Here is a 57,671-nt window from a genome sequence, read left to right as displayed (position 1 = left end):
GCCGTTCTCCGCGAAGGCGTAGTCGCCGCTCGCGAACTCCTGCCAGCTGGTGGTCTGGGTGTTGTTGATGACCGAGTTCGGGGCGTAGCCCTTCTTCAGCCAGTCGCTCCACAGGGACAGCGCCGAGACTCCCTGAGCGGAGTCGAGTTCGGTGAGCTTCGCTCCCGAGCCCCAGAACCACGGCAGGAACTGGAAGCTGCCTTCCTCCGTGCCGATCGCGGAGAACGTGATGCCCTTCTTGCCGGCCTGCTTCACCTTCGCCAGCGCAGCGGTCAGCGACGTCCAGTCCTTGACCGAGGCGACATCGACACCGGCCTTCTTCAGCACGTCCTTGTTGTAGTAGAGAGCGAGGGTGTTGGCGCCGATGGGCGTGCCATAGGTCTTGCCGCCCGACTGGCCGGCCGCGAGCAGGTTGGAATCCACCTTCGAGGTGTCGACCTTGTTCTCCTCGGTCGTGGTGAGCACGCCCGCCTCGGCGAGCGTCGACACCACCGGGTTGTCGAGGATGAGGACGTCCGGGGAGTTGTCCTGCTGCGCCGCCAGCAGCGCCTTGTTGGTCAGGTCGCTGGTGTCGAAGGCCGTCCGCTTGATCTTGACCCCTGCCTCGCTGCCGCAGCCGTCCAGCAGCTTCGCCCAGTCCGAGCCCTTGTCGAACTGCGGGTACGGGTCCCAGATGGTGTACGTGCCGCCGTCCGCCGCCTTGGCGGACGTGGTGCCGGCGTCGGAGGAGCATGCGGTGGCGGCGGTGAGGGCGACGACGGTCATGGCCGCGGCGGCGAGACGGCGTCTGGGGAATCTGTTCATGGGGCGTTCCTCTGGGTTTCAGCCATGAAGGTTTCAGCCATACGGGTTTCAGGCATGGACATGCCAGGCAAGTGGAGACAGAGGCAGGGGCAGGGCCCGGACGAACGGCGTCGCGGAGTCGTGGAGCAGCCGGTCGGACGGTTGACGGGGCGGGAGACGAGGAAGGAGCGCAGGATCCTCGGGTGGAGGGGATGCGGAAGGCGACCGGTCAGGCGGTGGAGTCGGATTCAGCGGACCTGTACGTGTCCGTAGGCCGGCCGGCGCCGACGGGGCCGGTGCTGCCACGAAGGGATATCGGCGGGGCGAGCAGGTGGTGGCGCGGCGGCGCGTCCGGGTGGTCGAGCCGCTCGACGAGCAGTTCCACGGCGAGGCGGCCCATCTGTGCCGCGGGTACGTCGGCCGCCGTGAGCTGCGGAGTCACCGTCTCCGCCCAGCGCGAGGCCACGACGCCGGTGACGGAGAAGTCGCGCGGCACATGGCGGCCCGCGTGGGCGAGCCCCCGGTAGAGGCCTCCGAGCGCGGCCTCGTTCAGCGTGACGAGGGCCGTGGTGGCGGGGTCGTCATGGAGGATCCGCTCCAGGCAGGCCTGGCCCGAGGGTGCGTCGTCCGCGCAGGTGTACGTGCGGACGGTGAGCCCGCGCTCCGCGGCGGCTTTGGTGAAGCCGTCGAGCCCCCGGTGGGCGGACTCGTACCCGGCCCGCAGGAGCCGTTCGGGCCGATTGACGAAGGCGATCCTTCGGTGGCCCAGGTCGGCGAGGTGGTGGACACAGGCCGCCGCCAGCGCGGTGTGGTCCAGGCCGACCCACCAGTCACCCTCCGGCCGCGCGGTGCGGCCGATGCAGACGGCGGGGAAATCCTCGGCCAGGAGGTGGTCGACGCGGTCGTCCTGGAGCCTGATCTCCATGAGGATGGCGCCGTCGACGCGCCGCTCACCCAGCAGTCGCTGGAACGAGCGGTCGCTGTCCACGCCGCTCGGCGAGAGCAGTACGTCGTAGTCATAGGTGGCGGCGGCCTCCACCACGCTGCCGATGAAGTCGAGCTGCATGCCGGTGTAGTGGTCCCCGGCCGGCGGGAAGACCAGACCGATGGTGCTGGTCCGGCCGTTGGCCAGCGCGCGGGCACTCGCGTTCGGCCGGTAGCCCAGGTCGTCGATGACCCGCTGGATCTTCTCCCGGGTCTCGTCCGACACCGGACGCTTGCCGCTCAGCGCGTACGAGACGGTGCTCCGCGAGACACCGGCCCGCCGGGCGATCTCACCGATGTTCACGGGACTCCTCCATCGACTTCACCGACTGCGTGTGCCTCACCGAACCGGTTCGCCTCTTCCGGCGGGAACCGTTCGGACCGGACGGACGCAAGGACTGCGACCGGGGTCGCGATCCGGGTGTCGAACCGGTTCGCGTGAAGGGAACGTAGGAGTTGACCGCACGGGTGTCAATGCCTCGCGCACACTTCCTGGAACACAGCGTGAACCCGTAGGCGCGGACCGCGACCGCTCCCACCTTGCGCATCCGTCGCATTCACCAGGGGGAAAGCGACCTCTTCGCCACCCGTCGGGCGCCTCGCGGCCGTCCGCGCCGGCAGAGCGTTTCGCGTCGAGAGTATTGCTGGGTCGCTACGCCGGTGCTAACTTCCGGCGAACCGGTTCGACGCATCGCCATAGCACCAGCCCGCATTCGAGACACCTCCTCGTGGTGGCGGGCCAGGTGCACTCCTCTTTGCGTCGAACCGGTTCGATCGGTGGTCGCGACCGCCGTGCCAACCCCCTCTTGTGCCCTCACGGACGACACGGAGACTTCAGTGCGACGCAGGAGAAGCAGAACAACAGGAGCAGGCGCCGCGACAGCGGCCGTCGCGGTCCTCGCCACCATGCTGGCCACCACCACCGGCACGGCCGGGGCGGCGGAGCCGGAACAGCTCGTCGTGGACCTCGGCACCGACACCGGCCCCTTCCACGGCGGCGCCTCCGGCTCGCTGTACGGCATCTACGGCGACGGAGTGCCCAGCCGCAATCTCCTGGAGGGCATGCACGTCCGCACGGTGTCGACGAAGGCGCAGGACGGACCCCAGCACCCCGGAGCGGACGCGCTGGAGGTCCTGCCGCCGTTCGTGGACTCCGGCGGCAAGGACGTCTACATCTACATGACCGACATCTACCGGGGCTTCCCCTACCAGTGGCCCGGCGCCGACGGTCCGGCGCGGCTCGCCGACTTCAAGACGAAGATCAAGAAGCAGGTCCGACAGGTCCTGACCATGGGCGACTACAAGGACCACGTCGTCTATGTGCCCTTCAACGAACCCGAAGGGAACATGTTCGGCACGGGCGAGTGGAGCTACAACAAGATCTCCTGGCTCAAGGATCCCCAGTACTACTTCGCGGCCTGGAAGGAGGTCTACCACCTCATCAAGGACCTCGACCCGGGCGCCCGTATCGCCGGACCCAACACCAGCGTGCTCTACGACCAGGTCAAGGGCTTCCTCGAGTACGCCAAGGCCAACGACGTGGTGCCGGACGTGATGACCTGGCACGAGCTGTCCTCGCCCGCCGCGGTCCGTACAAGCGTCGCCAGGTACCGGCAGTGGGAGAAGGACGTCGGCGTCGGCCCGCTGCCGATCAACGTGAACGAGTACGGCCACAACTACCACCTGTCCGTGCCCGGCCAGGTGATCCAGTGGGTCTCCGCCATCGAGGAGTCCAAGATCGACGCCGATCTGGCGTACTGGAACATCGACGGCAACCTCAACGACTCCGCCGTGGAGGCCAACAAGGGCAACGGCCAGTGGTGGCTGTTCAACGCCTACGGCCAGATGACCGGGCACACCGTCCAGGTGACCGCCCCGCACCCCAACCAGCAGTACACCCTCCAGGGCGTCGCCACCCTCGACGCGGACAAGAAGCAGTCCCGGGCCATCTTCGGCGGGAAGAGCGGTGACGCGGACATCGTCTTCAAGAACATCGACCCCGAACTCTTCGGGACGACGGTCCACGCCACGGTGCAGGAGATCCCCTGGACCGGCCAGGTCGGCGACTCCGCCCAGCCGCTGCGGCTCGCGGACCAGGACGTCGAGGTCGGCGCGGACGGGACCGTCACCCTCCCGATGACCGGCATGAACGAGATGTCGGCGTACCAGGTCATCCTCTCCCCCGGCGGCAACGACGGCGCTCCCGCCGATCCCTCCGTCGGCTGGCGCAAGACCTACGAGGCGGAGAACGCCACCTACACCGGCAGGGGCTATTCCAAGAACGGGCCCGAGGGATCGCCGTCCCAGGTGGGGAAGTTCGCCACCTCGGGCAGGTACAACGTCGGCGGCCTGCGCACCGGCTCCGACGGAGTGCTCGCCTTCGACGTCGAGGTCCCGCAGGACGGCACCTACGACCTGAGCGTCTTCGCCAACTCCTACAACCTGTACGACCTGGTGAAGGAACAGGGCCCGACCAACGTCTTCCTGCGCGTCGACGGGAAGGACCCGCAGGAGCTGCGGCTGCCGCTCGGCTACAAGTGGGTGGTATGGGGTCACACCGACACGACGGTGCAGCTGACCGCGGGCAAGCACCGGATCACGCTCTCCGCGCAGGACCCGGACCTGGGCGTCACCAAGGGCGACGCGATCATCGACAAGATCGACCTGTCCCTGCGCGACGAGCACGTGACCGCGCCGGCGATCTACGAGGCCGAGTACGCCACGCTCTCCGGAGCCCGGCCCGACTACACCCGCCCCGGCGCGTCCGGCCCCGGCACGGTACCGCTGGCCAAGGACGCCTCCGCGACCTTCTGGGTGTACGCGGCCACCGACGGCGAGGCGACCGTCTCCGTCGACCACCTCGGCGGTGGCCGGGCGCGCCTCTCCCTCAACGGCGACAGGCTGGACGTGCCCAAGGCAGGAGGCGGAAAGAAGGGCACGGACGAGGTCCGGCTGTTCCTGTCCGGCGGCGTCAACAAGCTCACCCTCACCGGCACTTCGGGCGCCCTGCTCCTCGACCGTCTGCGCGTCGCGCCGTCCCGCGGCACCCTTGTGCCGACGGTTTACCAGGCCGAGGACGCCTCGGTCAGCGGCGCCGCCAAGGTGACCGACGCCTACACCTTCGCCTCCGGCGGGAAAGCGGTCACGGACATCGGCGACGGGAAGGCCAACTCGCTCACCCTCGACGTCACCGCCGAGCGCTCCGGCCGCCACGCGCTGACGATCCGTTACTCCAACGCCGAACAGGCCCCCGCCACCCACTACAACCCCGACCCGATCGCCCGCCACGCCGACCTCTCCATCAACGGCGGACCGGCCCGGCGCATCCTCTTCCCGACGACCTTCCACTTCAACAACTTCTGGGACCTGACCGTCCCAGTCACCCTGAAGAAGGGCACCAACCGGCTCACCTTCACCGCGGAGGAGCTGCCCGACTTCGACGGCGACACCCACAACCAGTACGACCAGCGGTCGCCGTACGCACCGGTCATCGACCGGGTCGCGGTCACACCGCTCGCCCACAGGTAACCCCCGGGCATCCCGGAGTGGCCGGTGGTTCGCCGGCCACCCCGGACTGGGAGGCGCGATGCCGTTGCGTGATCGGGGTGCCGGTCATGCTGTCAGACGCCAGAGGGATGTGGTCTCGGCGCTTCGTGCTGCGTGGAGTGGGTCGGTGGCGTCCTTGGTGCGTGGGTGGCGGGGCTTGGTGTCGATCTTGTCCATGACGCGGAGGTGTGCTGCCTGGATGGCGTCCAGCAGTTGCTGACGTGTCCGCAGGCCGAGGTGCTCTGCCAGGTCGGACAGGATGAGCCAGCCCTCGCCACCTGGCCGGAGATGGCGGGACAGTCCGTTGAGGAAGCCGTGGAGCATGGTGCTGTCCGGGTCGTAGACGCCTTGCTCGATGGGGCTGGTGGGACGGGCGGGGAGCCAGGGCGGGTTACAGACGATGAGGTCGGCGCGGCCTTCGGGGAACAGGCCGGGACCCGACACCTCGATACGGTCGGTCAGTGCGAGCCGGTGGGCGTTCTCCCTGGCGCAGGCCAGGGCGCGTGGGCTGATGTCGGTGGCCATGACGCGGTTGATTCCGCGGCGGGCCAGGACCGCGGCGAGGACACCGGTGCCCGTGCCGAGATCGAACGCCGTACTGGTGGCGGGACTGCGCCGGGCCGCCGGCGGCAGGGGCGTATGGGCGACCAGGTCGACGTACTCGTCTCTGACCGGCGCGAACACGCCGTAGTGGGGGTGGATGCGAGTGCCGAGCGCCGGCACGTCGACCCCTTTCGAGCGCCACTGGTGAGCGCCGATCACTCCCAGCAGTTCCCGGAGAGAGACCGCCGTTGGTCCCTGTGGGGGGCCGTAGGCTTCCAGACAGGCCTGGCGGACGTCGGGAGCCCGGCGCGACGCCAGGGTGTAGTCGTCGTCCAGCAGCACCAGGAGCTTTCCGAGCACACGGGCACGGTGACTGCTGCTGCGTCGGTGCAGGTGGAAGGACTCGCTCAGGGAGGTGCCGGGCCTGGGCGTTCTGCGGTCGACGCGGCGGCCCATCGCCCGCAGCAGTTGCCGGGCGTTGTGGAAGTCGCCTTGCCAGAGCAGGGCCGTTCCCTCACACGCCTGGCGGTAGGCGTCGTCGGCCTTCGTCCGGTCGTCGGCGACTACGGTCCGCCGCGGAAGGGGGGCGGCGCTCTCGGAATGCCAGCGGGCGGACTGTCGGGTGTCGCCTGTGGTCCAGTGGATGGTGGACACCACGTACTCCTCGTGGTCGAACGTGCAGGGGCACGAAGAGCACTTCGACGGGGAGCAGGCTGAACCCACGCCTGCCCATCGGACAGACGTGTGCGTTGAGGCAGGTGGCCGCTACCGCCCTCGCGTCGAAGCGCGAGAGCGGACGTCCCAGACAACCATGCCGAGCATCAGGGTCAGCCCTTTCGGAGGAGTGCCAGCAGGCTCGCACAGGTGCTGCTCGGATTCCAAACACACCGGCCCGGACGGCGCATGAGCGGTATCGGGGAGTACCTCCGCCTGACGGCGGTGGAGTGGGAGCAGGTCAAGCGGGATCCGGTGGGGGCGGGGAACCACAGACCGGTATGGGCATGGCCCAGCTGCTGAACCGACTTCATCGGCGGGCGGGCCCTCGTTCGTGTGCGTCGGCAGAAGGGAATGCACAGACAATGAAGGTCATCATCATCGGTGCCGGCGTGCTGGGGTTGAGCGTCGCGCGGCAGCTTGCCGTCGCCGGCGAGGAAGTTGTCCTGCTGGATCAGTGGGGAGCCGGCACCGGCACCACCGCGACAACCTTCGCCTGGACCAACTCGAGCCGGAAGCTGGACCCGGACTACCACAGACTGAACCTCGCGGGGATGGAGGAGCACAGCAGGCTCGCGGAGCAACTGCCTGGCGCGCCGTCGTACTTCCCCAGCGGAGCGCTGCAGTGGGCGGACGTCTCGAGCGAACAATGGCTCGCCGGCAACGTGGAACGCCTGCGGTCACTCGGCTACCCCGCGCACTGGGTCACCCGCGAGGAGGCAACGCGGATCGCGGGCGACCTGCGGATTCCGGAGACCATCACGTCCATCGCGTCCTTCCCCAGCGAGGGATACGTCCTGCCGGAAGTCTTCGTGGAGAACCTTCTGGCAGACGCCGAGCAGCACGGAGCCAGGTTGGCGCTCGGAGAGGTCGTGGCCATCGACGACAGGCCCTGCGGAGTGTCCGTCACCCTGGCCGGAGGCGAAGTCCTCAATGGCGATCGGGTCGTCCTGGCGGCAGGCCGCTGGACCCAACGGCTCGCCGCGCGGACCGGCATCACCGTTCCCATGGTGACGGACACCGGTCGCGGATCGCAGACCGTCGGCCTGCTCGGGTACGCCAGGTCCCCGGAACTCGATCTGCGCTGTGTGATCCACAGCCCTGGCCTCAACCTCCGCCCTGCGGCCGGCGGGCAGACCGTCCTGCAAGCTCTTGATCTCAATGCGCAGGTCGATCCGGCAGCTCCTCCGTCCGCGGACGGGGACCTTGCACGGACCATCGCTCGGCGGTTCTCCGCACTGCTGACGGGCCCCGGTCATGTACCGGAGATCGACCTGCGCGTCGGCTTCCGGTCACTGCCCGCGGACGGGCACACCGTCGCCGGCTACGCCTCGGGGCAGTCCCGCGTCTACTGCCTCGTGTCGCACAGCGGGGTCACCCTGGCGCCGATCCTGGGACGGCTGGCCTCGGCCGAGATCACCACCGATCAGGAGCAGGCCCTCCTCCGGTCGTTCAGGCCCACACGTTTCATCGGCGTACGGCGCTCCGACGTCGAGGTCGACCAGAGCGCCACCACTCTGGGTGAGCAGTAGCAGACGGAGTCTTCTGTAACATGACCGGCTGCCGCGACCTTCTGTGGCTGGGCGGCGTCTGCGCCCTCGCGGCCGCACGGGCGACATGGGGTGCCCGCGATCACTCAGCCCGCGCGGCGTTGGGCGCGGCGGGGCGCCATTCGTCCTCCAGGATGCTGAAGACCAGGGAGTCCCTCCAGCCGTCACGGATCAAGTGGGTGTGACGCAGGCGCCCTTCCTGTGTCATGCCGATCTTGGTCAGCACACGGGCCGAGCCGCGATTCCGCGGGTCGCACGTGGCGAAGACCCGATGGAGTCCCAACTCGCCGAAGCCGAGCGCGAGAAGCTGCCGTCCGATCTCCGTCCCGACGCCGCGCCCCCAGACCCGTGGATGCACGACATAGGTGATCTCGCCCTGCCGCCTGCTGTCACTGCGCACATGCAGTTCTCCCATGCCCACCACCTCGCGACCGATGCGTGCGACGTGGGGGAACCGGCGTCGGGGGTCGGCCGACCAGGCCCTGACCGCGCCCTCCACGAAGTGCCGTGTCTCGTCCTGCGTGTTCGGGCCCCACGACTGGTGGCGGCACACCTCCGCGAGGCGCGCCCACGAGTGAACGGCAGGCCAGTCCTCCATGACGATCCGGTGCAGGGTCACCGACTCCCGACTCATGCGTAATCACGTCCCGTCACTTCCTTGCAACTCGACCAGATGGAGGGCATCAGATCACAGAGCGTGCGCGATGGTGGGCGGTGGCGGATACCGGCGGTCGTTCTGCGTGCAACTGGGCCGGCCCTGAGCGTTCACGGTGGGGCGAGCCCTTGCACGGAGACGGCTCAGTCGACCGCGTCGCGCAGCAGGTCCCGGAGTTTCAGTGCCGCCGGCAGCGGGGCATCAGGCAGTGCCACATGGACGGTCCGGCGCAGTGCCGGGTCGGTGAGGCGGCACAGGACGAGTTCGTCGGGGACCGCCCGGGCGGCGAGCGAGGGGACCAGCGCAACTCCCAACCCGGCTGCCGCGTAGCCGAACTTCGCGGTCCATTCCGCGATCCGAATGATCTTTCTGGGGGCGAAGCCCGCTCGTGCGCAGGCATCCGCGAGCATCGTGGGCCGGTCGCCGTACGCGCTGTGAAGCCATGCCTCGTCGTGCAGTTCGGACAGGTCGACCGTCCCGGCTCCGGCCAGGCGGTGCCCGCGCGGGAGAGCCACGAACAGCTCGTCCTCGCACAGCACGGTCGTCGTGACCCCGTCGGCCGACGGCAGACCGGACGGATAGTCGCTGACGACGGCGAGGTCCAGCGCCCCGTCCGCGAGGCGCTCCATCAGTGTGTCGGTCCAGCCCTCGACCGCGACGACCTCGACGTCCGGTCTGGCGTGCTGGAGCGCCCGCAGGGCGGTGGGCACCAGCGAGATGTTGGCGGTGGCGAACGCGCCCATGTGCAGCAACCCGCCCTCCCCCGCGTGCAGCGCGGTCAGCTCCCGCTCCGCTCGGGCCAGCCGATCGAGCACCTCCACGGCGTGCCGATGCAGCGCACGCCCCGCGGGATTGAGCCGTACACCCCGCGGGAGCCGCTCGAACAGCGGCCCGCCCGCCTGCTGTTCCAACGCGGCGATCCGCCGGGACACCGCGGACTGCGTGTAGTTGAGCCGGACCGCCGCCTTCGTGAACGATCCGGTCTCGGCCACGGCCACGAGCAGCCGCAGCGCGTCGATCTCGAACACGTCGCTTCCCCTCCAAGGTCTTCCTCCGGGCCTGGCCATCTTCCATGACCCATTCCATGGGTGCATAGATCCCATGCGATCCAGTCGCTGGTGGAATGTCTCAGCCCGTCCTAACGTCGTTCACGCGGCGGGACCGCGCGGGGGGGGGAACGGCCCCGCCGCACCCGTGGCCCATGAGATCCGAGGGGGAAGTGTGGCACTGCGACAGGGAGTCGAGATGGGGCGGGACCGGTGACCCGGGGGGCCGCGCTCTCGTTGCCGGCGATGCTGGCCGATCTGGAGGAACTCGTGCTCTGTGAGTCCTTCTCGGCCGACCACGCCGCGGTGGCGCGCAGCGCGGAGGCGGTCGGCGCCCTCGGGAGGAGGCTGCTGGGGGCCGGGCCGGAGACGATCGTGATCGACGGGGTGACCCATCTGCGGTGGATCTTCGGCACCCCGCGGGTCCTGCTGGTGGGACACCACGACACGGTGTGGCCGATGGGCTCGCTCCAGAAGCACCCCTGGTCGGTGTCCGACGGGATCGCCCGCGGCCCCGGGGTCCTGGACATGAAGGCGGGCCTGGTGCAGATGTTCCATGCGCTGGCCTCCCTGCCCTCCCCGGACGGGGTGTGCGTTTTGATCAACGGGGACGAGGAAGTCGGCTCCGTGACCTCCCGGGAGCTGATCGAGGAGTCGGCGCGGGGATGCGCGGCCGCCCTCGTACTGGAGGCGGCCGCGGACGAGGAGGGTGCGCTCAAGACCGCCCGGAAGGGCACTTCGCGCTACGAGGTCGTGGTGCGCGGCAAAGCCGCGCACGCGGGTCAGGAACCGCACAAGGGGGTCAACGCCGCGGTCGAGGCCGCTCACCAGGTGCTGTCCGTCGCCGGTCTCGGGGCCTCGATGGGTGACATCGGCGGCACCCGGTCCGTCCTGGGCTCCGCGACCGTCACGCCCACCCTGTTGTCGGCCGGTAGCGCCCGCAACACCGTGCCGGCGCTGGCGCGGGTGTCGGTGGACGTGCGGGTGCCGACGTCGGCGGCGCAGGAGCGGGTCGACCAGCTCATGCGAGGCCTCACCGCCCGGACGCCCGGAGCCCGACTGGAGGTGCTGGGCGGCAGACAACGGCCGCCCATGGAACCGGAGTCCTCCGCCGCACTGTTCGCCCTCGCCTCCCGGCTCGCCGCTGAACTGGGCCAGGAGCCACTGCGGGGGATCGCCGTCGGTGGCGCCTCGGACGGCAACTACACCGCGGCGGTGGGCTGTCCGACGCTGGACGGCCTGGGCGCCGTGGGCGCCGGCGCGCACGCGGACACCGAGTACGTCGAGATCGCGTGGATGGTCCCTCGCGCCCGTCTGCTCGCTCGACTCATCGAACACACGACTGGCTGAAGCGGCCTTGACGAGCCGCTCCGACACGAAGCAGAGGCCGCTGTATGAGCGTGGCAGGTTCCCCGTCCCCCGAAGTGACCCGACTGGCTCTCCGCAACGGCTTCGGCCGACTCGAACGCACCTTCCTGCCGAGGAAGGAGGTCAACGTGAAGGAGGAGAACCGGCGCCTGTTCATGGCCGCCGCTGTGAGCGCCATCGCCATCCTGGCGACCGGAGGCGTGCTGCTGTGGATCTTCGTGTCCTGGGCGCTCGCGTTGTTCCCCCTGTGGGTCGCCGTCCTGGCCATCGGTGCCCTGTTCAACAGCCCGAACTTCCGGAAGAAACTCGGCAGTCACCGCCTGTACCTCTTCGAGGAGGGTCTGCTCCTGGACACGGGCGCCGGGCGGCTGTTCGCAGTCCGCTGGGACCAGGCGGTCCACTACCAGGAAACAGTCCAGGAAGTGATCAATTACAAGGGCACGAAGACCCCTTTCAAGAGCGCGCACACCTCCACCCTGGTGGCGCCTGACGGCACCAGCGTCCAGATCTCCGACTTCTTCGCCGACTACGGGACCTGGGTGCCGCTGATCGCCGAGGCCATCGCCCGCGCCCAGGCCCAGCGGGTGTGGGAGGCGGTCCGGGACGGGCAGAAGGCGGCTTACGGCCCGTTCGAACTGGACGCCGGCGGTATCGCCGACAAACGCAGAGGGACACTGCCCTGGTCGGCCGTCGAGGCGATCGACGTCCGTGAGGGTCTCGTGGTCGTCCGAGAGCACGGACAGGTCAGAGCGTGGGCGCAGGCCCAGGTCAAGACCGTGCCGAACCTCCTCGTGTTCCTGACCGTCGCCTCGAATCTCCAGGGCGGGTGATCCGCACGCCGCGTGGCAGTGGCCATGCGTGACGGAGCGATGGTCGCCGGGGCGGCTACTTGGATGTACGTATGTCTGGAGAGCGGTCTCGGCAGAGCCTGCCCAGATCCTAGTCCGCCCCCTCCGCCGTCTCTCGTGCGGCCGGTCGCTCGCGTCCCCAGTCGGCCAGCGGCTGGAGTGCCTCGTTGAGGCGCCTGCCGTCCTCGGTCAGCGAGTACTCCACGCGGGGCGGCACCTCCTCGTAGGAGACGCGGTTGACGATGCCGTCCGCCTCCATCTCGCGCAGGTGCGAGGCCAGCACCTTCTCGGTGATACCCGGAAGCAGCCGGCGCAGCTGACCGAAACGGCGGCAGGGGTGCTCGTGGAGCGCCCACAGGATCAGCACCTTCCACTTGCCGCCGATCACCTCCATCGCGGTGTCGATCCCGCAGACGTGTCCCTCCGGTGTGCCCGGCCGGTTCAGCGTCGTCATGCCCCACCCTTCTGACGTGCTCACTCACCCCGGGGTAACCACCCACCGCGAAGTGCGTACTTGATCACTCCCGTACCGGTGACCAGCCTAATCGGCATGACACAGAACGCAGTTGAGAAAACTCCCGTCACGCTGCTGGGCCTCGGCGCGATGGGCACCGCGCTGGCCCGCACCTGGCTCCGCGCCGGTCACCCGCTCACCGTCTGGAACCGCACCCCGGCCCGCGCCGCGGCGCTCCGCGCGGAAGGAGCGCAGGCCGCGGACAGCGCCGCCGAGGCCGTCGCGGCGAACACCCTGGTCGTCGTCTGCCTGCTGGACGACGCCTCGGTCGACGAGACCCTGGCCGGCACCGACCTCACCGGCAAGGACCTCGTCAACCTCACCACCAGCACCCCCGCCCAGGCCCGCGCCCGCGCCCAGTGGGCCCGCGAGCGCGGGGCCCGGTACCTGGACGGCGGAATCATGGCTGTCCCACCGATGATCGGTGTCCCACAGGCCGGTGGCTACGTCTTCTACAGCGGCTCGCAGGAGCTGTTCCGGCAACACCAGGAGACGCTGGCCGTACCGGTCGGCACCACCTATGTCGGCCAGGACGCCGGCTTCGCCGCCCTGCACGACGTGGCCCTGCTCAGCGCCATGTACGGAATGTTCGCCGGCGCCGCACACGCCTTCGCCCTCATCCGCAAGGAGAACATCGACCCCACGTCACTGGCCCCACTGCTCGCCGACTGGCTCATCGCGATGGCCCCGTCGGTGCACCTGACGGCCGACCAACTGCGGAGCGGCGACTACACCAAGGACGTCGTCTCCAACCTCGCCATGCAGGTGGCCGGCGTGCCGACTTTCCTGAGCACCGCGGAGCAGCAGGGGGTCAGCCCGCAGCTGATCAGCCCCTACTTCGAGCTGATGCGCCGCCGCCTGGCCGAAGGCAGCGGTGAGGAGGACCTGACGGGTGTGATCGACCTGCTCGTGCGCTGACGGGCCCGGTGGCACGAGCCATCGGCCCATGACGCCGAACGGTTTCGCTCGCTAGGGTGAAGGCGTAAGCGGACAGCAGTCCGGCACGGTGGGGAAACGTAGCGGACTACTGTCCGGTAGGGCAAGGGCTTCGGACGCGAGCCCGGGAGGAGGAGCTGTGGAGTCAAGGACCGGAGGGCCTCAGCGGTCGGACGCGCAGCGCAACCGGGAGCGCATCCTGGAGGTGGCACTGGTCGAACTGTCACGTTCCGCGGACGTACCGTTGAGCGCGATCGCAAGGAAGGCGGGCGTCGGGCAGGGCACGCTCTATCGCAACTTCCCCAACCGCGAGGCGCTCGTTCTGGAGGCGTACCGCCATGAAGTGCAGCAACTCACGGACAGTGCGGCCGAGTTGCTGAGGACCATGGAGCCCGATCAGGCCCTTCGCACCTGGATGGACCGCCTCGCCCGCTTCATCATGGCCAAGACCGGGCTGGCCGAAGCGCTGCGCCAGGCGGCCGGCGCGACGGGAGGGCCGGAGCCGTCGGGATACTCGCTGGTGTTCGGGTCGATCGAATCGCTGCTCGAAGCGAACCACGAGGCCGGCACCATCCGCCCGGGAGTGACCGCCGACGACTTCCTCCGTGCCATCGCCGGCCTCTGGCAGATCGACATCAGCGGCGACTGGCACGCCCCGGTCACCCGGCTGCTGGACATCGTCATGGACGGCTTGCGCACGGGGGCCCCGGGGCGGCACTGACCCCTAGGTCCGGTCCAGGTCGGCGTACAGCAGGTGGTGGTCCGAGTACCGGCTCGGGTGCACACGGTGCTCGAGCGGGGTGATGCCGCGCAGGAATATGTAGTCGAACTTGCTCTGCCAGTCGGTGGTCGGCTTGCAGGTGCCCATGAGCGAGGGGTGGCACTGGGGGTCCGTATCCGCGGCCAGTGCCCATATCCGGCTGAGTTCGGCGGCCTGGGGCACGGCGTTGAAGTCGCCGAGAAGGATCGCGCGGTCGTGCCGGGCCGCCTCCGCGGCCAGTACGCGGGTCTGGTCCGCTCGGACCGCCTCTTGACGTCGTTCGGCGAGGTGTGTGTTGAAAACGCGGACGGGCCGGCCGCCCACGGTGGTGGTGACTGCCATGTACCCGCGGTCTTCGGATCCGCCCTCGGGGTACTCCACGTTGACGGGGTCTGTCATGGGCGCCGCCGAGAGGATCGCCTGGCCGTAGGCCCCCGGGTTCCATGGCGCTCCCCCACAGCGGCCCCAATTGCGAAGAACCCCTCCGTACTCGACGTGGTAGACCAGACCGTGACGGTTCTTCAGATAGTCCCGGATCCTCGCGACGTCACTCACGCACGCTTCTTGCAGGCCGATGACCTGGGGGGCGTATGTGGCGATCTCCGCCGCCCGGTCGGCGTTGCTGTCCTCGCACGGGTTGCAAAGGTTCCACGTCATGACCCGGTTCGGTACGACATCCCTGACGGCTTCGGCGGGCAGTGGCCTGCCGAGGAGGGCATCGCCCGGTGTGCTGGGGCCGACGAGCACCACGCAGAGCACGATCACGGCACCTGCGAGCAGCCACGCTCCCCTTCCGAACACCATCGCCTCCCCAGCGTGGACACACACGGCATCTGACGTCTGCACCCATGAGGTTATGGGACGGAGCTGTGAACGGACACACGCGCTGTGCCGGATCTCGCCCGGGGCCTGCCACGGGGGCGCCCACCGTTCCTGAGGGCTCGCGCATGCATTCGGCCCGTCGCGCTTTCGAAGGCCTTAGGCTCTTGCCGGGGGTGTGGCATCGACGCGTTCGAACAGGCCCGTCGTCTGCCGCGACGGCCGGGGCGGGCCGGCCGCTTCCCCCGGTCCCGTCAGGCGAGCACCGAGGAGTCGTCGTTGTCCATCCGCCGAACCATCGCCGCAACCGCCGCCACGGCGGCGGCCGCCGTCGTCCTGGCCCACCCGGGCGCCGCCCACGCGTCCGAGATGAAGATATGCGGCGTGTTCTCCGACGGACTGCTGCGTTGCCAGAACGCGGCGCCGACGTCCGTACGCAGCGCCCCGTACATCACCGACAGTTGGCAGGTCGACACCCTGCGCACCACCTACAGCTGGTTCATCTGCTGGAGATCCGGTGAGCTGCACTCGGGCGGCAACCACACCTGGTACAAGACCGTCGGTGACGACCACGGCGCCACGGGCTGGGTACCGGCCTCCGCCGTGTACACCAGCTCCGACTTCGACCTCAACCCCGGCTACTACGGCCTGCGTCCCTGCTGACAGCAAGTCGCTTCGGGGGACGCAGGCACGGCGCGTCCCCCGCTCTCGCACCGCCGGGGCGGCCTGCGCCGTCCCGTCGTCTCCGCCACCGACCGCGCCCCGCGCCTCGGCCGGCGAGGTCACCCGACCCGGATGCCCACGATGCAGGTGTCGTCGTCGGTGTCCGACTTGCTGTAGGTCAGCAGGCGGTCCAGCTGTTGGTCGAGTGTGCTGGGGGCCGTGCGGGCGGTGGTCAGCAGATGGGTCAGGGACTCCTCCACGGACCGGTCACGGCGCTCGATCAGGCCGTCCGTGTACATCAACAAGGTGTCCCCTGCGGCCAGTTGCGTCTCGGCCTCCTCGTACACGGCCTCCGGCACCGCTCCGAGCAGCATCCCCTTGACCAGGGGCAGGGCGGCCGCGTCGGTGTCCCGGACGAGCACGGGCGGCAGGTGGCCCGCCCTGGCCCAGCGCAGCGTCCGCCGGGCGGGGTCGTACAGCCCGCACACCGCCGTCGCGGTGACCGCGCCCGTCAGATGGTGCGCCACGATGTTGAGCCACGACAGCAGCTGGCCCGGCCCGGCACCGGTCACCGCCAGGCCGCGCAGTGCGTTGCGCAGCACGACCATGCTGGTCGCCGCCTCGATGCCGTGGCCGGCCACGTCGCCCACGCACAGCAGGACCAGCCGGGACGGCAGGACGACGGCGTCGTACCAGTCGCCGCCCACCAGCTGCTCGGTCTCCGCGGGCCGGTAGCGGACGGCGACCTGGAGGCCGGGCACCCGCAACGGCGCCTGGGTGGGGGGCATGATGGCGTGCTGCAACTGCAGGGTCAGCCGGTTGCGTTCGGTCGCCTGCTGCTCGGTGTGCGCCAGCTGGTCACGGGTGGCGGCGAGCGCCACCTCGGTCCAGTGCTGGGCCGAGATGTCCTGGCAGGCGCCGCGGACCCCGAGCAGCCGGCCGTCGGTGTCGAGCACCGGTTCGGCGACGATCCGGATGTGGCGGGTCACCCCGTCCGGCCGCTGCAGCCGGAAGGCCGCGGCGGCCGGCCGACGGTGGTGCAACAGCGTGCGCAGGAAACGGCGGATGGAGACGGCGTCGTCCGTGTGTGCGTGGGCCGGCAGCTCCTCCAGAGGCACCGGCACGCTCGACTGGGGGCGCCCATAGAGGTCGAACAGCTGCCCGTTCCAGGTGATCTCACCGGTCAGCACGTTCTCCTCGAAGCCGCCGATACGGCCCAGACGCTGCGCGTGCTGGAGCAGGCTCGCCAGTCGTGCCGTCTCGTCCTCGATGCGCCAGATGAGAAGTACGGCTGTGCCGTGCCGGCTGATGCTGATGTCCGCGACCGCCGACAGAGGGACCTGGTCGACGAGGGCGGTGAGATTCATCCGGCGGGCCCGGAACGGCTCACCGGTGGCGTACACGCGCTCGATGCGCTGGAACAGCTCGCTCTCCCCGGCGGCCATCGGATAGGCCTCCAGGAGCAGCGACCCGCCCACCACCGCCCGCGGTCGGCCCGCCGGATCCAGGAAACGGCTGTTCACATGCTGGATACGGAAGTCCGCCAGGTGCCCGGCCCCGTCCAGGTGCGGCACCAGGACCAGGGCGGGATCGTGCAGCCCGTCGGCGAGATCCATCAGCTCCGCGGCGTCCGGCAGCACACGCGGCTCCTGGGAGCCGCCGTGCGGCGGCGTGTACGTCTCCAGCGTGTGGGCGCACAGCTCGGCCAGGGCCTCCACCTGGCGGACGATCTGCGGGGGCTGCGGGGCCAGGGGCGCGGGCCAGGCGATCTCCAGCACGCCGTGGATGCGTCCTCCGGTACCGGCGGGCAGGGCGGCCCTGCCGCCGTGCGGATGGTGGTGCAGGCCGATGCTGGGCAGCCCGGTCTCCCCGAGGGAGGTGATCCACTGCCCCTCGCGCTCGGTGAGGCCGCGCCGCGCCACCGTCGCCACGTCCGGCGGGACGTAACGCCAACGGGTGGCCTCGGCCGGTGAGAAGCCCGCGCTGCCCGCCAGGGTCAGCGAGCCGTCGGCACCCGCGGCCCAGATGGCCACGGCCACCGCGCCGAGGGGACGCAGCGCCTGCTCCAGCAGGGCGTCGGCGACGGCCTGGGTGTCGTCCGCGGCCAGCACACCGCTCTCGGCCGCGCGCAGGCGTACGGCGGCCGACTCGGCCGCCGCTTCGTCGGCGGCCCTGGTGGCGGCGAGGAACGCGTCCGTCACCTCGGACATCCGGTCGCGGGCGGCCTGGTTGATGACGTCGACGGCGAGTTCCAGCGGGGTGACCTGGGCCTGTTCGGCCAGCTCGGCGAGTTGCCGGGCGGCCTGGGCCGGCCCGCACTTCAGCCGTTCGACCAGGATGCCCTTGGCCAGCTCGATCAGGGCACGCCCCTCCGCCTCCGCCTGGGCGGCCCGCACCTCCCGGCTGAGCCGTTCCACGGTGGCCGCCAGTCTGCCCACCGGGGAGGCCGCCGGGGCGCCCCCGAGAGCCGCCGGTGGCTCCTCGGGAGTCGTCGACAGCCCGCCGGGAGCCAACGAGGGGAGGGAGGACGCCGGGGCAGCGGCGGACTCGAGCTTCGGCTCACCGTCCTGACCCGGTTCGGGCGGATGCTCGGACATGCTCACGGTGTGGATGCTCCTCGGCTGGAGAGCCCTGGGAGGCGGAACGACGGGCGCTGCGGGGCACCCGGCCCGCCGCGGTGCGGGACGGGTGCCGGCCTGCTCATGCGGGCAGCCAGCGCCGGACGCAGGAGATGAGGTCGCGCGTGTCGACGGGCTTGGTGACGTAGTCGCTGGCGCCCGAGGCGAGGCTCTTCTCCCGGTCGCCGGGCATCGCCTTCGCCGTGACGGCGATGATGGGCAGCTCGGCGTACTGCGGCATCCTGCGGATCTCGGCCGTCGCGGTGTAGCCGTCCATCTCCGGCATCATCACGTCCATCAGCACGAGCGCGACGTCCGGGTTGTTCACCAGTGTCTCGATGCCTCTGCGCCCGTTCTCGGCATGCAGCACCCGGAAGCCGTGGAGCTCCAGGATCCCGCTGAGCGCGAAGAGGTTGCGCGCGTCGTCGTCGACGACGAGGACGGTCATGCCGGCCGGCGCGTCGTCGACGGGGGGCGGTGTCAGACGCTGCGGTTCCTCGGGCCGGACCAGGGACAGCACGTCCCCGGGCTCCTCGGCGGACAGGTGCAGAGCGATGCGCTCACGCAGTTCGTCGAGACTGGACAGGAACTCCAGTGCCCCGCCCGCCGAGCGGGACCTCAGCGCCTCCTCCAGGGCGACGTCCGTGCGGTGACCGCTGTGCACCAGCACCGGGACACTCGCCACCGCCGAGTCGCCCTCCAGCGCCTGGAGGAAACGGGAGGCCTCGTCCTCGCGCATGCCCAGTTCCAGGACGACGCAGTGGCACGGCTGGGCCGCGAGGGCGCCGGCCGCCTCCTGCGCGCCGACAGCGGTGATGATGTCGACCGCGGGCCGCTGTCCACCGTCGTGGCCGTGCGTCAGGTCGGCGATCACGCTCTCCGCGACGAGGGTCAGCAGCCCACGCGGTCGTTCCTCCACGACGAGCAGACGCCGGGGCCGCGGTCCGGGACCGGTCCGGGGGGCCGGAAGGGGGCGGGCCGTTCCCTCGGCCAGGGCCTCGGCCGAGGCCCGCTCCGGAAGACCGCCGTGGCTGATCAGTTCCTCGAAGTCGGGACGGGCCACGGGCAGGAACAGCGTGAACGTACTGCCCTGGCCGGGCGTGCTGTCCACCGTCACCGCGCCACCCAGCAGCTGGGCGATCTCCCGTGTGATGGACAGACCGAGACCGGTGCCGCCGTACTTCCGGCTCGTCGTGCCGTCCGCCTGCTGAAAGGCGCCGAAGATCGTCTCCAGCTGCTGCTCGGGGATGCCGATACCGGTGTCCTTCACACGGAAGGCCACCACGGCGCCGCCCCGGATCACGCCCTCGGGCACCTCGTCGTCCGTCGAGGGTTCGATGCTGAGCTCCACCCCGCCCCGCTCGGTGAACTTCACCGCGTTCGACAGGAGGTTGCGCAGCACCTGCCGCAGCCGGGAATCGTCCGTGAGCAGGTCCGCGGGCGCGCCGGGAGCGGTCGTCACCGTGAAGTCCAGGCCGTTCTGCGTCGTCATCGGCCGGAAGGTGGCCTCGACGTACTCGATGAGCTGTCGCAGGGTCACCCGCTCAGGAGTGACGTCCATCTTCCCGGCCTCGACCTTCGACAGGTCGAGGATGTCGTTGATGAGCTGGAGCAGGTCCGAGCCGGCGGAGTGGATGATCTGCGCGTACTCGACCTGCTTGGGGGTGAGGTTGCGGGACGGGTTCTGCGCCAGCAGCTGGGCGAGGATCAGCAGGCTGTTGAGCGGGGTGCGCAGCTCGTGGCTCATGTTGGCCAGGAACTCCGACTTGTACTTCGAGGCCAGCGACAGCTGCTGGGCGCGTGTCTCCAGTTCCTGCCGCGCCTGCTCGATCTGCAGGTTCTTCGCCTCGATGTCCCGGTTCTGCGCCACCAGCAGCGAGGCCTTGTCCTCCAGTTCCGCGTTGGACCGCTGGAGCTCTTCCTGCTGTACCTGCAACTCGGCCGAGCGGGCCTGGAGTTCGGCCGTCAGCCGCTGCGACTCCACCAGGAGCTCGTCGGTTCGGGCGTTGGCCACGATGGTGTTGAGGTTGACGCCGATGGTCTCCATCAGCTGTGCCAGGAAGTCCTGGTGGATCTGGGTGAAGCGGGTGACCGACGCCAGTTCCATGACGCCGAGCACCTGGTCCTCGACCACGATGGGCAGCAGGACCAGCGCGGTCGGCACCACCTGGCCGAGCCCTGAGGAGATGGTGACGTAGCCGGGCGGCAGCTCGTCCACGGTGATGGTGCGCCGGCTGTGTGCGGCCTGGCCGACCAGGGTGCGGCCGAAGGCGATGCGGGTGGGCCGGCTGCTGTCCTCGGGGTAGCCGTAGGAGCCGACGAGCCGCAGTTCGGGTCCGTCGTCGCCGTCCTCGGCCAGGTAGAAGGCGCCGTACTGTGCCGACACCAGGGGGACCAGCTCGTCCATGATGAGTTCGGCGACCACGGGCAGGTCGCGGTGGCCCTGCATCAGGCTCGAGATCCGGGCGAGGTTGGTCTTGAGCCAGTCCTGCTCCTGGTTGGCGCGGGTGGTCTCGCGCAGGGACTCCACCATGGAGTTGATGTTGTCCTTGAGTTCGGCGACCTCGCCGGACGCCTCCACGGTGATCGAACGTGTCAGGTCGCCCTCGGCGACGGCGCTGGCGACCTCGGCGATCGCGCGGACCTGCCGGGTCAGGTTGCCCGCCAGCTCGTTCACGTTCTCGGTCAATCGCTTCCAGGTGCCGGAGACGCCCTCCACCTCGGCCTGTCCGCCGAGGCGTCCTTCGGTGCCGACCTCGCGGGCGACACGGGTGACCTCGTCGGCGAACGCCGACAGCTGGTCGACCATCGTGTTGATCGTCGTCTTGAGTTCGAGGATCTCGCCGCGGGCGTCCACGTCGATCTTCTTCGACAGGTCGCCTCGGGCGACGGCGGTCGTCACCAGCGCGATGTTGCGGACCTGGCCGGTGAGGTTGTTGGCCATGGAGTTGACGTTGTCGGTGAGGTCTTTCCAGGTTCCGGCGACGTTCGGCACGTGTGCCTGTCCGCCGAGGCGTCCCTCGGTGCCGACCTCGCGGGCGACGCGGGTGACCTCGTCGGCGAAGGCCGACAGCGTGTCGACCATCGTGTTGATGACCTCGGCCAGCGCGGCGACCTCGCCCTTGGCCTCGACCATGATCCGTTGCGACAGGTCGCCGCGTGCGACGGCGGTGGCGACCTGAGCGATGGAGCGGACCTGGCCGGTCAGGTTCGACGCCATCACGTTGACGTTGTCGGTGAGGTCCTTCCAGGTCCCCGACACGCCGCGCACCTGCGCCTGTCCACCGAGGCGTCCCTCGGTGCCGACCTCGCGGGCGACGCGGGTGACCTCGTCGGCGAACGCCGACAGCTGGTCGACCATCGTGTTGATGGTGTTCTTCAGTTCCAGGATCTCGCCGCGGGCGTCGACGGTGATCTTCTGGGAGAGGTCGCCCTTGGCGACGGCGGTCGCCACCAGCGCGATGTTGCGGACCTGGCCGGTGAGGTTGCCCGCCATGAAGTTCACCGAGTCGGTCAGGTCGCGCCAGGTGCCCTTGACCCCCTTGACGTCGGCCTGTCCGCCGAGGCGTCCCTCGGTGCCGACCTCGCGGGCGACACGAGTGACCTCGTCGGCGAACGCCGACAGCTGGTCGACCATCGTGTTGATGGTGCTCTTGAGTTCCAGGATCTCGCCACGGGCGTCGACGGTGATCTTCTGGGAGAGATCGCCCTGCGCGACCGCCGTGGTCACCTGGGCGATGGAGCGCACCTGGCTGGTGAGGTTGCCCGCCATGTGGTTCACGGAGTCGGTCAGGTCGCGCCAGACGCCGGCCACGCCCGGCACCTGGGCCTGCCCGCCGAGCCGTCCCTCGCTGCCGACCTCGCGGGCGACACGGGTGACCTCGTCGGCGAACGCCGACAGCTGGTCGACCATCGTGTTGACGGTCTCCTTCAGCTGAAGGATCTCGCCGCGGGCGGGGACGTCGATCTTCTGGGAGAGGTCGCCCTTGGCCACCGCCGTCGCCACCTGGGCGATGTCGCGGACCTGGGTGGTCAGGTTGCCCGCCATGGCGTTGACCGAGTCCGTCAGGTCGGCCCACGTGCCCGAGACGCCCGGCACTTCCGCCTGCCCGCCGAGCGTGCCCTCGGTACCCACCTCGCGGGCCACCCGGGTGACCTCGGAGGTGAACACGGACAGTTGGTCCACCATGCCGTTGAAAACCGTGGCGATGTCGCCCATCAGGCCGTCGGCGTCGTCCGGCAGGCGGGTGCCGAAGTCCCCGTCCCGTACGGCCGTCAGGCCTGCCAGGAGGCGCCGCAACTCGTGATCGCCCGGCACCGCCTCGACGACACCGGTGCTGTCGCTGGTCATGTGCACCCTCGTCCCGCTCCCCAAGAGTCCCCGCAAGCCGAGGACTCGGAACTTTCCCGGACCGCGTCGACGGGCCGGCTGTCGTGCATGCATCTCCGCAGTTCACGGATCTGCGATGAGGAAATACGCCGCAGGCTAACCCACGTTGCGAGCGCGGAACAAAGCATCGGGCCAAGCCGGCAACCTGGGGATTCAGACGCAGCGGATCACGCATGGCGGCACGAAACAGGGGTACTGGGAGGGGTTTTGGTCAGTTGGCCCGCCACACGGCTTCGAGGGCCGCGCGCGGCCGTTGTGACGGTCATGTCGCGCCGGAGATGAGTCAGGCGTGGCCGAGTACCCCGCCTTCCTGGCCGATCGTTGGATGCGGCTGTGAAGCCGTGCGCTGCCCTGCGCGGCGAGGGCGCCAGTGGAGGCAGACCGGCGTTCCGGCGAGGCGTCGGGCGACGGCGTCCGCCCGGTGCGGCTATCCGACGACGGCGTCCGCCGCCCGGTCCAGGTCGAATGGCCTGAACCGGGCCGTGTCCTGTCTGCCGGTCAGCTCGACGTGCCGGCGCGTCTCGATGGCGATGCTGCTGGTCCTGGAGACGCTCGCCCCGACCGAGCGCGCGGTGTTCGTACTGCGCGAGGTGTTCGACCTCGGGTACGACGAGATCGCGGCGGCCGTCGACAAGAGCCCGGCCGCGGTCCGTCAGATCGCCCACCGGGCACGGGCCCACGTCGCCGTACGCCGACCGCGCGGGGGCACGTCCGCCGCCGAGGCTCGTCGCACCGTCGAGGCGTTCCGGCGGGCGGTCGAGACGGGCGACCTCCAACGCCTGCTCGACATCCTCGCGCCGGACGTCGTCCTGCTGACCGACGGCGGCGGAGTGGTACAGGCCGCTGTGACGCCCGTGGTGGCGGCCGACCGGGTGGCCCACGTGCTGGGCAGGATCGACACCGTGATGGCGCTGCGCATCGACGACGGCCTCGTCATCGGGCTCTACGCCGTGCGCAATCCGGAGAAGCTGTCGCGTCTGGAACGGGCGACCCCCTTGTCCCGCTGAGCCCGAGTCCACGGGCGATCAGCCGCTCGAACCGCGGACACGCGGCCGCCCCGGCACGAGTCCGACCGTTCCGGTCTCCGGCCGTGCCCGTCTACGGATGGGTCGGGGCGGGGGCCAGGCCGTCCGCGACCAGGCCGGCGAGGACGGCTTCACCGAGGGCGTGCACGGCCGACCGGGGGCGGACCATGACGGTGAACTCCTTGATCCGGCCGTCGTCGTCGAAGTGCAGCAGGTCGATGCCGTGGATCTCCTTGCCGCCCGCCTTGGCGCGGAAGAGCAGCACGGCGGACGGCGCGACGGTGGCGTCGGTGCTGGTCCGGGCCGTGCCGGTGTGGTCGCCGATGTAGCTGAACTCCTCGAAGGTCCGCAGCAGGACCCCGAAGAGCCCCATCACCATCGGCTTGCCCTCGAAAGGCGTGAACTTGACCGGGCTGTAGAAGCGGATGTCGTCGGTGAACAGGTCCTCCAGGGCCGCGAGGTCCTGGTTGTCGACGGCTGCGCGGAAGCGCTCTGCGGCGTTCATGGGGCCACCTCCATAGTCATGAATGTGAGTACTCAAATTTATGAGTATCATGGTGGGCCATACGGCGACAGCGGCAAGTGAGGAGTGGACCAAATGGCACTACGGCACGCCGTGCTGGCCGCGCTGCTCGCCGGCGAACTCAGCGGCTACCAGCTCGCCAAGGCGTTCGACGTCGGTGTGGCCAACTTCTGGTACGCCCAGCCGCAGCAGCTCTACGCCGAGCTGACCCGACTGGAGAAGGAAGGGCTGGTCGCAGGCCGGGAGGTGGTCCAGGAGAACCGGCCGAACAAGCGGCTGTTCCACGTGACCGACACCGGCCTGGCCGAGCTGGAGAACTTCACGGCCGCCTCCGCCAAGCCCGCCTTCATCCGCGACGACCTGCTCGTCAAGGTCCAGGCCGCCGACCACGTCGACACCGACGCCCTGAACGCCGAGCTGACCGAACGCGCCGCCATCGCCCAGGCGAAGATCGACCTTTTCGGCGAACTGCTGTGCCGCCTGCGCGGCGACCGTACGGAAGAGGAGTTCCTCCGTCACGGCGACCACATCGGCCCGTACCTGACCTGCCTGCGCGGCCTGGCCTTCGAACAGGAGAACCGCGACTGGTGCGAGCGCACGATCGCGGTACTGGAGGAGAGGCGGCAGATCCGTGCCCAGCGCTGACAGGAGCTACCTCCGCTACGTGGCCCTGGGCGACAGCCAGACCGAGGGTCTGGGCGACGGCGACGACACCACCGGCCTGCGCGGCTTCGCCGACCGCCTCGCCGAACAGCTCGCCCGGCACGAGCCCTCCGTCGAGTACGCCAACCTGGCCGTACGAGGCCGCCTCGCCGCGCAGATCCACGCCGAACAACTGGCGCCCGCCCTCGCCCTGGGACCCGACCTGGCCACCGTCGTCGCCGGCGTCAACGACCTGCTGCGGCCTCGCTTCGACGCCGATGAGGTCGCCGGCCATCTGGAGGCCATGTTCGCCGCGCTCACGGCCCGTGGTGCCCACGTGGCCACGATCACCGTCCCCGACCCGTCCCGCATCAGCCCGCTCGCGCGCCCTTTGGTCCCGCGCGTCACCGCGCTGAACCAGCGCATCCGCCAGGCCGCCCGCCGCCACGGCGTCACCGTCGCCGAGACGGCACTCCACCCCGTGGGCAACGACCCCCGCCTGTGGAGCACCGACCGTCTCCACGCCAGCTCCCTCGGCCACCAGCGCATCGCCGCCGCCCTGGCCCACGCCCTGCGCCTCCCCGACAGCGACGACACCTGGACCCACCCCCTGCCCCCGGCCCCTCCCCTCACCGGCTGGTACGCCGCCGGCGCCGAACTCCGCTGGGCCGCGGGCTTCCTGGGGCCCTGGCTCGTCCGGCGCCTTAGGGGTCGGTCCTCGGGAGACGGCCGCATCGCCAAACGCCCCCTCCTCCTCCCCGTTCGGACGGACGACAGCCCCACCTCGCGGGCCGACACTCACTGAGCACCGGGCGAGTCGGCGCCAACTGACGCGACTCGCTCCGCCGGCGTAGCGTTCACCCCCACCTATTGCAATGAATGCAGGCTGGATCGTTGCATTACATGCAAACCATTGCAACGATTTGACGGGTCTGACCTGCTCTTATTAATCCCATGCGCAATAATCTCGTTGCCCGATGTTCGAATGCAACGTAGCGTTTCCGAAGTAAGAAACGACGGATCGAAGGCCGCACAGGTCGAGAGGTGCGCGTTTCGCGGAGCGAGCGATCGAAGGGGTCGGAGCAATGGAGACAGCGCAATGCCGGCAGCAGGCGGCACCCGGCGCCCTCACCGCCTTCGCCCGCTTCGTGATCTTCGGCGGCGGGGTCGGGCTCGCCTCCAGTTTCGCCGTGGCGGCGCTCGCGTCCTGGATCCCCTGGGTCCTGGCCAACGCCCTGGTCACCACGGTTTCCACTCTCCTCGCCACCGAACTGCACGCCCGCTTCGCCTTCGGCACCGGCGGGCGCGCGACCTGGCGCCAGCATGCGCAGTCGGCCGGGTCGGCGGCGGCCGCGTACGCGGTGACCTGCGGGGCGATGTTTGTCCTGCAGCAGGTGGTGGTGGCACCCAGTGCGGTGCTGGAGCAGGTCGTCTACCTGTCCGCCTCCGCACTCGCCGGGGTCGCGCGGTTCGCGGTGTTACGCCTCGTCGTCTTCGCGCAGAACCGCTCGCAGATGGCGGCCACCGTCCGTACCACCCGACCCGTACACGCGATCGAGGCCCGCGTGGCGGCACCGGCCGACTCGGCCGTGCTCTGCCGCGCCGCCTGACCGCCGCGCGCGAGCCGGCGGCCCCGAAGGAACACACGAGGGACGGAAGGGTGCGGCCCTGCGGGCCGGGCTCAGGCCGCAGTGCCTCCGACCACGCCCCTAGGGTCGCGATTGCAAAGATTCCTTATCCGGTCACGGGGCCGTCACCTAGGGGGCGGCGCGGCGGCGCTCGCCGGACCCGGTCACGCGCAGCCGGCTCAGCTCGCGCCGTCGACGCGACCGGCCCTCCCAGCGAGGGACCGAAGGCTGTGAGCAACCTCCTCTCGTTCGAGTGAACTTCGAGGAATTGGCGGGGGCAACCGGGCTGTCCGTTGGCACGCTGGATCTGCCGGGCCTCCCCCGAGGAACGGTCAGTGGCCTCCGTCTGCCCGCGAACGGCACCGCCGGGCAGATCCGGTGTTCATTTCACGGCAGCAAAGAGGAGAATCCCGCCCTGGTTCCCCGCAGAGAGGCTTCGACGACAGTGAGCGACGACGAAGCCGTCCCCGAACTGTTCACGCTCGCCACGGCCTCGGGGGCACCCGGGGCGCCGATCCACGTCCAGCTCGAAAACCGGTGATCCACTCGATGCCATACCTCTTGGCCCCTCCCTCCGACAGACCCCGACACCACGGTGCGGGCGCGAGTGCTGTTCCCGTCTCCGTCGTCCCGGGGCGCCAGCGCTGGCGGGTGCCGACTCTGGTACGCAGACCCTCCTTCGCCCGGCGGCTGGAGACGGCGCTGCTCAAGGCGCGGGGCATCGAGCGGGCGCGTGTAAGCCATGTGACCGGCACTGTCCTCGTCCACCACACCACGCGGATCCATCCCCTCGACGCCGCCCTGGCGGTGCGGGACGCCGTGGCGACCGCCGCGGCCGGCTACGAGGCCCCCACCGGGGCTGCTCCGGTGGCACAAACGGTGACGAGCGCCGGGACACCGCCGCCCGAGGGGCGGACACACCTCACGAACGCCGCGGCAGCCGCGCGTGCTCCTGCCGGCCGCGCCCCTGGCGCCCCCGCCGAGGACACGAGGCCGGGCCGCCGCCGGTGGTGGGTCGCCGCGGGCGTCGGCGCCGGACTCCTCGCCACCTGCGGGAAGTTCTGCCTGACGTTGCTCTCCCGACCCTTGGTCGGCCTAGGTCTGGCCGCCGCGGCCACCACGGCGATCGCCCGACGTGCCTGGCGTGACCCGGCCCGTGCCCGTCCGCCGTCCGACCAGGACGCACAGGGCGAGGGCCATCCGCTGCTCCGCCTCGTCGGCCCGCACCGACGCAAGGCGGCGTTCGCGACCCTGCTCTCGGCGCTCTCCCAGGTCGCCGACACATCGTTGTGGATGTTCGTCTCCTCCGGGCTGATGGTGCTCATCGGCGGCGAGTCCGAGATCCTGGCCGGTCTGGGCATCACCGGGGCCGGCACGCAGATCGCCGCCTTCGCGGGAGCCACCGCACTCGCCTGCGCCGCCAGCGTCGCCCTCGGCTACGCGGCGACCCTCACCTGGCGCAAGCTGGGCCAGAGCATCGAACACCACTGGCGCACCCGCACCTATGGGCATGTGCAGCGGCTCGCCCCAGCCGACCTGGAGGGCGAGCGCACCACCCGGGTCACCGCGGCCCTCACCGAGGACATCGGTCAGATCAGCTCCTTCTTCAGCATCGTGCCGCATCAGGCGGTGCAGGTGGCGACCAGTGTGGCGCTGCTGGTTCCGGCGTTCCTGCTGCTCGCCCCGCAGCTGGCCTGGGTGGCTTTCGCGCCGGTGCCGCTGATGACGTGGCTGTCCTTCCGGTACCACGACCGCGCCGTCGCCGACCACGTCCGCTCCGGCGAGCGCCGCACCCGGATCCACAGCCGCATCGCCGACACCCTCCAGGCCAGCACCACCGTCAAGGCCTCCTGCAGCGAGGACCACGAGACGGCCCGCATGACCGAGCTCAGCGCCGAGTACCACGCCGCCAACCGGCGCACCGACCGCAGCACCGTCACCCACACCCAGATCGTCACCGCCACGGCCATCGGCTCCATGCCCCTCACCCTCCTCGTGGGCGGACGCGCGGTCCTCAAGGGGCAGATGACGATCGGGGTCCTCGGCCCGCTCATCGAGATGCCCGGCCAGGCCCTCTACCGGCTCTCCCGGCTCGGCAACCTCACCGACCAGTACCAGAGCACCCTCGCCGCCTTCGGCCGGGTGCAGCACCTTCACACCCTGCCCACCGAACCGCGGCAGCCCGACCGCCGACCCCACGCCCGCGTGCCACGGCGGCGCACCGGAAACATCGCCCTGGAGAAGGTCACCTTCTCCTACCCCGGCCGCCCGCCCGTGCTGCGTGACCTGTCCCTGAACTTCCCGGCAGGCCAGGTCACCGCCATCGTCGGGCCGACAGGCGCCGGCAAGACCACCATCGCCAAGCTCCTCATGCGCTTCCGCCACCCCGACCGGGGGCGCGTCCTGCTCGACGGCACCGACGTCCATGACCTCTCCCTGCGCGAACTGCGCAGCGCCATCGGCTACGTGTCGCAGGTTCCCGACCTGTTCGACGCCACCATCGCCGACAACATCCGCTACGGAACCTTCGACGCGACCCACGAGAGCATCGTCGACGCGGCCCGCACCGCCGGAGCCCACGCCTTCATCACGGACCTCCCCAACGGCTACGACACCCGCGTCGGCGAACGCGGCGCCACCCTCTCCGGCGGCCAGCGCCAGCGCATCGCCCTGGCCCGCACGATCCTGCGCGACCCACCTGTCGTCCTCCTCGACGAGGCCACGTCAGCCGTCGACAACGAGACCGAGGCCGTCATCCAGCAGGCCCTCGACTCGTTCGGACAGGGCCGCACCATGATCCTCATCGCCCACCGCCTCTCCATCGTCCGCGGCGCCGACCGCATCCACGTCCTCAGCCGCCGCGGCCACGTCAGCGAACAGGGCACCCACGACGACCTCGTACAGCAGGGCGGCCTCTACGCGAGGCTGTGGAAACTCCAAGCGGGGAGGGACCCTGAACTGAACAGGTGGACGGCGGCGCGAGAGGTGGCCCGGTCGTAGATCCTCGTCCTCGGCACAGCCGCCCGCAGGTCACTGCGGGCGGCTGTGGGGCTGACGCAGGCCGTGCGGAGGACGAGGAGCCGTGCGAGTCCTTCACGAGTGCTCTGAAATCAGCTTTCGCACCGGGCGGCCCAGGACTAGTGTTCGGGTGCGGTGAGTGACCCATGAGGAGCTGAGACATGGTCGGTTCTCCGAGCGCGCGTTGACGTCGTAGGCCGTGACCGGCCTGTCATCGCGTGCTGCCCTTGATGTCGCGGCACAGCGAGCCTTCCCCTGCCCGGACCGTCGGCGCACCCGCGTGTGCTCGGTGGCGGGCCTCGTTGTCGGCAACACAAGGGATTCCCGTGCCGTCCACTTCCTCCGCTGTATCCGGTTCCGGTCGACCCGCTCCGTCGAGCCTGTGGCGGGACGCCGACTTCCGCAGACTCTGGATGGGGCAGACCGCCTCCCAACTCGGCGAACACACGAGTCTGGTGGTTCTGCCGCTCTTCGCCGTCCTGACGCTCCACGCCAGTGCCGACCAGCTGGGTGTCCTCCGCGCGGTGGGGCAGGCGCCGATCCTGCTGCTCTCGCTCTTCGTCGGCGCGTGGGTGGACAGGTGGCGGGCCCGCACGACGATGGTGCTCACGGACGTCGGTCGGGCCTTGGCCCTGGGCGCCGCCGCCGTGGCCGGCCTCCTCGGCTGGCTCGGCCTGCCCGCGCTGCTCGCGCTTGCCTTCGCCGTCGGGACCCTCTCCGTGGTCTTCGACGTGGCCTACCAGGCGAGCGTCGTACGGCTGGTGGAACGGGATCAGCTGGTGCGGTGCAACAGCGCACTCGAGGGCAGCCGGTCGGCGGCGCAGATCGGCGGTCCCGCTCTCGGCGGTGCGTCGGTGTCCCTGCTGTCGGCGCCGATCGCCGCTGCCTCCTGCGCCTTGTTCTTCGCGCTGTCGTTCCTGTCGATCCGGCGGATCCGCCGGATCGAAGCGATACCGGCACGCTCGGAACGTCCCCCTCGGGTCCGGCAGCGCGTTCATGAGGGCCTGCGTTTCGTCGCCGGCGACACCGTACTGCGGACCGTGTGCCTGGCCTCGGCCGCCTTCCAGTTCTCCTTCGCGGCGATGATGACCGTCTACCTGCTCTTCCTGCCGCGGGAACTGCACCTGTCGGGCGCCGTCGTCGGGCTGACACTCGCCGCGGCGGGACCGGGCGCGCTCCTGGGCTCGCTGCTGGCCGCCCGCCTGCCGCAGCGGTTCGGTCATGGGGTGGTGCTCGTGTCCGCGGCGGCACTCGCGGACGGCGTGTTCCTGTGGGTGCCCGCGCTGCACGGCTCCTCCGCGGTGACGGTTGCCGCGCTGCTCACGGTCGGCTTCGTGTTCGGGGCCGGCGGCCAATTGGTGAATGTCACGGCCATGGCGGTCCGACAGGCCGTCACTCCGGACGGGATGCAGGGCCGCGCGGCCGCGACGATCACGTTCGTCGGTATGGGGCTGACCCCGCTCGGCTCTCTGCTCGGCGGATTTCTCGCGGAGCAGTGGGGGCTGCGCACCAGCCTCCTGGTGACGGCCGCGGGCATGCTGCTGTCGCCGGCGGTGATGGCTGTGTCCCCGCTCGCCCGCCTGGGACGGGCGCTGCCGGCCCCGCGGGACACGCCGCTGGCGGCCGGCCGCCGTGAAGTCCCATGACCTTGAGGGGCCTTTCGGGCCTTCCGCCCGGCACCTGTCACTCTGCCGACGCCATCGGCGAGGGGGCGTCAGTGGTGGGGGCCCTGCCGGCCGAGGGTCTGCACGGGGGTCGCGCCGGGGCGGGTCCACTGCGGCACGGGGCGACTGGTCGGGCCCCAGGTGGCGTTCCCGTCCTCGTCCGAGCGCCAGGACCAGCACGGGCTGCCGCCCTCGGGCCAGCCCTCGGGTTTGTCCTCCCAGGCCTCGCCGCGGCCGCGGGGCGTCATGTCGAGCAGGCCGAGGGAGCCGTTGACCCGCTCGTTGCCACGGCCCGTCGTGGAGTAGGTGAGGAACACGCGGTCGCCGTCGCGCAGGAAGCAGGTGAGGTAGCCCATCTCGCCGCCGACCGGCGGGTCCACGTCGCGCACCGAGTACCAGGGCTGGGTGTAGCCCATGAACTCGACGTAAGGCGCCACCTCGTCCCATGGGCCCGTGGTCAGGACGGCGAACGAGACACCGCGGGCGTTGAGGTAGACGGCGTCCTTCAGATGCCAGGCCGTGGTGGTGCAGCCCTCGCACTGGCCCTGGTGCGGCGCGCCGTCGTACCACATGTGCTGGTAGACCACGAGCTCGTCGCGGCCCTGGAACAGATCCAGGAACGGGACCGGGCCGTCGGCTCCGACGACCTCGACCGTCCCGTCGAACTCCACCATCGGCAGCCGGCGGCGCGCCGCGGCGAGCGCGTCGCCCTCGCGTGTGTGGGCCTTCTCGCGGATCAGGAGCTCGTCCCGGGCGGCCTGCCAGGTGGCCAGGTCGACGACGGGCGGGCGGCCGGGCGGCGCGGTGGTCGGGTCGTTCGGCGTGCTCGTCATGGTGTCCTCCGTGGTGTCTCGCGCGGGCGGCGTCGTACGGCGTTCTACGACGGTCACCAGAGCAGACTCCCGACCCGGCCGGAACTCATCGCGGCGTCGGGCGCCCTTTTTTCCGACAGTTCCGCGTCGCCGTTCCGGAATGAATTCATTGATACGCCGTTGAGCTGTCGCCGCAGGGTTTGTTGGATGGAATTAGTCCGCCCCGGGAATTCAGCCGGTGGCCGGATTCCATTGTTTTCCGAGATCTGGAGGTCCTGTGAGGAAATTCATGCGCGCTGCGGGGGCCGCCGTGGCCGGGCTGGCGCTGGCCGGCGCGGTACAGGCCCCGGCGCAGGCGGCGGGGACGTCGGCGCAGGCCGTGCCCAGCTGTGTGACGGGCACGCCGTACTACCTCGTCACCGTAAGCGTCAAGATCACCAACAACTGCTCGACGACCCAGCGGGTGAACGTCAAGTACACGAAGAACGGCGTCACCTACATCCCGGACAAGTGTCACTCCGTCGCGCCGGGCGGCACGGTCACCACCAGCGAGCCGGCCTGGGTCGCGGACCGTTACGTCGGACTCATCTCCTGCTGAACCCCTCGCCGGCCGTGCGGCCGGTACGCGCCGAAGCCCGGAACCAGACCACTGGTTCCGGGCTTCGCCGTCCCCCGGGAGGCTCCGATAGCATGTTCGACCGATGAACGCCCCATTCACCTGCCCTTCACCTGAAAATCATGCCATCTGGCGCGATAAGTGACCCTATTCGACTCAACATCCACCAAATCGGCTAATTAATTGATAACTAGAAAAACGCGGACGTTCTCGCGAACAGACCGCACAGTCAACCGCTCCACGTGGCGTCAGCCACGGTCGATCCTGTGGGCCACGGCCGGTGTCACGGCCCTCGGATTCCTCATCGCGGTGGAGATCACCGCCCGTCGGTACGGCCTGCCCGGGCCGCTCACCTCCCAGGTGCGGGAGCTGATATTCCCGCCCAAGTCGGGCTTCGCGTTGTACGCCGCCCTGGCGTTGACGATGGTGGTGCTCACCCGGCGGCAGCGGTTCATCGCGGCGGGCGCCGCGATAACCGTCGACGTCGCCTTCTTCCTGGTGCGCTGGGCGGTCGGTGCAAACACCACCGAAGGCCACCCCTTCGGCAACGGCGCTCTGTGGGTGATATTGGGGTGCGCGGTCTTCGCCGTCGTGCGCCGCACCGGCCAGGAACGTGTCCTGATATTGAAGGGCGTCGGGCTGGGCCTGCTGCTGGTGGCGGGCCGCAAGACCGGCGACACCTGGCTGCTGATCACGTCGAAGACCCGCCCGATGGTGCTCGACCCGTACGTGGCGACCGCCGATCACGCGCTGGGCAACCCGTCGTGGCTGGCGGGCCGGATCCTCACGGCCACCGGTCCGATCGGCGCCCATGCGCTCAACTACGTCTACGCCCAGCTCGCGGTGGCCGCGGTCGTCGTCGCGCTGTACCAGCTGCGCGGGGTGACGGTCGAGCGCCGCTTCCCGAGCCACCATCTGGTCCGCACCTTCCTGGTGATCGGTCTCCTCGGGCCGGCCATCTACATGATCTACCCGGTGGTCGGACCGCTCTACGCCTACGGCGCCGGCAACGAGTACTGGGCGTCGGCCGATCTGTGGCCGCCGACGCCGCCCACCGTGCAGTGGGCGCTGGCCGACCTGTGGCCGAACACACCGCTGCCGATCGGCGACCCGCACCCGATACCGTTCGACGAGATCACCCCACGCAACTGCATGCCCAGCCTGCACACGGCCTGGGCCACCGCCATCTTCATCCATTCCCGGAAGGGCCCGAGAATCCTTCGGTGGGCGGGGACGTTCTGGCTGATCGCCACGCTCGGCGCGACGCTGGGATTCGGCTATCACTACGGCGCGGATCTCGTCGCCGGCGTGGTGTTCACGGTCACGATCGAGGCGGCTCTGCGCGCGCTCGACCGCGGCTGGGACCGTTCAGGAACCTACCTGGTCGCCTACGGCGCGACGGTCTTCGCCGCGCTCCTGCTGTCGTATCGCTATCTGCCGGTGGAGATGGCCGGACATCCTTGGGTGTTCGGACCGCTTCTCATTCTGGCGATGGCGTCGGTGATCTACGGCTATGTGCGGACCACCACGTCGTGGGAACTGAAGGCCGCGCCGGCGCGACGGCCGGAACCGCAGCCGGAACTGGTCTGAATCAGCGGTGGCCGCGGCACCGCGAGGGACGGGACCGCTCGCGGGCCGGGCTCATGATCACGTCAGGGGCCCGGCCACGCGCCGGGACAGCAGGCCTTCCGGCAGGTATCCGGACCTGATGTCCAGGTCCCAGCCGTGCAGTTGGACGGCGAGGGCGGCCAGCGCGAGGGTGCCGGTCGGCAGCAGGCTGCGCGGGGCGGCGTCGGGCACCGCGTCCGCGCGGTACTGGTCGAGGCGGTCGGCGAGGGCCTGCTCGAAGGCGGTCCGGTCGTCGTCCAGCAGCACGCGCAGCAGCCGCTGTTCGGGGGTCGACACGCCGACGGCGTCCATACGGCGTCCCGCCTCGGCGCGTTCCTCGGCGTCCGGCTTGCGCAGGGTCACCGCGGGCCAGTCCCGGGGAAGGTGTCCGTCCGCCTCGGCCAGGTAGAGGCACAGGGCGTCCATCTCCGCGAGGCTCGCCGGGTCCGAGGGGGACTCCAGACGGGAGTAGGGCACGCCGTCGCGGATCGCGGGCGCGTAGTCGTTCCGCAGCATCAGGCCGATCGCCCGGTCCCGCTCCCACAGCACACCGCTGAGCAGGCACAGCGCGAATGCGTCCAGCCAGGTCCTCGCCGTGGGCGCCTCATCCACGCCATGGCCGAACGCGAAATCGTCGCTGCTGAGCTCCTCACGGACGAGGGGGAAGGAGATGTCCCAGTCGCCGTCGGGGAACGCGCCGAGGTTCAGCACCCCGAATGCGCACTCCGCCGCCGTGCACAGCGCCGTGCGCGTGGAGGCGTCGGCGAGCGTGGGGTCCGTCAGGGTGCGCGCGGCGACGTGGTCGAGCAGTTCGTCGCCCATCCGCCGCAGGTTCTTCAGGGACAGCCTGTCGTAGCGCAGCGAGTGCCAGTGACCGAAGGCTCGTCCGGAGATGTCCTCCAGCGCTTCGGTGATCCGCTGCTCGTCGACGTGATGGCACGTCACTTCCCGCACGTGGTCGTCCTTCCCGGTCTGCCGCGACAGGCGCTCGCTCGACGCCCTCTTCGCCGGGCCCGGACGCCTCGTCCGCGTGGCCCTCGTCGATCATGCCCTACGGCCTGTCCGTCACCGCAGGGTGGGAACGGTCCCGCCGCCGACGTGCGTCACCTCGACGCCCGGCAGACCCGTGATCCAGCGGGCGGCGATGTCACCGAGCCGCTCCGCGCTCAGCGGCGTACCACCGAGCCCGATCGCGTACCGGGCCTCCGTGGGCCGGTCGGCGGACGCCGCCGCGGGTGCCGGGGGCAGCGGCCGGGGCCAGGGGTGCGCGTCCTGCGCGCCCGCGTCCTCCAGCGCGCCGAGCAGCGCGCGCATCCGCCCGCGTACCCGCCCGTTCAGCTCGTCGAAGTCCTCCGCCCGCCGGGGCAGGACCGTCACCACGGCCCAGGCCGCGTGCCGCCGGTGCAGGGGCGGCGGGCACAGCAGCTGCCGCCACGGGTCCGTGTCGGGCGCGGTCGCGGCCTCCACGGTCTCCCAGGCCTGGTAGAGCTCCTGGCTCAGCAGGTCCCGCAGGCCGGGGCCGACCTGTTCGGTGCAGGAGCGCACGGGCGCACTGGGTGTCATGACGGTGAGCGCTCCGCGGGGCTGGTGGCCGTCCCCGATGAGGGCGACGGGTTCCCGCCAGTCCCATGCGGCCCAGGTGGCGAAGAACCTCCGCAGCAGCTCATCGGCGTCGGCGACGTCCGGGGACTCCCGGACCGTACGGGCGGCGAGCACGGCCCATGCCATACCGGGCAGCCCGCCGAACGGTGCCGCGTCCAGTCCGCGCGCTCTCGCCCACGCCTTCACGCCCCGCGCCAGCTCCGCGAACCGGGACGCCGCCCGCCCGCCGAGGGACGCCATGACGGTGTCCGCGTCGGACACCGCGCTCAGCGCGACCGCCGCGGCCTCGCCCAGCTCGGTCCGCCGGGCCACCGCCTCCCCCGCCGGGACCGGCCCCGTGGCCACGACCACCAGGTCCACGTCGAGCCCGTCGGTGCGGAACCGCAGCCCCGGAACGCGGGCGCCGACGACCTCCCGCATCCGCTCGGCCTCCGGCAGTGCGGCCGTGACCCGCGCGCGCACGGCCGCGAGGTCCACCGTGCCGGGCAGCGCCGCGACGAGGTCCAGGTCGGCCCCGTCGAGTGCGCACCCCATGCGCCGCGACCCGGCGAGATGGACGACCCCCTCGCCGAGGGCGTCCGCGAGACGCCGTACGACGTGTGCGGCCGCCGTGTCGTCGGTGGCGGGCCGCACGCCCGGGCCGGCGGCGGGCGCGGCCCACTCCTCCCAGCCGCGGTCCGGCCTGCCGAGGGCCGGCTCGGGGAGCCACCGGATCTCGCCGGTGCCGAGCGCGACCGTGGCCCGGGGGCGCATCGGTTCGTCGCCCCGCCGGGACATCAGGACCAGCCGGCCGACCCGTGCGGTCATGGGGGACAGCCGGGCCGAGCAGTCGACGACGACAGCATGCGGGTCCTCGGCCCGGCCGAGGCTCAGGTGCGGGGTGAACCCGTCGTGGCGTCCCCGGCAGCGCGGGAAGCGCCGCACGAGTGCCTGCCACAGCTCCGCCCACGGCGTCTCGTCGTCGGCCGCGGGGTCCAGCCACACCGTGGCGTCGTGCCGGTGTCCGAAGGTGTGCAGTCCCTCCAGCCGTGCCGTGAACGGCGCGACGCGTGCCGCCGCCGTGGCGAGCAGCGGCGCCGCCCGCTCGAAGTCCGACTCCGGGACGAACCCGTACAGGACGTTGACGTGCGGCGGCCAGCGGCGGATCTGCACGTCGTGGTCGCGGCGGACGTCCTGGAGCGCCGGCCACAGCTCGCGCGGCGGGATCCACGCCAGCGCGGTGCGGGGTGTCGGTGCGACGTCGAGCACGTCGACGGGTGAGCCGGTGCCGCAGAACAGGTCGGCGGTGACGGCGTAGTGGTCGGAGACGTACAGCCCCTGCGGGGTGGGGGTGTCGCCGAGCAGGCCCGCTCCGGTCACGGTCGGGCCGTCGCCGGGGCGGACGAAGACGCGGTCGAGGCGGGAGGCCCGGCCGGTCAGGGAGGAGACGGCGGCCAGGGGGTTCACACCCGGGTCGAAGGTGGGGGAGGCGTCGTCCGGCCCGTGCGTCTCGGTCCAGGCGTCGAGCATGCCGAGGGTGCGGGCGGGGCCCGGCCCGCCGTCGTTGAAGTCGCCGACCAGGACCAGACCGCCCTGCACGGCCGCCAGTCCCTCGGCGAGCCGCGTCAGTTCGGCGCCGCGCCGGGCCGGCCCGTCCTCGGAGTGGTCGCTCGTCAGATGGGTGGCCGCCACGGTCAGCGGTCCGGACGCGGTGTCCACGACGACGGCGGTGACGGCCTTGTGGTGGCCGAGGGCGTGGTGGGCCGCCTCCTTGACCGGGAGCCGGCTGAGCAGGAGCAGCCCGCAGTCGTCGACGTCCTTGCCGTGGGGGTCGGTGCCGACGGTGTAGGCGGCCCGTACCCAGGCCGCCTCCAGCAGCAGGGCCAGCAGGCCGGCCTCGACCTCCTGGAGGGCGATGACGTCGGCGTCGGCGCGTTCCAGGGCCTGGAGCAGCAGGGGGCGGCGCAGGGCGGTGTCGATGCGGTGGCTGTCGTAGCGGTCCCACAGGGTGTTCCAGGTCAGGACCCGCACCCGGTCGGGCCCGGTGCCCGGGGAGGCGGGCGGGGCTGGGCTCCACCGTGCGGCGGCCGCGTCCCAGGCGTGCGGGGTGCGCGCCGTGAAGAAGGGGGCCCGCAGCCGTCGTGCCTCGCGGACCCGGCCGGCGCCGGAGGTGTCGATGCGGTCCACGCCGGTGGCGCGGTCCCACACGACCTCGCCGTCGGCCTCCACGAACAGCACCCGGTGCCAGGGGATCTCGCCGCCCGGGACGAACGCGGGCAGCGGTATCCGCTTGGGCGCGGCGCCGCGCTGGTTGATGCCAAGCACGAACCGCGCGGGGTCGAACCGCGCGTCCCAGCGCACCCGGTGGTAGATCTCCTCACTGGTACGCATCAGGCGTCCTCTCCCTCTTCCAGGCTGCCGTCGCGGTCCCGCACGGTCCCGTCCGCGTCCACGTACCAGGTGCGGTGCGCCTGGCCGGGGTACGGCGGCACGAACCGGCGCAGCTGCCCCGTCAGCACGTCCGGCGGCACCGGGTGGGCGCGGGTGGCGTTGCGCCGTACGAGCTCGTCCTCGTCCGCGAGCACCACGGCGTGGGTGACGAGCGCGTCGCGGCGGCGGGCCACGGCGTGCACCAGGGACCGCTGGTGCGGGTTGAGCGATGTGGCGTCCCATACCACCGTGCCACCGGCGGCGAGTGCCGTGTCGAGCCGCTCCAGGCCCTCGCGCAGCACCTGTCCGTTGGCCTTCTGGTCCGCTCGCGCGCCGCGTGCCGCGCGCAGTCCGTCCAGCGCCACACAGGCCGAGACGCCCTCCAGCCGTGCGGCGAAGGAGCTCTTGCCGCTGCCGGACGGCCCGACGAGGTGCACCAGGCGGGGGAAGCCGCCGTCGCGCCACCTCCAGGTCGCCGCGACGGCCTCCTCCACCGTCGAGACGCGTCCCTGGGCGTACGCCTCCCGTGCCTGCGCCCAGCAGCGGTCCCCCGCCGCGCCGCCGACGCCGTCTCGGTCGAGGGCCTCGCGCAGTCCGGCCCGCAGCGGGCCGAGGGGTGCCTCGTCGTGGAGTCCGGCCTCCTGCGCGTGCAGGGCGGACCACTCGACCTGCTCGCGTGCCTCGTCGTCCTCGGCGACCGCCGCGGCGACGGCGTGCAGCACGCCGAGATCGGCCGCGAACGACATCCGTGCGAGCCCGGCCCGCCGTTCGGTGTCCGGGTACGGCCGGTGCAGCGCGGTGTGCAGTCCCACCAGATCGGCCACCCGGCGCGCGAGCGGCACGCCCAGGGAGGCCGCGGTCCGGGTCATCAGCCGCGCCCGGGGCGTGCGGTGGAGCAGTGCGGCGAGCACTCCGGCGAGCCGTGCCTCCCCGCCGCGCCCCAGCGCGTCCAGCCGCGCGGCGGCCTCGGCGGCCGCCCGCGCGTCCCCCTCACGCACTCCGAGGTGACCGGCCAGGGCCTGCGCGTCGGGTGCCGCTCCGGACCGTACGGCCCACAGCGCGGACGCCGGGGAGAGGCCGTTCGCGACGACGGCCGTGTGCATCCAGTGCGTCCCCGTCGTCACGTGCCCGGGACGCACCCACTTGGCGACCCGCGCGGCGAAGTCCTCATGTGCGAAGCCCTCGACGGTCCGTACGACGTACCCCTCCTGCCGCCCGGTGCGCACCGTCAGCCGTCGCAGCGTCCCCTCGTCGAAGACGCCCCGCCACAGCACCGGCGGCACCGGCACGCCCAGGTGGCGCAGGAAGCGCACGGTCGCGTCCCAGTCCAGGCACCGGTCGTGCTCGTCCCACACCGAGAACCCGTAGAAGTAGCCTTCGAGGCGGTCGTACGGGATCGAGTGCCGGGCGTACATGTTCTCCCCGCATATCCGCCACCCGGCGGGTATGCGGGCCGCGACGCGGCCCTGCAACGCCTTCACCCACGCCCGGGACGGGTGGTGCGCGGAGTCCACGGACCGCGCGTGCAGCCCGTCGGCGTACAGCGTCGTGTTCTCCCCGTCGAGCTTCTCCGTGACGACGATCTCCCGCCCTGCCCACCCGCTCAGGTTCCCGGCCCGCACATCGTCGGCGGAGGCACCCGGTGACCAGGGCAAATGAGGGGTGCGGGGGTAAGGGGTGCGCATGCGCGGCACTATAGGACGGCGGGAAACGGCCCTTCCAGCGGATTACGGACGGACCGGCCGAAGGCGCGGCCCCGGGGGGGTTCCCTACCGCCTCACGCGTCCTCCTCGGCGGACCGGCCGGCGAATTCGCACAGGGCGGAGCGTTCCGGGCTGCCGGTCTTCGCCAACAGGCTGGCCACGTGCTTCTCCGCCGTGCGCGGTGAGATGAACAGCCGCCGCGCGATCTCGTTGTTGCCGTACCGCCGGGCCAGGAGGCCGAGGACCTCGTACTCGCGTGCCGTGATGCCGAGATGGCGCAGCGCCTCGGGGACACGCCCGTGGCCGGAGCGGCGTTGGGTGGCGGGCAGGCCCGCCCGGCGCATGAGGGCGCGGCAGGCGCTGGCCACCGGGGTGTTTCCCTCGTCGTGGAAGTGCTCCTCGGCTGTGCGCAGCCACACCCCCGGGGTGCCCCAGCCGTCCGCCAGGGCGGCCTCGGCGACCAGGCGCAGCCCGAGGTGGCGGGCGAGGGGAAAGGGAGCGGACGTCTCCAGGGCGGTCCGCACCGCCGCGGCCGCTTCGTCGTGGCGTGCCGCCCGGCCCAGCAGCACGGCCCGGGAGAACTGGACGAACTGGAGGTTCCAGCGAAGGCGGGCGGACGCCTCCCGCTCGACGACGGCCAGCCGGTCCGAGTCGGTGTCCGCGTCGACCGCCGCGAGCAGGAGTTCCAGGCCGTAACGGCCGTAGAGGGAGTAGGCGGTGGGGTGTCGCAGACCCCACTCCCGGGCCTGCGCGAGGGTGGCGCGGGCCGCCGTCCTGTCCTCGTCGAGCAGGGCCGACACCGCGTGGCACAGGCCGAGCACGACCGGGGTGTACTCCGATTCCTCTCCCCCGTGGTCGCGGTAGTCGGCCAGGTGTTTCTCCATCTCGCGGCGCCTGCCCCGATGGGCGGCCGACGTCGCCCGGATGACGTACGTGTACTGGAGGTCCCCGGTGTGACCGAGTCGGCCGAACGCGGGCGCGCAGTGCGACAGGGCGAGTTCGGCCCGCCGGTACTCCCCCCGCAGCACCGCGAGCATGGCCAGGCTCGCCTCGATCTGGTAGGCGGAGGTGAGGGCGCCGGACCGCAGGAACACCTGGTGCACCTGGTCCAGCTGGCCCGTGCTGCCCTTGAGGAGTCCCTCGTTGCCCGCCAGCCGTCCCAGGGCGCGTGCCCGCCACAGGCCCAGGCCGTGCCGGTTCGCGACGGCGAGGATGCGGCGCAGGTGGCCGTTGGCCTCGTCGAAGCTCCGGGAACGGGCGAGCAGCGCGAGCAGTTGCAGGCCCTGGCAGGCCACGACCGGGCGGCCGGTGCGTTCGGCGGTCTCGACGGCGGCGCGGGCCAGCGCCTCCACCCGGTCGGTGTCGACGCCCGACACCGACCGGCCTCCCCGTACCCGGACGTAGCCGTCGACGATGTCGACCGCGGCGCACTCCTCCAGGGTGCGGTCGTCGCCGAGCAGCAGACGTGCGGTGCGGACCTGTCCGGCGGCCTCCTCCCAGCGGCCGACCATGGCGGCGGCCCAGGCCAGCCGGGCGTGCAGACGGGCCCGGCGGGTGTCGTCGAGGTACAGGACCGCTTTCTGGGCGAACGCCTCGGCGCACACGAACGCCCGCTCCACGGCGCCGGATTCCGTGAGGGCGTCGAACAGCGCGTCCGCGGCGGCGGCCCAGGCGTCCTTGTACCGGTCCGGGGGGAGCAGCTCCAGGGATCTCTCCAGCAGGGCCGCCGCCTTGGTGGCGAATCCTTCCCGGAGCGCCTGCTCCCCGGCTTCCGCGAGCAGCAGACCCGCCTGGTGGCGGTCGCCGCAGGCACATCGCAGTTCGATGGCCAGCTCTCGCCATTCGTCGGGAAGTCCGGCCTGGGTTGCCTGCGCCTTCTCCAGGGCGTCCGCCGCCTGCCGGGCGATCGTGGCCCGTTGTCCCGGCAGCAGGCCGGCCAGCAGGGCGTCGGCGGTGAGTGCGTGGCGGAAGACGTACATGTCGCCGTTGGCGCCGTCCGGCAGGATCAGCCGGGCGTCGACGGCGGTCCGCAGGTGGATGTGCAGGCTCCGGTCGTCGAGTCCGGTGACCAGTTGGAGGAGGCCGGCCGAGAACCTGCGTCCCAGGACGGCCGCGGTGTCGAGGGCGGCCCTGCCCTGCGGGCCCAGACGATCGGCGCGGGCCGCGACGCTGCGCGCCAGGGTGGCGGGCACGGTGGTGTCGAGGTCACGGGCGAGGTGCCACTCTCCCGCGGCGGTCTGTCGCAGGGCTCTCGCGGTGATCATTCCGTTGAGTAATTCCTCCACGGTCAGCGGTATGCCGTCGGCGTCGCGCTGGAGGCGCCGGACCACCGGGGAGGGCAGCGCGTCCACCGGCGCGCCGAGGCAGGTGGCGGTGAGTTCCGCCACGTCCTGTGCCGTGAGCGGCTGGAGTTCGACGACCTGTCCCACGGTGCGGTTCCGGCTCCGGTACGCGAGGTCGAGCGCCGGTCCCTCGTCCGGGCGCAGTGTGACGAAGAGGGTGACGGGCAGGTCGGTGAGGTTGTCCATGAGGTACTCGGTGACGGCGATCGACTCGGCGTCGGCGTCGTGCAGGTCCTCCAGGACGAGCAGGCATCCCCGGTCGCGGCCGATGCCGGCGAGCAGCCGCAGGGTGGCCTCGGCGAGCACGATCAGCGATTCCGGCTGGTGGGGTCCGGAGTGTTCCCGCCACTGCGGTACGAGCGTGGACAGCGCCACCCGGTAGGGGCGCAGTGCGGGGTCCTGCGGGGTGGCGCCGGTGCGGTCCAGTGACAGCAGTGCCTCGGCCAGGGGCCGGAGCGCCATGGGGGCGCCGGTGCCACTGCACCGCCCGCGCAGGACCGCGGTGCTGTCGCGGGCCCGGCCCGCGACCTGGTCGACGAGGCGGGACTTGCCGATCCCCGGTTCGCCGACCACGAAGACCGTGGTTCCCCGGTGTTCACGACTTCGCTGTACGGCCGCTTCCAGTTCCCGTAGTTCGCCGGCTCGGCCGATCACTGTGGGTGAGGTGGCATGCACCCGAACACACTATGCGTCCCGCATCAACGTTCGATGGCTCCTCGATAAACGCGTTTCTGTCGGCTCCGCCCGGTCCACCGGCCGCGGAGAGCGGGGCCGGTGGACCGGGCGGGTCGTCGCGGCGCGGTCAGAGCAGGGCCGTGGAGATGGTCTCCGGGTCGCTGTGCACGGCCATGCCCATGACCATTCCGGCGATCAGCACCGGCCGCATCCCCATCACGGCCCTCAGCCGGCCGCCCAGCCGTCCTGCCGGGTCGGGCGTTCCCTGGTGGTCGAGGGCGGCGGCCTCTTCCGTCTCCGCCTCGGCGGGTGTGCGTCCGTTCTCGTTCATGATTCCCCCCTGTGTCGATGGAACAGTTCGTGCCGTCGATGGTGCGCAGGCACCACCGTTCACCGCTTTCGCGGCGGCCGCAGCGCCAGAACGGACGGAACCGTTTCGGCGGCGGCCAGTCTCAGCAGGCCGTGTCCGATGCCGGACAGGCCGTTCATGAGGTCGGGTGAGTCCGTGCCGGCGGGGACGGCGCACCGGGGACCGCCGCGGGTGAGGTCCGCCAGCAACGCGCCCGTGCGGTGCGCGAGGTGGGTCAGCGCGGCGTCGTGGCCCAGGCCGGCCGCGAGGGTGAGCAGTTCGAGCCTGCCCAGTTCGCCGCGTCCGAGGCTGTGGTCGGGCAGCGGCCCGCCGCGCACCGCGTCGCTCACGGCGCGGTCGAGGGCCGGCCCGGTGCCGCGGTGGGCGCCGTGCGGGATGTCCGCCAGCGCGAATCCGATGCCGCTCAGTCCGCCGCGCCAGGAGTGGTCGCTCCCCGTGGCCGGCTGGGCGGACAGAGCCTCGACGGCGCCGGTGGGCACGGGCGCGCCGGTGGCGTCCGCATGGCGGGTCAGCGCCCATCCGACGCCGTGCAGCCCGTCGGCGAACCCGGCGGGCAGTCGCGAGGTCGCGCCCGCCGGCCGGGACATGAGGGAGGACAGGCGTTCCGCGCAGAGCGCCGCGCACCGCGCGGCCGCGGGCAGCCCGGTGTGCTCGTGCACGGCGAGCATCGTGGCCACTCCCCCGGCCAGGCCGTCGGCGACGGTCAGGGCCGTCGTGCGTGCGGCGGCCTCGGCCGCCAGTTCCACGGCGGGTTCGACCCACGCCGCCACCTCGTCGTCCCGCAGGAGGGCGGCCAGATGGGTCAGGGCGTACGCGAGTCCGCCCAGGCCGTCGAAGGCCCCGCAGCCCACCGCGGCCAGGTCCGCGGGCTGCCCGGACAGTTCCTCCAGCAGCCGCGGCACCGGCGTCACCGCGCGGCGGGCGGCGTCGGCGTACCGCGGCACCGAGCCGAGTTCGGCGAGTTGCGCCAGGAACACGGCGACTCCGGTGTAGCCGTGGGCGAATCCGGCTCCGAGCGGCATCACCGCCCAGTGCCGCTCGTCCGCTCGCTGGAGGCCGAGCCAGTTGATCCGCCGTTCGTCCCGGAAGCCCCCGGCGATCACACGGTCGGCGATGTGGCGGGCCGCGGCGAGGCACTGCTCCGGGCCCGCCGTGCCCGGTCCGGAGGGTCCGACGCCACCGCGTCCGCTGCCAGTGGGCCCGTCGGCACCGCAGGGGTGCGCGCCTGTTCCGGCGCCGGCGGCCACCGCCGCGCGGATGATCCATTCCTGGTCGTAGCGGTCGACGGTCCCCATGGCCTCCACCTTGGCGAGGACCCGGTCGACGGCGGGCACGGCGAACACGCGGGGCAGCACCTGGCCGGCGGCCGTCACGTCGCGGCCTCCGACGCGGTGCGTGAACAGGGGGACGTCACCGGCCCACAGGTCGGTCACCTCGTGGCGGACGACGCGCTGGTCGAGATCCCCGCGTACCGGGAACGTCCGCAGCAGGTCGAACGCTCGGTCCCGGTCGAGCGCGTCGGCGAGGACGTCGGGGTGCGTGAGTTCGTCGAGCAGGGTGGTGTAGAAGCGGGTGGGCCGAGCGACCACTCTCGCCTCGTCCGACACGAACGCGCGCACGGGACCGTCCGGCGCCGTGAACTCCGCCCGGTGGGACGTGATCGTGTCGTACCCGGCGCGGAACCCGTCGAGCAGCGCCTCCGCGAAACGGGCCGGATCGACTTCCGCCTCCCCGAGTCTCGGCCGGTTGTCCGCCCCCGGAAAGCGGGCCGGACGGTAGACCAGATGCATGCGGTCCGTTCCGGGGGCGGCCCAGTGGGGCGCGTCGAGCGGAAGGTCGCCCTGGTGTCCGCCGCCGAGCGCGGACACGTCCCACCCGCCGCTCCGTCCGAAGACGAGGGTGGGCAGCAGCGCGATGCGCAGGACGGAGGCGGACAGCGCGCGCTGGGCGGGGTCGTCGCCGACCGCGCCCGTGTCCGACGGGTGGAACAGCGTCTCGAGGTCGACGAGGACCGGCTGGTCGGCGCAGGCGATGAGGTTCTCGCAGTGGATGTCGGTGGCGTCGAGCGCGTGCAGCACCGCCATCAGCGTGCCCAGGCGCCGGTAGAACCGGTCGACGTGTGCCGTGCTCCGGCAGGGTGCCGCCGCCACGTGTTCCACCCAGCCGTGGGTGGCCCGGTCGAGCAGGCGCAGGGTGCGCAATCCGGCCTCGGGGAGCCGGGCGTCGAGCCACTCGAGCACCCGGTTGAAGTGCCGGTGGGTGGCGAGGGACCGGGGTTTGTACACGATCCGGCCGCCGTCGGCGAAGGTCAGGACGGCCACGGCGCGGCCCCGGCGGTGTACGTCCCCGCGCACCGCCACCTCGCGCAGCGGACCCGGGTCCGTGCCACCCAGCAGTGTCCGGACGATGGCCTCGCGGTCGGCCGCCAGCCGCCGGAGGAGTTCCGTCCACGCGTCCAGCGCGTGCCGGCTGGTCTGCGCGAGCAGCCGGGCGAGGACCGGGTAGCGGGTGAGCAGTTCCCACAGCCCGCGTCTGCGGGCCGTCTGCCGGACGAACGAGGCGAAGCGTTCGTGTGCGGAGCCGCCGTCCAGTCGGCCCCGCTCCCGCGCCGTGTGGAGTTCCGCGACCAGACAGCGGGCGGCCGTTCCGACCAGCCGCCCGGTGAGGTGCTCGGTGAACGCGGCCCGCAGCGCGGCGGCGTCGGCGGGCAGTCCGCTCGCCGCGACGGACCGGGCGAAGCGCTCCGCCGCCTCTTCGGCGAACGGCGCGCAGATCAGGCCGAAGCCCGTCTCCCACTCCACCTCCCCGGGAACCGCCGGCTCCTGTTCGGGGGCGGTGGCCACGGCTCGTTCCGTCCAGGCCGCCCAGTCGGGGCGGGCGGTGCGGGCCGCCAGGTCCGCGGCGCTCTCGGTGAGCGGATCCGTCAGCCGCGCGGCGACGGGGGCGGGCCCGTCCGGCACAGCGGGCTTCGGGCCGCCGTCGGCGGAGAGGGCCGCCGTACCGTCCGCCCGCGCGCCGCCCAGGCGGCCATCGGCTGCGCCGTCGGCGTGCCCCGCACGACCGTCGGCTGTGCCGCCGGCCGAGAGGATCGCAGTGCCGTCCGGCGCGACGCGCTTCGGACCGCCGTCGGCCGAGAGGGCCGCCGTGTCGTCCACGGCGCCTCGGCTGCGCGGGTGCCGTCCGGCGGGCGCCGGGGTGCCGGCGTCGGTCCGTGAGGTGGGAGGGCCCGGCTGCCTTCGCCGTTCCTCCGGGCGGAGCCCGTACGCCCACCAGGAGCCTTCCGGCGGCATGGCCGTCGTGTCGGCCGCTCGCTCGTTGTCCACGCACCGCACGGTTCCACGACCGCGCGGCGCGGACATGGGGGATCCGCCCCCATATTCTCCGCGCCGCCGCGGTGCCGAGTGGGGGCCGCCCGACCGATGGGGCCTCCTTCGGGGACATCTCTGCCCGCGACCGGGAGAAAGACCGGGAGCAATACGTGGGCGCGCACGGCGTCGTGCGGTGCTCCGTCGCATCCGCGGGGACGTCGAGGACGGTCCGTGGTCCGCCGGGCGGGCGCCTCGGCGGACCCGGGAGCTGCGCCGTTGCCCGCCGGTGCGGGCACCGCCCGCACGCGGGGCGGGCTCCCGCCGGAATTGCGGGGGCTCGCTCCCCAGGTGCGTCCGCCCGTTCACCGGCAGATTTCTCGGTGCCGGCACCTCCGCCGGCCCGAACGAAAGGTGAACACCATGCAGAACGTCCTGGACCTCGTGGAGCTCGTCATCGCGGACGACACCGAGCGGGGTCTGTTCGGTGTCGAGGCGCACAGCTGCGGCCAGACGAGCAGCATCAGCGACCACTGCTGACCAGACGACCCGGGGCCCGGGCCGGTCGTGTTCCGACCGGCCCGGGCCCTGCCCATGACACGACCGGAAGGGCAAGTGATGCGCAGGTTCAACGACTACTTCGCCGCGGGCATGGCCGACCGCCGCTTCTACGAGTCGGTCGGACGCACCGTCACCGACGACGACCTGGCGGAGGAACTGCGGGCACTGCTGCCCGCCGAGCACACCGTCGAACGCGACGGGATCTGGGCGCGCGTGCGGCCGAGCGGCCTCGGTCCACTGCCCGACCACGGGTGGAAGATCCATCTGTCGGCGATCCCCGCGGACGCCCGTGCGGCCCTGCGCGCGGTGTGCGAGGAGTTCGGCCGAGGGGCGTTCGCCTTCAAGTGCCTGCGCTCCACCCGGTTCGTGAGGATGAGCACGGCCCGGTGGTGGGCGCCCGGCCAGATCGGCAAGGTCATGGCCGTCTATCCGCGATCCGCGCAGGAGTGCCGGGAACTGCTGGCCCGACTGGCGCCGGTGACCGCCGGGATCCGCGGTCCGTACGTGTTGACCGACAAGCGGTACGAGCAGAGTTCGCTGTACTACCGGTACGGCGAGTTCAAGGCGCTCGGCCCGCGGGACATCGACGGCGCCCGCGTCCCACTGCTGTCCGGCCCTGACGGTCTGACCTGGGAGGACGAGCGAGTGCCGGCGTATCGCCGGCCGCCGTGGGTGCCGGAGCTGTTCGAGGACGGACAGGCGGCGGCCGCGGGTGCGGGCGCGCCGATCCGGAACTACCGGGTGCTCAGGCCCCTGCACTACGCGGGCACGGGCGGCACGTACCTGGCCGAGCGGATCGACGACGGCCTGCCGGTGGTACTCAAGGAGGCACGCCCGCACACCGGTTTCGCCGACGACGGCTCGGACGCCCAGGAGCGACTGCGCCGGGAGTTCGACGCGCTGAACACCCTCAAGGGAACCGGCGTCGCCCCCGAGCCGATCGAGCTGTTCGAGGAGTGGGAGCACCTCTTCCTGGCGGAGGAGTACATCGACGCCATGGCGCTGATCACGTTCATCGGCTCCCGCCACCCCCTGACCCTGAACGACCGCCGTCCGGAGACGGTCAAGGCGTACCGGGAGGCCATGGAGGAGGTGACGGCGGGTGTGCGTCACGCGGTGACCACCTGTCACGAGGCGGGACTGACCTACGGGGACCTGTCCATCACCAACGTCAAGGTCGATCCCGGCACACGTCGGGTGCGGCTGATCGACTTCGAGGCGGCGCGCCCGGTCGACGGACCGCAGAACCTGTACCCGTTCACGTCCGGCTTCGCTCCGGCTCGGGACACTTTCACCGGGAACGGCCGGGCCTTCGACCTGTTCGGGGTCGACTGCGTCCGACTCGCCATGGTCATGCCCCGCAACACCTTGCGTGACCTGGACAGCGCGGCGCTCGCCCGCTCGACCCGGCACGCGGCCGGTCTGCTCGACGAACCGGTCGACGACCTGCTGGCCCGCCTCGGCCTGCCGGACGACCCGCCGCGCACGGACCTCTCGGACCCGGACGCCGTCGTCCAGGGCTCTGTCCGGTTCATCGAGGCGGTGATGAGCCCCGACCGCGACGACCGTCTCTTCCCCGCCGATCCCCGGGTGTTCGGCACCAACCCGTGGTCCGTCGCCCATGGCGCGGCCGGAGTGCTGCGGGCACTGCACCGGATCAACGGACGGATCCCGGAGGCCGCGCGTGCGTGGACGTACCGTACGGCGGACGGCCTGGAGGAGGTGCCTGCCGGTCTGTACACCGGCCGGGCGGGCGTGGCCTGGACCCTGTGCGACGCCGGGGAACCGGAGCGGGCGCTGCGCGTCATGGACCAGGTGATCCGGCTGGTCGACCGGGATCCGCTGGGGGCCGCCGACGTCATGGCGGGCCGGGCCGGCGTGGGCATGGCCTGCCTGGCGGTGGGGAACGCCACGGGCGACACCGCTCTCCTCGCGGCGGCGGAGCGGATCGGCCGGTCCCTGCTGGCGGACGCCCGCGACACGGGTACGGGGCTGTACTGGCCCGACCCGCGCGGCGGCGCCCAGCCCGTCGGCTACGACTACGGGTCGTCGGGAGTGGCGCTGTTCCTGCTGTACCTGTACCGCGCCACCGGTGACGACACGTTCCTGCGCGTCGGCCGGCGGGCGCTGGCCCACGACCTGGCCCAGGCGATCGAACACGACGAGGGCATGCTGTCCTTCCCGCAGCGCGTCGGTGGCGGAGCGGCCACACCGTACTGGTCGCGGGGCGCCTCCGGCGTCGGCACGGCCCTCGTCCGGTACTGCCGGGTGACCGGGGAGGACCGGTTGCGTTCGGTGCTGGAGCGTCTGCTGCGCTCCCGGGCCGGCGGGCTGAGCGTCAGCCCCGGCCTGTTCACGGGCATGGCGGGCATGGCCAACTTCGGCCAGGACTGCGCGGACCTGCTGGGCCTGTCGGAGGGCCGGGCCATCGCCGTGCGGGCGTGCGCGGCCATCGCGAGTCTGGCCTGCGAGCAGCCGGAGGGCATCGCCTTCCCCGGTGAGGGCTTCGTGCGGTTCAGCACGGACTACGCCACCGGGAGCGCGGGGATCGCCCTGACCTTGCACCGGGTCCACGCGGGCGGCGGGAACTTCAACTACACCCTGGACCAGCTGCTGCCCGGAGGCACCGATGTCTGACGACGACGCCCTGGGCGTGATCGTGTGCGGGGCGAGCGCCGCGGTCTCCCTGCCCGCCTACCTCTCCCGGCTGCGGCGGGCCCTGCCGCGGACCCGAGTACGGGTGCTGCTCACCGCCTCCGCCGAACGCTTCGTACGGCCCGAGGTGGTGGGCTGGTACGCCGACGAGTGCCTGACCGGGGACACTCCCGGACTGAACCCGACCGAGTTCGCGGCGCGGTCACGGGGTGTCGCCGTCCTTCCGGCCAGCGCCAACACCCTGGCCTGCGCGGCTCTCGGTCTGGCCGGCACCCCCGCCCAGACGGCGCTCCTGGTCGCGGCGCCACCGGTCCTGTTCTTCCCGAGCATGAACCGGACCATGTGGACCCGGTCGTCGGTGCGCCGGCATGTCGCGGAGCTGCGCGCCGAGGGGCACACGGTCGTGGATCCGTCGCCGGGTGAGGCGTACGAGATCTGGCAGCGACGGATCGTGCCCAGCGTGATCATGCCGGGACCGGATCCCGCGGTGGAAGTGATCAGCGTCTGGTGGGAGGAGCTCGGGGCGGGGCAGCCGCATGGGTGACCGTGGCTGGGGTGCCGTGCTGCGGCTCGCCGACTTCCGGCTCCTGTGGATGGGGTCCACTCTCTCCGCGCTCGGTTCGCAGCTCACCGCTCTGGCCCTGCCGCTGTTCGTGCTCCAGCAGACGGGATCACCGGCGGCCGCCGGGCTGGTGGCCACGGCGCGCATGCTGGTGTCCTACGCCGTGCAGTTGCCCGGTGGCGTCATGGCCGACCGGCTCGACCGCCGGTCGATCCTGCTGGCCGCGGACATCGGGCGGGCGGCGGCCCTGGCCGGGGTGGGCGTGGTGGCCCTGGCCCGTCCCGACGGGACGGTCTGGCTGATCGTCGCCCTGATGTCGCTGGAGGGGATGCTCACCACTGTGGCCAACCTGGCGGCGACCGCGGCCGTGCCGCACCTCGTCCCCGAGCGGCAGCGTCCCGCGGCGCTCGCCCTGGGGCACGCCCAGCACAACGCGGTGCTGTTGGTCGGTCCCCTGGCCGGTGCGGTTCTCTACCAGCTGCACCCGGCCGTGCCGTTCGTCCTGGACGCCGTGTCGTACGTCCTGGCGCTGGGTCTTCTTCTGCTGGTGAGGGCGCCGCTGGGCGGCGGCCGGAGGACCGCGTCGTCGGTGCGGGGCGACATCGCTGTCGGTCTGCGGTTCGTCGTCCGCTCGCGCTATCTGCTGCTGATGATCGGCTGGTCCGCGCTGATGAACTTCGCGACGGCGGGAGTCGGCTTCGTCCTGGTCCTCGCGGTGGGCAGCCGGAACGGCGGTCTGAGTCTGGGTGTCTCCCTGACGGTGATGGCGGCCGCGGGGCTGGCGGGGGCGGTGCTCGCGCCGCGTTTCCGCGACACCGACGAGGACCGGCTGATCCGCACGGCGACGGCTCTGATCGTTGCGCTCGGCGTGGTGGGCGCGCTGTCTCCCGATCCGGTGGCGTTGACGGTGTGCACGGCCGGGATCGCGTTCCTCTCACCGGTCATCGTGGTGCCGAAGAACGCCCGGGTGTACGCGCTGGTTCCCGACGAGTTGATGGGCCGTGTGCAGAGTTCCCTGTTCCTCATCGGCGGATCCCTGTATCCGTTCGCGACGTTCGTCACCGGCCGGCTGGTCGAGACGGGGTCCGCGCGCACCGCCATGTGGGTCCATGTGGGGGTGCTCGCCCTGGTGCTGGTCATCAGCGCCGTCCCGCAGTTCAGCCGCTCGGCGGCGCTCACGGCGGGTGCCGAACGGCGGTGAGGGGCCCGGGGCGAGGAGTGGGGACCTTCCACCCTCTCGGCCGCACCGGCACCCCCGACGACGTCGCCGCCACCGTCGCCTTCCTCCTGTCGGACCGGACCGGCTGGGTCACCGGCGCCGTCTGGGACGTCGACGGCGGCGTCATGGCCCGACGCAACTGACGTACGAGCATCCGCGCCGGGCGCTCAGGCGACGGAAAACTCTCCCTGTTGTCCCTTAAACAACTTTTGTCCCGATTTATGCGGTTTTGACGGTTGGCTGGCGGTTAGTCGAGTGGAGTATGCGCAGGCACCGAGTTGGGTGCTGTTCCCCGGCGCGAAGCTGCGGTGCGGAGGTCGTCGAGGCGAGGCGCAGGCCGACGGGACCGAAGTCCTGCTCCTCGGCGAACCAGCCGCGGAGAGAGTGGCCGCAAAAGGAGGATGAAGGAGATGGCGAACGTGAGTGCTGGGCGTGTGCAGCAGGCCGGGCAGACAGCGAAGCAGGAGGCGTCGGCGACAGCCGGTCAGGCGAAGCAGGCCGCCGGTGAGGTGGCGGGTACCGCCGCCGAGCAGGTCAAAGCCGTCACGAGTGAGGCCAGGGAACAGGCCGGGGCGGTGGTCGGTGAACTGCGTGGACGGGTCACCGAGGAGGCGGAGAGCCAGGCGCAGCGGGGGGCGCAGGTGCTGCGGGAATGGGCGGACGACCTGGCCGGTCTCGTGGGCGACGCGGACGGTGACTCCCCGGCGAAGAGCCTGGTGAGGACGGCGGCCGACCGTGGTCACCGTGCCGCCGACTACCTGGAAAGACAGGGTGCGGAGGGCCTGGTCCAGGATGTGCAGCACTTCGCCCGCCGGCGGCCGGGTGCGTTCCTGGGCGGGGCGGTGCTGGCCGGATTCGCTGTCGGGCGGCTCGCCAAGGCCGGCAGCAAGGCCGGCGGCAAGGCCGGCGGCTCCGGTCCGGGCCGAGCGGCTCGCTCCTCGTACCCGGTCGAGTATCCGGTCGCGCAGGGGCTGCCGGGCGAGACCGTACGACCGGAACTCGCGGAGGGGGAGGTCTGAGATGTCATCCATCTCTCCGCGGTCCCCGCGGCCACCGGGGCGGGACGACCAGGACAGCTCGGTGGGCGAGCTGTTGTCGACGGTGACCTCGGACGTGCAGCAGCTGTTCCGGCAGGAAGTGGAGCTGGCCAAGGCCGAGATCCGGCAGGAGGCCGGCAAGGCGGGCAAGGCCGCGGGCATGTACGGCGGCGCCGGTTTCGCCGGCTACATGGTGGCCGTCCTGCTGACGCTGGCGGCGATGTTCGGTCTGGCCAACGTCATGGACCTGGGATGGGCCGCGCTGATCGTCACCGCGCTGTGGGCGGTGATCGGAGCGGTCCTGTACCGCAAGGGCCGTGAGCGGATGCGCACCGTGTCGCCGAAGCCGGAACAGACCTTGGAGACGTTGAAGGAGGACGCGCAATGGGCACGGCACCCGATCAGGTAAGGGCCGACATAGAGACCACGCGGGAGAGACTGTCTCAGGACGTCTCCCGATTGGCCGAGCGCACCCGCCCCCGCCAGATGGCACGACGCCGCGCCCGGCGGGTCCGCGGCGCGCTGTCCGGGATGCGGGAACGAGTCATGGGTACCGCTTCGGAGATCACCGGTGAGGTCACGGAACGCACCCGGCAGGCCACCCGGTCGGTGCAGGACACCGCCGGGCAGGCCACGGACACGGCCCGTGAAGCGGCCGGAAGCGCCACCGATACGGCCCGTCAGGCCGCCGAGCAGACCGCTCAGGTCGCACGGCAGGTCCCTGGGCAGGCGGTCCAGCAGACCCAGGGCAACCCCTTGGCGGCCGGCCTGATCGCTTTCGGCGCGGGACTGCTCACGGCGTCGCTCCTGCCGACCTCGCAGACCGAGCAGCAGGCGGCGAGCCAGATCATGGACAAGGCCGGCCAGGCGGTCGAACCGGTCAAGCAGGCCGCGCTGGGATCCGCGCAGCAGCTGAAGGAGGACGCGGCCCAGGCCGGCCGGCAGGCAGCGGAGGAGGTCAAGGAGACCGCCGCCGACGCCGCCCGCACCACCAGGGAACAGGCCGAGGAACAAGCCGGGCAGGTCACCGACCAGGCCCGCCAGTCCGCCCGGAGCACGGCGGAGGACGCACGCGGCCAGACCGACACCCCACGACCGTAGGAGGCGCAGACCAAGGCGCGTCGCTTGCCCGTCCGGCACCCGCAGGCCGGCAGGCGATGTGTCGCGGAGTGCACTTCCGCTGCACAATGGCCGTCCGGCCTCCGCCGGGGACGGGGACGCGCGGCAGGAGGTGCCCGATGGCCAGGGCCAGGTATGAAGTGAGCGACAGGGACACGGTCGTGCAAGACGCTCACCTCAGGGAGTCTCGGAAAGCAGGCCCCCGCCGACCCGTTCGCCCCTGTTGAGCGCCTCCGCCCTGCGTCGCGTCGCCGTCCTCGTGCTCGAGGGTGCCAAGCCGCTCGATGTCGGCATTCCCGCGCAGGTGTTCACGACGCGCGCGAGCATGCCGTACGAGGTGAGGGTGTGCGGAGCGACGCCCGGTCTCGTGACCGGCGGGGACGGCCTGTCGTACTCCGTGGCCCACGGCCTCGACGCGCTTGCGTGGGCCGACGTCGTCTTCGTCCCCGGCTACCGGTTCCCGGACCGCGAGGATCCGCCGCCGGCCGTCGTCGACGCGCTGATCGCCGCCCACGCTCGGGGCGCGCGGCTCGCCGCCATCTCGACGGGGGCCTTCGCGCTCGCCGCCACGGGTCTGCTCGACGGCAGGCGCGCCACGACGCACTGGCACTACACGCGAGCGCTCATGGCCAGGCATCCGCTCGTCCAGGTCGACGAGAACGTCCTGTTCGTCGACGAGGGCAGCGTGCTCACCTCGGCCGGCGCCGCCTCCGGCATCGACCTGTGCCTGCACATCCTGCGCGGCGACCTCGGGGTGGCCGCGTCCAACCACGCGGCCCGCCGTCTGGTCGCGGCCCCCTACCGCAGCGGCGGCCAGGCCCAGTACGTGCCGCGCAGCGTGCCCGAGCCGCTCGGCGAGCGCTTCGGCGCGACCCGCGAGTGGGCGCTGCACCGGCTCGGCGATCCCCTCACCCTCGACATACTGGCGCGGCAGGCAGGGGTCTCGGCGCGCACGTTCTCCCGGCGCTTCGTCGAGGAGACCGGCTACACGCCGATGCAGTGGGTGATGCGCGCCCGCATCGACCTGGCCCGCGAACTGCTGGAGCGCTCTGAGCGCGGCGTCGAACAGATCGCCGCCGATGTCGGACTCGGCACCGGCGCGAACCTGCGCCTGCACTTCCAGCGCATCCTCGGCACCACCCCGAGCGAGTACCGGCGCACCTTCACCCAGGGCGAATAGCACGCTGGCGGGATCCTTTCGAACCGTGGCGATCCCGCCACTGTCAGCGGCGCGAGCCGCGGGCGAGCCTGGTGGCGAAGGGAAGGGACCCCACTCATGACTCGCATCGCCATCAACGGATTCGGCCGCATCGGACGCAATGTGCTGCGCGCCCTGCTCGAACGCGACAGCGCCCTGGAGATCGTCGCCGTCAACGACCTGACGGAGCCCGCCACGCTCGCGCGGCTGCTCGCCTACGACAGCACGGCCGGCCGGCTCGGGCGTCCGGTGACCGTCGACGGGGACGCCCTCGTCGTCGACGGCCGCCGGATCAGGGTGCTGGCCGAGCGCGAACCGGCGCAGCTGCCGTGGGCCGAACTCGGCGTCGACATCGTCCTGGAGGCGACCGGCCGTTTCACCTCGGCCAAGGCCGCTCGCGCCCACCTCGACGCGGGCGCGCGCAAGGTGCTCGTCAGCGCGCCGTCGGACGGCGCCGACGTCACGCTCGCCTTCGGGGTGAACACCGGCGCCTACGACCCGGACCTGCACACGATCGTCTCCAACGCCTCCTGCACCACCAACGCGCTCGCCCCGCTGGCCAAGGTGCTCGATGAACTCGCCGGCATCGAGCACGGGTTCATGACGACGGTGCACGCCTACACGCAGGAGCAGAATCTGCAGGACGGTCCGCACCGCGACGCCCGTCGTGCCCGGGCCGCCGGCGTCAACATCGTGCCGACCACGACCGGCGCCGCGAAGGCGATCGGCCTGGTGCTGCCGAACCTCGACGGCAAGCTGTCGGGCGACTCGATCCGTGTACCGGTGCCGGTGGGTTCGATCGTCGAACTCAACACGGCCGTCGCCCGCGACGTGACCCGCGACGACGTGCTGGCGGCGTACCGTGCCGCGGCGGCGGGGCCGCTCGCCGGCGTCCTCGAGTACTCGGACGACCCGCTCGTGTCGTCCGACATCGTGGGCAATCCCGCCTCGTCGATCTTCGATTCGGCCCTCACCCGCGTCGACGGCCGCCGCGTCAAGGTGGTCGCCTGGTACGACAACGAGTGGGGCTTCTCGAACCGTGTGATCGACACGCTCGAACTCCTCTCCGCCCGCTGACCGGACACCGGGGCCCGGTCAGGGGCGCTCTTCGAGCGTCGCGGTGCTGACGGCCCGTCGCCCGGGCGGCTTGCTGCCCCGGGACGCGGAGAACGGGCGTCAGCGCAGCGCGGCCTCGCCCGTGCGGACGGCGCGCAGGGCGCGTTCGATGGTCTGCTGGTGCTCGCCGACCGGGGCCACGTAGTCGAGGACGTGCCGGGCGGCGTCCACCCCCAGCGTTCGGGTGATCACCCACGTGGCGAGGTACTGGGACGCCAGGCAGCCGCCCGCCGTCGCGATGTTCCCCTCGGCGTGGAACGGCGCGTCCAGCACGGTGACACCGCACGCTTCGACGAAGGGCCGGCTCGCCCTGTCCGTGCAGGCGGGCGTGCCCTCCAGCAGCCCGAGTCGGGCGAGGACCAGCGCGCCGGAGCACTGCGCGCCGATCAGCTGGCGCGAGGGGTCGAGCGGCAGCCTGGAGATCAGCCGGTCGTCGGCGACCACGTCCCGCGTCCTCACCCCGCTGCCGATCAGCACGACGTCGGCCTCGGTCACGAACTCCATCGGCCGCTGCCCGCTCGCCTCGACGCCGTTCATGGAGGTGACCACCGGCGTCGGCGTCGTGATGAAGGCCTCCAAGCCGTCCTTGCGGCAGCGGTTGATCAGCGCGGAGGCGATGAAGCTGTCGAGTTCGTTGAATCCGTCGAAGGTGACCACTGCTACCCGCATCACAACTCCTCGCTGTACGGCGTCGGATCAGCAGTCTGCCCGGCGCGCCGTCGCGGGTCGCGAGCCAATCAGCGGATGGTGGCATGCCCGCCGCCGCCCTGCGACGACGCACACGCGAGGAAGGTGTCGAGGACCTTTCCGCTGCGTCGGCTGGTGAGCCGGCCTCAGCCCCTCGACCCGTCCGGTCTCTTGGCGCTGAGGCGACCACCGCGTCCGCTCCCCGCCCGCCGGTCGGTCATACGGATGCCTGGTCGCTGTCCGCCCGGAGCAGGAGGTACGCCTCCAGCTCGGCGGCCCCGGCCAGCATCGCCCGCCCCCGGGCGGACAGCCGGCCGTGCCAGTCGCCCAGGGCGGCCTCCAGCGGCTCCAGCCCGCCGGCCGCCCGCACCTGGGCGATCAGCGGGGCGATCTGCTCCAGCGGGTGGCCGCCCCGTCTGAGCTGGTGGGCCAGCCGGGCGTCCCGTACGTCGGCCTCGTCGTAGACGCGGTACCCGGTCAGTGGGTCGCGGCGCGGGCGGACCAGCCCGGCGCGCTCCCATTTGCGCAGCGTCGCGGGCCGGATCCCGAGCTTGGCCGCCAGCGGCCCGATGAACGTACCGCCGGGCCCGGACACCGGGCCCGGCTCGGACGCCCTGGTGGGCTCCAGGTCGCGCAGGGCGCTCTCCACGGCCTGGAGGGTCCGCCGGTCGTCGAGGAGCTGGGCGTGGCTCTCGTCGATGAGGCGGAACGCCTCGTCGACCGCGCCCCGGTTCACGGCCCGCATGATCGACGTCGCCGTCCGGTGACCGTGGCCGGGCACCAGGGCGAGAAACGCGCGCAGGGCCCCCGCGTGCAGCGGGGTGTAGGTGCGGTAGCC

Annotated in this window: 42 protein-coding genes and 3 pseudogenes (2 of these 45 running past the window's edge); 26 read left to right on the top strand and 19 right to left on the bottom strand. The window is 71.6% G+C overall.

The features are described 5' to 3' along the window. On the bottom strand, positions 1-804 hold the 5' portion of the coding sequence (locus tag ALMP_RS36685) for an extracellular solute-binding protein (protein WP_264936245.1). It extends 438 nt beyond the left edge of the window; only the first 804 of its 1,242 coding nucleotides appear in the window; it begins with the start codon at positions 802-804; its stop codon lies off the left edge, out of view. Positions 805-1,012: 208 nt separating this feature from the next. Continuing rightward, positions 1,013-2,071: a LacI family DNA-binding transcriptional regulator gene (locus ALMP_RS36680; protein WP_264936243.1), complete on the bottom strand. Its 1,059-nt coding sequence runs from the start codon at positions 2,069-2,071 to the stop codon at positions 1,013-1,015. A 533-nt stretch (positions 2,072-2,604) separates the two neighbouring features. Between ALMP_RS36680 and ALMP_RS36675 the strand changes: the two genes are divergently transcribed. Continuing rightward, entirely contained in the window at positions 2,605-5,295 is a 2,691-nt protein-coding gene (locus ALMP_RS36675) for a cellulosome protein (RefSeq protein WP_264936240.1), read from the top strand. Between the two features lie 84 nt (positions 5,296-5,379). Here the strand turns inward: ALMP_RS36675 and ALMP_RS36670 are convergent, their stop codons facing one another. Continuing rightward, positions 5,380-6,510 carry a class I SAM-dependent methyltransferase gene (locus tag ALMP_RS36670; protein WP_264936238.1) on the bottom strand — a complete coding sequence of 377 codons (1,131 nt, stop codon included), beginning with the start codon at positions 6,508-6,510 and terminating at the stop codon, positions 5,380-5,382. Between the two features lie 347 nt (positions 6,511-6,857). Here ALMP_RS36670 and ALMP_RS36665 point away from each other — a divergent pair, with 347 nt between their 5' ends. Continuing rightward, complete coding sequence (locus ALMP_RS36665; RefSeq protein ID WP_264936236.1) at positions 6,858-8,102, top strand: FAD-binding oxidoreductase; 1,245 nt, start codon at positions 6,858-6,860, stop codon at positions 8,100-8,102. Between the two features lie 100 nt (positions 8,103-8,202). Here ALMP_RS36665 and ALMP_RS36660 read toward each other — a convergent pair whose 3' ends face one another. Together ALMP_RS36660 and ALMP_RS36655 are read right to left on the bottom strand one after the other, a co-directional pair. Next, the gene (locus ALMP_RS36660; RefSeq protein ID WP_264936233.1) at positions 8,203-8,754 is read right to left on the bottom strand and encodes a GNAT family N-acetyltransferase; all 552 of its coding nucleotides are present in this window, start codon (positions 8,752-8,754) and stop codon (positions 8,203-8,205) included. 164 nt (positions 8,755-8,918) lie between these two features. Further along, positions 8,919-9,803 carry a LysR family transcriptional regulator gene (locus ALMP_RS36655; RefSeq protein ID WP_264936231.1) on the bottom strand — a complete coding sequence of 295 codons (885 nt, stop codon included), beginning with the start codon at positions 9,801-9,803 and terminating at the stop codon, positions 8,919-8,921. 264 nt (positions 9,804-10,067) lie between these two features. Here ALMP_RS36655 and ALMP_RS36650 point away from each other — a divergent pair, with 264 nt between their 5' ends. Beyond that, a complete protein-coding gene (locus ALMP_RS36650) occupies positions 10,068-11,171 on the top strand; it encodes a M20 family metallopeptidase (protein WP_264936228.1) in 1,104 nt (367 codons plus the stop codon). A gap of 44 nt (positions 11,172-11,215) precedes the next feature. Beyond that, entirely contained in the window at positions 11,216-12,019 is an 804-nt protein-coding gene (locus tag ALMP_RS36645; RefSeq protein ID WP_264936226.1) for a DUF6585 family protein, read from the top strand. A gap of 109 nt (positions 12,020-12,128) precedes the next feature. Here the strand turns inward: ALMP_RS36645 and ALMP_RS36640 are convergent, their stop codons facing one another. Continuing rightward, positions 12,129-12,491: a helix-turn-helix domain-containing protein gene (locus ALMP_RS36640; RefSeq protein WP_264936223.1), complete on the bottom strand. Its 363-nt coding sequence runs from the start codon at positions 12,489-12,491 to the stop codon at positions 12,129-12,131. A gap of 96 nt (positions 12,492-12,587) precedes the next feature. Between ALMP_RS36640 and ALMP_RS36635 the strand changes: the two genes are divergently transcribed. Both ALMP_RS36635 and ALMP_RS36630 read left to right on the top strand, forming a co-directional pair. Further along, a complete protein-coding gene (locus tag ALMP_RS36635; RefSeq protein WP_264936221.1) occupies positions 12,588-13,469 on the top strand; it encodes an NAD(P)-dependent oxidoreductase in 882 nt (293 codons plus the stop codon). A 157-nt stretch (positions 13,470-13,626) separates the two neighbouring features. Then, on the top strand, positions 13,627-14,208 hold the full coding sequence (locus ALMP_RS36630) for a TetR/AcrR family transcriptional regulator (RefSeq protein WP_264936219.1): 582 nt from the start codon (positions 13,627-13,629) through the stop codon (positions 14,206-14,208). Between the two features lie 3 nt (positions 14,209-14,211). On the opposite strand, the gene ALMP_RS36625 is transcribed toward ALMP_RS36630, so the two are convergent. Next, complete coding sequence (locus tag ALMP_RS36625; RefSeq protein WP_264936216.1) at positions 14,212-15,051, bottom strand: endonuclease/exonuclease/phosphatase family protein; 840 nt, start codon at positions 15,049-15,051, stop codon at positions 14,212-14,214. A gap of 294 nt (positions 15,052-15,345) precedes the next feature. Between ALMP_RS36625 and ALMP_RS36620 the strand changes: the two genes are divergently transcribed. Continuing rightward, a complete protein-coding gene (locus ALMP_RS36620) occupies positions 15,346-15,729 on the top strand; it encodes a hypothetical protein (protein WP_264936213.1) in 384 nt (127 codons plus the stop codon). Between the two features lie 119 nt (positions 15,730-15,848). Here the strand turns inward: ALMP_RS36620 and ALMP_RS36615 are convergent, their stop codons facing one another. Beyond that, positions 15,849-18,332, bottom strand: a complete 2,484-nt coding sequence (locus tag ALMP_RS36615; protein ID WP_264936210.1) for a SpoIIE family protein phosphatase — start codon at positions 18,330-18,332, stop codon at positions 15,849-15,851. A 97-nt stretch (positions 18,333-18,429) separates the two neighbouring features. Next, a complete protein-coding gene (locus ALMP_RS36610; RefSeq protein ID WP_264936208.1) occupies positions 18,430-22,698 on the bottom strand; it encodes a HAMP domain-containing protein in 4,269 nt (1,422 codons plus the stop codon). 557 nt (positions 22,699-23,255) lie between these two features. Between ALMP_RS36610 and ALMP_RS36605 the strand changes: the two are divergent. Further along, a pseudogene (locus ALMP_RS36605) lies at positions 23,256-23,744 on the top strand (sigma factor-like helix-turn-helix DNA-binding protein); the annotation flags it as partial. 91 nt (positions 23,745-23,835) lie between these two features. Here the strand turns inward: ALMP_RS36605 and ALMP_RS36600 are convergent. Further along, positions 23,836-24,267: a nuclear transport factor 2 family protein gene (locus ALMP_RS36600; protein ID WP_264936206.1), complete on the bottom strand. Its 432-nt coding sequence runs from the start codon at positions 24,265-24,267 to the stop codon at positions 23,836-23,838. A gap of 93 nt (positions 24,268-24,360) precedes the next feature. Here ALMP_RS36600 and ALMP_RS36595 point away from each other — a divergent pair, with 93 nt between their 5' ends. The 6 genes from ALMP_RS36595 (at position 24,361) to ALMP_RS36570 (ending at position 31,219) form a co-directional block, all read left to right on the top strand. Then, positions 24,361-24,930, top strand: coding sequence for a PadR family transcriptional regulator (locus ALMP_RS36595; protein ID WP_264936204.1), 570 nt, complete (start codon positions 24,361-24,363; stop codon positions 24,928-24,930). After that, the gene (locus tag ALMP_RS36590; RefSeq protein WP_264936201.1) at positions 24,917-25,732 is read left to right on the top strand and encodes an SGNH/GDSL hydrolase family protein; all 816 of its coding nucleotides are present in this window, start codon (positions 24,917-24,919) and stop codon (positions 25,730-25,732) included. The genes ALMP_RS36595 and ALMP_RS36590 overlap by 14 nt, the downstream gene beginning before the upstream one ends. 280 nt (positions 25,733-26,012) lie before the next feature. Further along, positions 26,013-26,537: a hypothetical protein gene (locus tag ALMP_RS36585; RefSeq protein ID WP_264936199.1), complete on the top strand. Its 525-nt coding sequence runs from the start codon at positions 26,013-26,015 to the stop codon at positions 26,535-26,537. A gap of 271 nt (positions 26,538-26,808) precedes the next feature. Then, on the top strand, positions 26,809-27,096 hold the full coding sequence (locus ALMP_RS36580) for a hypothetical protein (RefSeq protein WP_264936197.1): 288 nt from the start codon (positions 26,809-26,811) through the stop codon (positions 27,094-27,096). Between the two features lie 110 nt (positions 27,097-27,206). After that, on the top strand, positions 27,207-29,555 hold the full coding sequence (locus ALMP_RS36575) for an ABC transporter ATP-binding protein (protein WP_264936195.1): 2,349 nt from the start codon (positions 27,207-27,209) through the stop codon (positions 29,553-29,555). 344 nt (positions 29,556-29,899) lie between these two features. Continuing rightward, positions 29,900-31,219, top strand: a complete 1,320-nt coding sequence (locus ALMP_RS36570; protein WP_309299581.1) for an MFS transporter — start codon at positions 29,900-29,902, stop codon at positions 31,217-31,219. Positions 31,220-31,287: 68 nt separating this feature from the next. On the opposite strand, the gene ALMP_RS36565 is transcribed toward ALMP_RS36570, so the two are convergent. Continuing rightward, the gene (locus ALMP_RS36565; RefSeq protein ID WP_264936194.1) at positions 31,288-32,070 is read right to left on the bottom strand and encodes a DUF899 domain-containing protein; all 783 of its coding nucleotides are present in this window, start codon (positions 32,068-32,070) and stop codon (positions 31,288-31,290) included. Between the two features lie 268 nt (positions 32,071-32,338). On the opposite strand from ALMP_RS36565, the gene ALMP_RS36560 reads away from it, so the two are divergent. Together ALMP_RS36560 and ALMP_RS36555 are read left to right on the top strand one after the other, a co-directional pair. Continuing rightward, positions 32,339-32,647 carry a hypothetical protein gene (locus ALMP_RS36560; RefSeq protein ID WP_264936193.1) on the top strand — a complete coding sequence of 103 codons (309 nt, stop codon included), beginning with the start codon at positions 32,339-32,341 and terminating at the stop codon, positions 32,645-32,647. 279 nt (positions 32,648-32,926) lie between these two features. Beyond that, entirely contained in the window at positions 32,927-34,255 is a 1,329-nt protein-coding gene (locus ALMP_RS36555) for a DUF5933 domain-containing protein (protein WP_264936477.1), read from the top strand. Positions 34,256-34,312: 57 nt separating this feature from the next. Here the strand turns inward: ALMP_RS36555 and ALMP_RS36550 are convergent, their stop codons facing one another. The 6 genes from ALMP_RS36550 to lanM all read right to left on the bottom strand — a co-directional run bounded on the left by ALMP_RS36550 (position 34,313) and on the right by lanM (position 46,697). Further along, positions 34,313-35,227: an immunity 49 family protein gene (locus ALMP_RS36550; RefSeq protein ID WP_264936192.1), complete on the bottom strand. Its 915-nt coding sequence runs from the start codon at positions 35,225-35,227 to the stop codon at positions 34,313-34,315. Positions 35,228-35,338: 111 nt separating this feature from the next. Beyond that, positions 35,339-38,245: a poly(A) polymerase gene (locus ALMP_RS36545; protein ID WP_264936190.1), complete on the bottom strand. Its 2,907-nt coding sequence runs from the start codon at positions 38,243-38,245 to the stop codon at positions 35,339-35,341. Then, positions 38,245-39,969, bottom strand: a complete 1,725-nt coding sequence (locus ALMP_RS36540) for an RNA ligase family protein (RefSeq protein WP_264936187.1) — start codon at positions 39,967-39,969, stop codon at positions 38,245-38,247. The genes ALMP_RS36545 and ALMP_RS36540 overlap by 1 nt, the downstream gene beginning before the upstream one ends. A gap of 92 nt (positions 39,970-40,061) precedes the next feature. Next, on the bottom strand, positions 40,062-42,983 hold the full coding sequence (locus ALMP_RS36535; protein ID WP_264936476.1) for a LuxR family transcriptional regulator: 2,922 nt from the start codon (positions 42,981-42,983) through the stop codon (positions 40,062-40,064). 148 nt (positions 42,984-43,131) lie between these two features. Continuing rightward, the gene (locus ALMP_RS36530) at positions 43,132-43,335 is read right to left on the bottom strand and encodes a hypothetical protein (RefSeq protein ID WP_264936185.1); all 204 of its coding nucleotides are present in this window, start codon (positions 43,333-43,335) and stop codon (positions 43,132-43,134) included. 59 nt (positions 43,336-43,394) lie between these two features. Next, positions 43,395-46,697 carry a type 2 lanthipeptide synthetase LanM gene (lanM, locus tag ALMP_RS36525; protein ID WP_264936183.1) on the bottom strand — a complete coding sequence of 1,101 codons (3,303 nt, stop codon included), beginning with the start codon at positions 46,695-46,697 and terminating at the stop codon, positions 43,395-43,397. A 600-nt stretch (positions 46,698-47,297) separates the two neighbouring features. Between lanM and lanKC the strand changes: the two genes are divergently transcribed. The 10 genes and pseudogenes from lanKC to gap all read left to right on the top strand — a co-directional run bounded on the left by lanKC (position 47,298) and on the right by gap (position 56,107). Next, positions 47,298-49,877: a class III lanthionine synthetase LanKC gene (gene lanKC, locus ALMP_RS36520; protein ID WP_264936181.1), complete on the top strand. Its 2,580-nt coding sequence runs from the start codon at positions 47,298-47,300 to the stop codon at positions 49,875-49,877. Further along, the gene (locus ALMP_RS36515; protein ID WP_264936179.1) at positions 49,870-50,439 is read left to right on the top strand and encodes a flavoprotein; all 570 of its coding nucleotides are present in this window, start codon (positions 49,870-49,872) and stop codon (positions 50,437-50,439) included. The genes lanKC and ALMP_RS36515 overlap by 8 nt, the downstream gene beginning before the upstream one ends. Continuing rightward, positions 50,432-51,658, top strand: coding sequence for an MFS transporter (locus tag ALMP_RS36510; protein WP_264936177.1), 1,227 nt, complete (start codon positions 50,432-50,434; stop codon positions 51,656-51,658). Before ALMP_RS36515 ends, ALMP_RS36510 begins: the two co-directional genes overlap by 8 nt. Before the next feature lie 20 nt (positions 51,659-51,678). Next, positions 51,679-51,819 (top strand): annotated as a pseudogene (locus ALMP_RS36505) (SDR family oxidoreductase); the annotation flags it as partial. A gap of 276 nt (positions 51,820-52,095) precedes the next feature. Beyond that, positions 52,096-52,695: a hypothetical protein gene (locus ALMP_RS36500; protein ID WP_375803592.1), complete on the top strand. Its 600-nt coding sequence runs from the start codon at positions 52,096-52,098 to the stop codon at positions 52,693-52,695. Between the two features lies 1 nt (position 52,696). Continuing rightward, positions 52,697-53,122 (top strand): phage holin family protein, encoded by a 426-nt coding sequence (locus tag ALMP_RS36495; protein ID WP_264936171.1) that lies wholly within the window; start codon positions 52,697-52,699, stop codon positions 53,120-53,122. Continuing rightward, positions 53,098-53,178 (top strand): annotated as a pseudogene (locus ALMP_RS36490) (DUF3618 domain-containing protein); the annotation flags it as partial. The gene ALMP_RS36495 and the pseudogene ALMP_RS36490, both read left to right, overlap by 25 nt. 81 nt (positions 53,179-53,259) lie before the next feature. Continuing rightward, complete coding sequence (locus ALMP_RS36485; RefSeq protein WP_264936492.1) at positions 53,260-53,814, top strand: hypothetical protein; 555 nt, start codon at positions 53,260-53,262, stop codon at positions 53,812-53,814. A gap of 241 nt (positions 53,815-54,055) precedes the next feature. After that, a complete protein-coding gene (locus ALMP_RS36480) occupies positions 54,056-55,012 on the top strand; it encodes a GlxA family transcriptional regulator (protein WP_264936169.1) in 957 nt (318 codons plus the stop codon). Positions 55,013-55,108: 96 nt separating this feature from the next. Continuing rightward, positions 55,109-56,107, top strand: coding sequence for a type I glyceraldehyde-3-phosphate dehydrogenase (gene gap / locus ALMP_RS36475; RefSeq protein WP_264936168.1), 999 nt, complete (start codon positions 55,109-55,111; stop codon positions 56,105-56,107). Positions 56,108-56,206: 99 nt separating this feature from the next. On the opposite strand, the gene ALMP_RS36470 is transcribed toward gap, so the two are convergent. Then, positions 56,207-56,815: a DJ-1/PfpI family protein gene (locus tag ALMP_RS36470; RefSeq protein ID WP_264936166.1), complete on the bottom strand. Its 609-nt coding sequence runs from the start codon at positions 56,813-56,815 to the stop codon at positions 56,207-56,209. Between the two features lie 235 nt (positions 56,816-57,050). Next, on the bottom strand, positions 57,051-57,671 hold the 3' portion of the coding sequence (locus tag ALMP_RS36465) for a TioE family transcriptional regulator (RefSeq protein WP_264936165.1). It continues 132 nt past the right edge of the window; the window shows 621 of its 753 coding nt (coding positions 133-753); its start codon lies off the right edge, out of view; its stop codon occupies positions 57,051-57,053.

The sequence above is a fragment of the Streptomyces sp. A012304 genome, assembly GCF_026008495.1.
In the GTDB taxonomy this organism is placed as follows: Bacteria; Actinomycetota; Actinomycetes; order Streptomycetales; family Streptomycetaceae; genus Streptomyces.
The sequence above is the reverse complement of the archived record's forward strand: the minus strand, read 5'-3'. Positions and strand labels throughout refer to the sequence as shown.

Excerpts from the sequence above, each read along its gene's own strand:
- ALMP_RS36585 (WP_264936199.1), top strand. The coding sequence starts at position 26,013 with ATGGAGACAGCGCAATGCCGGCAGCAGGCGGCACCCGGCGCCCTCACC.
- ALMP_RS36470 (WP_264936166.1), bottom strand. The coding sequence starts at position 56,815 with ATGCGGGTAGCAGTGGTCACCTTCGACGGATTCAACGAACTCGACAGC.
- ALMP_RS36515 (WP_264936179.1), top strand. The coding sequence starts at position 49,870 with ATGTCTGACGACGACGCCCTGGGCGTGATCGTGTGCGGGGCGAGCGCC.
- ALMP_RS36665 (WP_264936236.1), top strand. The coding sequence starts at position 6,858 with ATGGCCCAGCTGCTGAACCGACTTCATCGGCGGGCGGGCCCTCGTTCG.
- ALMP_RS36530 (WP_264936185.1), bottom strand. The coding sequence starts at position 43,335 with ATGAACGAGAACGGACGCACACCCGCCGAGGCGGAGACGGAAGAGGCC.
- ALMP_RS36645 (WP_264936226.1), top strand. The coding sequence starts at position 11,216 with ATGAGCGTGGCAGGTTCCCCGTCCCCCGAAGTGACCCGACTGGCTCTC.
- gap (WP_264936168.1), top strand. The coding sequence starts at position 55,109 with ATGACTCGCATCGCCATCAACGGATTCGGCCGCATCGGACGCAATGTG.
- ALMP_RS36640 (WP_264936223.1), bottom strand. The coding sequence starts at position 12,491 with ATGACGACGCTGAACCGGCCGGGCACACCGGAGGGACACGTCTGCGGG.
- lanKC (WP_264936181.1), top strand. The coding sequence starts at position 47,298 with ATGCGCAGGTTCAACGACTACTTCGCCGCGGGCATGGCCGACCGCCGC.
- ALMP_RS36595 (WP_264936204.1), top strand. The coding sequence starts at position 24,361 with ATGGCACTACGGCACGCCGTGCTGGCCGCGCTGCTCGCCGGCGAACTC.
- ALMP_RS36510 (WP_264936177.1), top strand. The coding sequence starts at position 50,432 with ATGGGTGACCGTGGCTGGGGTGCCGTGCTGCGGCTCGCCGACTTCCGG.
- ALMP_RS36485 (WP_264936492.1), top strand. The coding sequence starts at position 53,260 with ATGGGTACCGCTTCGGAGATCACCGGTGAGGTCACGGAACGCACCCGG.
- ALMP_RS36625 (WP_264936216.1), bottom strand. The coding sequence starts at position 15,051 with ATGGTGTTCGGAAGGGGAGCGTGGCTGCTCGCAGGTGCCGTGATCGTG.
- ALMP_RS36610 (WP_264936208.1), bottom strand. The coding sequence starts at position 22,698 with ATGACCAGCGACAGCACCGGTGTCGTCGAGGCGGTGCCGGGCGATCAC.
- ALMP_RS36560 (WP_264936193.1), top strand. The coding sequence starts at position 32,339 with ATGCGCGCTGCGGGGGCCGCCGTGGCCGGGCTGGCGCTGGCCGGCGCG.
- ALMP_RS36545 (WP_264936190.1), bottom strand. The coding sequence starts at position 38,245 with ATGCGTACCAGTGAGGAGATCTACCACCGGGTGCGCTGGGACGCGCGG.
- ALMP_RS36660 (WP_264936233.1), bottom strand. The coding sequence starts at position 8,754 with ATGAGTCGGGAGTCGGTGACCCTGCACCGGATCGTCATGGAGGACTGG.
- ALMP_RS36495 (WP_264936171.1), top strand. The coding sequence starts at position 52,697 with ATGTCATCCATCTCTCCGCGGTCCCCGCGGCCACCGGGGCGGGACGAC.
- ALMP_RS36635 (WP_264936221.1), top strand. The coding sequence starts at position 12,588 with ATGACACAGAACGCAGTTGAGAAAACTCCCGTCACGCTGCTGGGCCTC.
- ALMP_RS36540 (WP_264936187.1), bottom strand. The coding sequence starts at position 39,969 with ATGCGCACCCCTTACCCCCGCACCCCTCATTTGCCCTGGTCACCGGGT.
- ALMP_RS36600 (WP_264936206.1), bottom strand. The coding sequence starts at position 24,267 with ATGAACGCCGCAGAGCGCTTCCGCGCAGCCGTCGACAACCAGGACCTC.
- ALMP_RS36565 (WP_264936194.1), bottom strand. The coding sequence starts at position 32,070 with ATGACGAGCACGCCGAACGACCCGACCACCGCGCCGCCCGGCCGCCCG.
- ALMP_RS36650 (WP_264936228.1), top strand. The coding sequence starts at position 10,068 with ATGCTGGCCGATCTGGAGGAACTCGTGCTCTGTGAGTCCTTCTCGGCC.